50 protein-coding genes are annotated in these 51,547 nt (G+C 72.3%); 24 read left to right on the top strand and 26 right to left on the bottom strand.

Annotated features, from left to right (window positions below; translation table 11 throughout):
* Window positions 1–585 precede the first annotated feature (585 nt).
* Both ACWCXH_RS33165 and ACWCXH_RS33170 read left to right on the top strand, forming a co-directional pair.
* Window positions 586–1,305, top strand: a complete 720-nt coding sequence (locus ACWCXH_RS33165) for a hypothetical protein (RefSeq protein WP_449805211.1) — start codon at window positions 586–588, stop codon at window positions 1,303–1,305.
* A 51-nt stretch (window positions 1,306–1,356) separates the two neighbouring features.
* Window positions 1,357–1,533, top strand: coding sequence for a hypothetical protein (locus tag ACWCXH_RS33170; protein ID WP_449805212.1), 177 nt, complete (start codon window positions 1,357–1,359; stop codon window positions 1,531–1,533).
* 82 nt (window positions 1,534–1,615) lie between these two features.
* On the opposite strand, the gene ACWCXH_RS33175 is transcribed toward ACWCXH_RS33170, so the two are convergent.
* On the bottom strand, window positions 1,616–2,350 hold the full coding sequence (locus ACWCXH_RS33175) for a DUF4118 domain-containing protein (RefSeq protein ID WP_449805213.1): 735 nt from the start codon (window positions 2,348–2,350) through the stop codon (window positions 1,616–1,618).
* A gap of 415 nt (window positions 2,351–2,765) precedes the next feature.
* Here ACWCXH_RS33175 and ACWCXH_RS33180 point away from each other — a divergent pair, with 415 nt between their 5' ends.
* Entirely contained in the window at window positions 2,766–4,190 is a 1,425-nt protein-coding gene (locus tag ACWCXH_RS33180; RefSeq protein WP_449805214.1) for a DUF2254 domain-containing protein, read from the top strand.
* A gap of 46 nt (window positions 4,191–4,236) precedes the next feature.
* Here ACWCXH_RS33180 and ACWCXH_RS33185 read toward each other — a convergent pair whose 3' ends face one another.
* The 22 genes from ACWCXH_RS33185 to ACWCXH_RS33290 form a co-directional block, all read right to left on the bottom strand.
* Window positions 4,237–4,653 carry an ester cyclase gene (locus ACWCXH_RS33185; protein ID WP_449805215.1) on the bottom strand — a complete coding sequence of 139 codons (417 nt, stop codon included), beginning with the start codon at window positions 4,651–4,653 and terminating at the stop codon, window positions 4,237–4,239.
* 332 nt (window positions 4,654–4,985) lie between these two features.
* Window positions 4,986–6,455, bottom strand: a complete 1,470-nt coding sequence (locus ACWCXH_RS33190) for an ATP-binding protein (protein WP_449805216.1) — start codon at window positions 6,453–6,455, stop codon at window positions 4,986–4,988.
* Complete coding sequence (locus ACWCXH_RS33195) at window positions 6,452–7,651, bottom strand: IS701 family transposase (RefSeq protein WP_449805217.1); 1,200 nt, start codon at window positions 7,649–7,651, stop codon at window positions 6,452–6,454. The genes ACWCXH_RS33190 and ACWCXH_RS33195 overlap by 4 nt, the downstream gene beginning before the upstream one ends.
* Before the next feature lie 222 nt (window positions 7,652–7,873).
* Window positions 7,874–9,445, bottom strand: a complete 1,572-nt coding sequence (locus ACWCXH_RS33200; protein WP_449805218.1) for a Na+/H+ antiporter — start codon at window positions 9,443–9,445, stop codon at window positions 7,874–7,876.
* Complete coding sequence (gene glgB, locus ACWCXH_RS33205) at window positions 9,442–11,307, bottom strand: 1,4-alpha-glucan branching protein GlgB (protein WP_449805219.1); 1,866 nt, start codon at window positions 11,305–11,307, stop codon at window positions 9,442–9,444. The genes ACWCXH_RS33200 and glgB overlap by 4 nt, the downstream gene beginning before the upstream one ends.
* Window positions 11,304–13,046, bottom strand: coding sequence for a maltotransferase domain-containing protein (locus ACWCXH_RS33210; protein ID WP_449805260.1), 1,743 nt, complete (start codon window positions 13,044–13,046; stop codon window positions 11,304–11,306). The genes glgB and ACWCXH_RS33210 overlap by 4 nt, the downstream gene beginning before the upstream one ends.
* 26 nt (window positions 13,047–13,072) lie before the next feature.
* Window positions 13,073–14,257, bottom strand: a complete 1,185-nt coding sequence (gene glgA / locus ACWCXH_RS33215; RefSeq protein WP_449805220.1) for a glycogen synthase — start codon at window positions 14,255–14,257, stop codon at window positions 13,073–13,075.
* Window positions 14,254–15,576 carry a sugar phosphate nucleotidyltransferase gene (locus ACWCXH_RS33220; RefSeq protein WP_449805221.1) on the bottom strand — a complete coding sequence of 441 codons (1,323 nt, stop codon included), beginning with the start codon at window positions 15,574–15,576 and terminating at the stop codon, window positions 14,254–14,256. Before ACWCXH_RS33220 ends, glgA begins: the two co-directional genes overlap by 4 nt.
* A gap of 8 nt (window positions 15,577–15,584) precedes the next feature.
* Complete coding sequence (locus ACWCXH_RS33225) at window positions 15,585–16,340, bottom strand: MinD/ParA family ATP-binding protein (RefSeq protein WP_449805222.1); 756 nt, start codon at window positions 16,338–16,340, stop codon at window positions 15,585–15,587.
* Between the two features lie 8 nt (window positions 16,341–16,348).
* Window positions 16,349–17,563 (bottom strand): PP2C family protein-serine/threonine phosphatase, encoded by a 1,215-nt coding sequence (locus tag ACWCXH_RS33230; RefSeq protein WP_449805223.1) that lies wholly within the window; start codon window positions 17,561–17,563, stop codon window positions 16,349–16,351.
* 8 nt (window positions 17,564–17,571) lie between these two features.
* The gene (locus tag ACWCXH_RS33235; protein ID WP_449805224.1) at window positions 17,572–18,000 is read right to left on the bottom strand and encodes an ATP-binding protein; all 429 of its coding nucleotides are present in this window, start codon (window positions 17,998–18,000) and stop codon (window positions 17,572–17,574) included.
* 19 nt (window positions 18,001–18,019) lie between these two features.
* Window positions 18,020–18,331, bottom strand: a complete 312-nt coding sequence (locus tag ACWCXH_RS33240) for an STAS domain-containing protein (RefSeq protein WP_449805225.1) — start codon at window positions 18,329–18,331, stop codon at window positions 18,020–18,022.
* A 12-nt stretch (window positions 18,332–18,343) separates the two neighbouring features.
* Window positions 18,344–20,419 (bottom strand): glycogen debranching protein GlgX, encoded by a 2,076-nt coding sequence (gene glgX / locus ACWCXH_RS33245; RefSeq protein ID WP_449805226.1) that lies wholly within the window; start codon window positions 20,417–20,419, stop codon window positions 18,344–18,346.
* A 73-nt stretch (window positions 20,420–20,492) separates the two neighbouring features.
* On the bottom strand, window positions 20,493–20,837 hold the full coding sequence (locus tag ACWCXH_RS33250; protein WP_449805227.1) for an STAS domain-containing protein: 345 nt from the start codon (window positions 20,835–20,837) through the stop codon (window positions 20,493–20,495).
* Window positions 20,834–22,669: an AGE family epimerase/isomerase gene (locus ACWCXH_RS33255; RefSeq protein WP_449805228.1), complete on the bottom strand. Its 1,836-nt coding sequence runs from the start codon at window positions 22,667–22,669 to the stop codon at window positions 20,834–20,836. Before ACWCXH_RS33255 ends, ACWCXH_RS33250 begins: the two co-directional genes overlap by 4 nt.
* The gene (locus ACWCXH_RS33260; RefSeq protein WP_449805229.1) at window positions 22,662–23,102 is read right to left on the bottom strand and encodes a VOC family protein; all 441 of its coding nucleotides are present in this window, start codon (window positions 23,100–23,102) and stop codon (window positions 22,662–22,664) included. Before ACWCXH_RS33260 ends, ACWCXH_RS33255 begins: the two co-directional genes overlap by 8 nt.
* Window positions 23,099–23,716 (bottom strand): DJ-1/PfpI family protein, encoded by a 618-nt coding sequence (locus ACWCXH_RS33265; RefSeq protein WP_449805230.1) that lies wholly within the window; start codon window positions 23,714–23,716, stop codon window positions 23,099–23,101. Before ACWCXH_RS33265 ends, ACWCXH_RS33260 begins: the two co-directional genes overlap by 4 nt.
* Window positions 23,709–25,256 (bottom strand): GMC family oxidoreductase, encoded by a 1,548-nt coding sequence (locus tag ACWCXH_RS33270; RefSeq protein ID WP_449805231.1) that lies wholly within the window; start codon window positions 25,254–25,256, stop codon window positions 23,709–23,711. The genes ACWCXH_RS33265 and ACWCXH_RS33270 overlap by 8 nt, the downstream gene beginning before the upstream one ends.
* On the bottom strand, window positions 25,253–25,639 hold the full coding sequence (locus ACWCXH_RS33275) for a nuclear transport factor 2 family protein (RefSeq protein ID WP_449805232.1): 387 nt from the start codon (window positions 25,637–25,639) through the stop codon (window positions 25,253–25,255). Before ACWCXH_RS33275 ends, ACWCXH_RS33270 begins: the two co-directional genes overlap by 4 nt.
* Complete coding sequence (locus tag ACWCXH_RS33280; RefSeq protein ID WP_449805233.1) at window positions 25,636–26,130, bottom strand: nuclear transport factor 2 family protein; 495 nt, start codon at window positions 26,128–26,130, stop codon at window positions 25,636–25,638. Before ACWCXH_RS33280 ends, ACWCXH_RS33275 begins: the two co-directional genes overlap by 4 nt.
* Window positions 26,131–26,154: 24 nt before the next feature.
* Window positions 26,155–27,783, bottom strand: coding sequence for a thiamine pyrophosphate-binding protein (locus tag ACWCXH_RS33285; protein WP_449805234.1), 1,629 nt, complete (start codon window positions 27,781–27,783; stop codon window positions 26,155–26,157).
* A gap of 33 nt (window positions 27,784–27,816) precedes the next feature.
* Entirely contained in the window at window positions 27,817–28,638 is an 822-nt protein-coding gene (locus tag ACWCXH_RS33290) for a type 1 glutamine amidotransferase domain-containing protein (protein ID WP_449805235.1), read from the bottom strand.
* 245 nt (window positions 28,639–28,883) lie between these two features.
* Here ACWCXH_RS33290 and ACWCXH_RS33295 point away from each other — a divergent pair, with 245 nt between their 5' ends.
* From ACWCXH_RS33295 to ACWCXH_RS33330, 8 genes are read left to right on the top strand one after another with little or no spacing between them, the layout of a single operon-like run.
* Window positions 28,884–29,921 (top strand): ankyrin repeat domain-containing protein, encoded by a 1,038-nt coding sequence (locus ACWCXH_RS33295; protein ID WP_449805236.1) that lies wholly within the window; start codon window positions 28,884–28,886, stop codon window positions 29,919–29,921.
* A gap of 21 nt (window positions 29,922–29,942) precedes the next feature.
* Entirely contained in the window at window positions 29,943–30,251 is a 309-nt protein-coding gene (locus ACWCXH_RS33300) for a muconolactone Delta-isomerase family protein (RefSeq protein WP_449805237.1), read from the top strand.
* Window positions 30,252–30,279: 28 nt separating this feature from the next.
* Window positions 30,280–30,972 (top strand): EthD domain-containing protein, encoded by a 693-nt coding sequence (locus ACWCXH_RS33305; RefSeq protein ID WP_449805238.1) that lies wholly within the window; start codon window positions 30,280–30,282, stop codon window positions 30,970–30,972.
* Window positions 30,969–31,427, top strand: coding sequence for a nuclear transport factor 2 family protein (locus ACWCXH_RS33310; RefSeq protein ID WP_449805239.1), 459 nt, complete (start codon window positions 30,969–30,971; stop codon window positions 31,425–31,427). The genes ACWCXH_RS33305 and ACWCXH_RS33310 overlap by 4 nt, the downstream gene beginning before the upstream one ends.
* On the top strand, window positions 31,424–31,846 hold the full coding sequence (locus ACWCXH_RS33315; RefSeq protein WP_449805240.1) for a nuclear transport factor 2 family protein: 423 nt from the start codon (window positions 31,424–31,426) through the stop codon (window positions 31,844–31,846). Before ACWCXH_RS33310 ends, ACWCXH_RS33315 begins: the two co-directional genes overlap by 4 nt.
* The gene (locus ACWCXH_RS33320; RefSeq protein WP_449805241.1) at window positions 31,843–32,748 is read left to right on the top strand and encodes an alpha/beta hydrolase; all 906 of its coding nucleotides are present in this window, start codon (window positions 31,843–31,845) and stop codon (window positions 32,746–32,748) included. The genes ACWCXH_RS33315 and ACWCXH_RS33320 overlap by 4 nt, the downstream gene beginning before the upstream one ends.
* Before the next feature lie 55 nt (window positions 32,749–32,803).
* Window positions 32,804–33,073 (top strand): UBP-type zinc finger domain-containing protein, encoded by a 270-nt coding sequence (locus ACWCXH_RS33325; protein ID WP_449805242.1) that lies wholly within the window; start codon window positions 32,804–32,806, stop codon window positions 33,071–33,073.
* Window positions 33,070–34,743 (top strand): FAD-dependent oxidoreductase, encoded by a 1,674-nt coding sequence (locus ACWCXH_RS33330; RefSeq protein ID WP_449805243.1) that lies wholly within the window; start codon window positions 33,070–33,072, stop codon window positions 34,741–34,743. The genes ACWCXH_RS33325 and ACWCXH_RS33330 overlap by 4 nt, the downstream gene beginning before the upstream one ends.
* Before the next feature lie 615 nt (window positions 34,744–35,358).
* Here the strand turns inward: ACWCXH_RS33330 and ACWCXH_RS33335 are convergent.
* On the bottom strand, window positions 35,359–36,108 hold the full coding sequence (locus tag ACWCXH_RS33335) for a class I SAM-dependent methyltransferase (RefSeq protein WP_449805244.1): 750 nt from the start codon (window positions 36,106–36,108) through the stop codon (window positions 35,359–35,361).
* A gap of 144 nt (window positions 36,109–36,252) precedes the next feature.
* On the opposite strand from ACWCXH_RS33335, the gene ACWCXH_RS33340 reads away from it, so the two are divergent.
* On the top strand, window positions 36,253–36,777 hold the full coding sequence (locus ACWCXH_RS33340; protein WP_449805245.1) for a hypothetical protein: 525 nt from the start codon (window positions 36,253–36,255) through the stop codon (window positions 36,775–36,777).
* A 33-nt stretch (window positions 36,778–36,810) separates the two neighbouring features.
* Here ACWCXH_RS33340 and ACWCXH_RS33345 read toward each other — a convergent pair whose 3' ends face one another.
* The gene (locus ACWCXH_RS33345; protein WP_449805246.1) at window positions 36,811–37,899 is read right to left on the bottom strand and encodes a DUF6745 domain-containing protein; all 1,089 of its coding nucleotides are present in this window, start codon (window positions 37,897–37,899) and stop codon (window positions 36,811–36,813) included.
* A gap of 90 nt (window positions 37,900–37,989) precedes the next feature.
* Window positions 37,990–38,316 carry a hypothetical protein gene (locus tag ACWCXH_RS33350; RefSeq protein ID WP_449805247.1) on the bottom strand — a complete coding sequence of 109 codons (327 nt, stop codon included), beginning with the start codon at window positions 38,314–38,316 and terminating at the stop codon, window positions 37,990–37,992.
* A 189-nt stretch (window positions 38,317–38,505) separates the two neighbouring features.
* Between ACWCXH_RS33350 and ACWCXH_RS33355 the strand changes: the two genes are divergently transcribed.
* The 12 genes from ACWCXH_RS33355 (at window position 38,506) to ACWCXH_RS33410 (ending at window position 51,451) form a co-directional block, all read left to right on the top strand.
* The gene (locus ACWCXH_RS33355) at window positions 38,506–39,453 is read left to right on the top strand and encodes an STM4015 family protein (RefSeq protein WP_449805248.1); all 948 of its coding nucleotides are present in this window, start codon (window positions 38,506–38,508) and stop codon (window positions 39,451–39,453) included.
* A 48-nt stretch (window positions 39,454–39,501) separates the two neighbouring features.
* A complete protein-coding gene (locus ACWCXH_RS33360; protein WP_449805249.1) occupies window positions 39,502–40,431 on the top strand; it encodes an STM4015 family protein in 930 nt (309 codons plus the stop codon).
* A gap of 19 nt (window positions 40,432–40,450) precedes the next feature.
* Entirely contained in the window at window positions 40,451–41,548 is a 1,098-nt protein-coding gene (locus ACWCXH_RS33365; RefSeq protein WP_449805250.1) for an STM4014 family protein, read from the top strand.
* Between the two features lie 53 nt (window positions 41,549–41,601).
* On the top strand, window positions 41,602–42,432 hold the full coding sequence (locus ACWCXH_RS33370; protein WP_449805251.1) for an STM4013/SEN3800 family hydrolase: 831 nt from the start codon (window positions 41,602–41,604) through the stop codon (window positions 42,430–42,432).
* Window positions 42,429–43,760 carry an STM4012 family radical SAM protein gene (locus ACWCXH_RS33375; protein ID WP_449805252.1) on the top strand — a complete coding sequence of 444 codons (1,332 nt, stop codon included), beginning with the start codon at window positions 42,429–42,431 and terminating at the stop codon, window positions 43,758–43,760. Before ACWCXH_RS33370 ends, ACWCXH_RS33375 begins: the two co-directional genes overlap by 4 nt.
* Window positions 43,757–44,668, top strand: coding sequence for an STM4011 family radical SAM protein (locus tag ACWCXH_RS33380; RefSeq protein ID WP_449805253.1), 912 nt, complete (start codon window positions 43,757–43,759; stop codon window positions 44,666–44,668). The genes ACWCXH_RS33375 and ACWCXH_RS33380 overlap by 4 nt, the downstream gene beginning before the upstream one ends.
* Window positions 44,669–44,838: 170 nt before the next feature.
* Window positions 44,839–45,462 (top strand): rhomboid-like protein, encoded by a 624-nt coding sequence (locus ACWCXH_RS33385; protein WP_449805254.1) that lies wholly within the window; start codon window positions 44,839–44,841, stop codon window positions 45,460–45,462.
* Window positions 45,463–45,646: 184 nt separating this feature from the next.
* On the top strand, window positions 45,647–46,426 hold the full coding sequence (locus tag ACWCXH_RS33390) for a phosphotransferase (RefSeq protein ID WP_449805255.1): 780 nt from the start codon (window positions 45,647–45,649) through the stop codon (window positions 46,424–46,426).
* A gap of 262 nt (window positions 46,427–46,688) precedes the next feature.
* Complete coding sequence (locus ACWCXH_RS33395; RefSeq protein ID WP_449805256.1) at window positions 46,689–47,495, top strand: SAM-dependent methyltransferase; 807 nt, start codon at window positions 46,689–46,691, stop codon at window positions 47,493–47,495.
* A 273-nt stretch (window positions 47,496–47,768) separates the two neighbouring features.
* On the top strand, window positions 47,769–49,193 hold the full coding sequence (gene argG, locus ACWCXH_RS33400) for an argininosuccinate synthase (protein ID WP_449805257.1): 1,425 nt from the start codon (window positions 47,769–47,771) through the stop codon (window positions 49,191–49,193).
* A gap of 165 nt (window positions 49,194–49,358) precedes the next feature.
* Window positions 49,359–50,027 (top strand): GAP family protein, encoded by a 669-nt coding sequence (locus ACWCXH_RS33405; RefSeq protein WP_449805258.1) that lies wholly within the window; start codon window positions 49,359–49,361, stop codon window positions 50,025–50,027.
* A gap of 161 nt (window positions 50,028–50,188) precedes the next feature.
* The gene (locus tag ACWCXH_RS33410; RefSeq protein WP_449805259.1) at window positions 50,189–51,451 is read left to right on the top strand and encodes a trypsin-like serine peptidase; all 1,263 of its coding nucleotides are present in this window, start codon (window positions 50,189–50,191) and stop codon (window positions 51,449–51,451) included.
* Window positions 51,452–51,547: the final 96 nt, after the last annotated feature.

Below are 51,547 nucleotides of genomic sequence, written 5' to 3' on the forward strand. Positions count from 1 at the left end.
GACGGCCACGATCAGACCTGCGAGGTTCTCTACGCTCACAGCTTCTCCACCCCCCGCGCGATCAGGGCGATGACGGCGAACACGGCGACCGTGACGCCGACGTAGATGAGGTCGGACATGGGCTCCACCCGAAGGGCTAGAGGATGTGCTCGCGAGCGACCGGGACGGCCTCACGACACCGGCTGAAAACCGGCGGGTGCAGCAAACCAGCAGCTGGCACCGAGCAGCGGTTTCCTGACGCCGTCCATACGGGTGATTCGGGAACCTTGATGCGGCCCTTACATCCACGTCATGCGGCCGAGACCTCCGGTTGTCCCAAACGTGTCGCTCCGCACCCGTCCGGTCCGTATCCGCACGGGTCAGGGCCTCGTCCGGTGTCTGGAACAGGACATGCTCACGCCCACGGAGGCAGGCGCCCGCCTCCACGGCCGGACCACCCTCGGCAGTGACCCCGGCGACGATCCGGCCAATGCGGAATTGACGATTCCCTGACTCGCCCAACTGCTGTGCCTGGTGTGACCATTGGGGCACGCGCCGGTCAGTTTCCGGCGTGACATCACATGGGGGGTCAAATTGAAGAGTGTTGTGAAACGTGCGTCCCTCGGCGGAGTCGCCGTGATCGCGGCCACCGGCCTGCTGATGACGGTCTCCCCCGCGGCCTCGGCCACCCCGGTCGGCTCGCAGCAGGTGCAGACCGGCACGAAGGCGCAGAACGGGCAGGCGACGGGCAGCCGTCTTCCCAACAGCGAGCTCGCCCCGCAGTCCAGCCCGCTGCACCTGCTCAACGGATACGTCACCTTCTCCAAGGCCGGGTACGCCATCGACGCCCCGGCATCGGTGCTGGCGAAGGTGCCCACGGCGCAGCTCGCGCAGCTGCAGTCGTACGTGGCGGACGTGAACGCCAACATCAGGAGCGGGAAGCTCGCGATGTCGCCGGAGGGCGTGGCGGTTCCGACCGACGCCCTCACGGACGAGGTCGGGCCGTCGACCGGCGGAACCGGCCACCCTAGCCCGAACGCCACCTGGCGCGGCCGGCACGGCTACATCAAGACGCACTGGTACGGCGTCGAGGTCGGCCTAGACTCGTGGTTGACCAACAAGGTCGAGGGCGGATTCTGGACCGGCGCCGGCATCTCCGGGCTGGTGGCCGCGCTGGGCGGCGGGCCGTACGCCGGAGCCGTCGCCGCCGCGCTGGGCGTCATCGCCGGCGGGATCCAGGTCTGCCAGCACCAGAACGGCTGGACCTACATCTACTGGGTCGGCACCATCGGGGCCGGCGGCTTCGTCTGCAACCCCTTCGGGTAATCGGCCCCCGTCGGACTCGGCGGACCTCAACGGATCGGAAAGGCAGGCCCCGTGAAACAGGTGAGCGCCGCGGTCGTCGTCGGCCTCCTGGCCCTCGCGGCCCTGATCACCCTCATCGTGGAGTGGGATTCCTCCCGGAATGACGCCAGCATCCTCGGAGGGGCGGCGTTCACCGCCTCGGTGGTGTTCTTCGCACTCGGCTGGACGAAACGGAACAAGGCCCGCTGAACGACGGGGCGATGGCAGACCCCGGTGGCGCCCGGCCGCACAGGCCGGGCGCCACCACGTCGTTGGCCGGCCAGGCCCGTACTCAGGCCGCCGTCACGTGGCTCGCGGCGGTCTCCAGGGCCGCCCCGGCCTGGTCGGCGAGGGTGACGGCGACGAGGAGGGCCTGGCGGTCGGGGACGGCTCCGGAGACGGGGGTGAGCATGAAGCGGCCGACGTACCTGCCGTGGGCGAACACCCGAAGTTCCACGTCCTCGGAGGGCATGCCCAGGTCCTCGGTCGGCCACGGCTTGCGGCCGACGACGATCGAGCCGTCGTGCTCCAGGCGCGGCGGGTGGCCGATGAGGGAGCCGTCCTCGAACCGGCAGGCCCGCAGGCCGAGGAGGTCGATCAGCTCGGCCCGGACGTGGTCCACCACGGCGGGCGCGGGCTTCGAGCGGGCCAGGACGGCGGCGGCGTGGATCCGCGCGAGGTACCCGGCGTCGGTGACCGCGATGACCTCGAACCTCCGGGACCGGGCTGCGAGTTGGGAGACCGCCAGGCCGACCGCGAGCAACAGGACCGCCGTCGTGATGTCGGACGAGTCGCTGATGCTGAACCGCTCGTAGGGGCGGGTGAAGAAGAAGTCGAACCACGCGGCGGCGCTCAACGCCGCGACGGCACCGGCCAGCCGGTGCCCCACCGCGGCCACCGCCACCACGGCGACGACCAGCACCAGGGCGACGTTGGTGTTGGCCAGGTGCCCGCGCGCCGGCAGCAGCACCGCACTCAGCGCGAGCGGGCCCACCACGGCCACCACCAGAGAAAGCGGTCCCGCCATCAGGCGCCGAAGACCGTGAACGTACCGAGCGAACCGGGGCATCACGCACCTCCTGCCTTCCGGTGTAGCAGCCCGCCGGCCGGACGCAAGCGCCCGCGGAGGCCTTAACGCGATCTTTGCGCGCCGAGGACGAGCTGAGTGGCGTCGTGCTCCCGCTGCGCTTGACCGCACTCAACTTCGTCACCCTCGTTACGGGTGCCGCGCTGGTTCTCACCATCTCAACCTCCTTCCCGCTATGGCCCTCGGCCCGCTGGTGGAAGGGCTCATGCAGCCCGCCACCGACTCGTCTGCGCGCCGGACCGTTCCCCCGGTCCGGCGCAGGCGCTCCCGGAAGTCCACTAGGCTCCTGGACCGGTGAGCCGGGAAGTCTGGTCGGCACGGAACGCGAAACCCTCGTCCGCGCAAGGAGTCCCGCATGCGCCCTGCCCTCTTCACGCCGTCGCGTGCCCTGTTCACCCCCAGCCGCCAGCGCCCCGCGCTGTTCGGCTCCCCCTGGCACAGGGAGCGGCTGCGGACCAACCTGTGGCTGGTGCCTACGGCCTTCACCCTGGCCGGCATGCTGCTGTTCACCGCCACCATCGCCGTCGACCGCGCCGCCTACGACGGCCGGCTGTCGCTCGCCGACTGGGTGCTCAGCGGCACCGCCGACGGGGCCCGGCAGATCCTCACCACCGTGGCGGCCGCCGTCATCACCGTGGTCGGCCTGGTCTTCTCGATCACCATCGTGGCGCTGACCCTCGCCTCCACCCAGTTCGGGCCGCGCATGCTGCGGACCTTCATCCGTGACCTCGGGACCCAGGTCACCCTGGGCACCTTCGTGGCGACCTTCTTCTACACCATCCTGGTCCTGGTGGCGGTGAGCCCCGGCCCGCACGGCGACTTCGTACCGCACCTGTCGATCACCGTGTCGCTCGGCCTCACCGTCGTCGACCTCGGGGTGCTGATCTACTTCATCCACCACATCGCCACGATGATCCAGCTCCCGCAGGTGATCGCCGTGATCGCCGACGAACTCGCCCGGGCCATCGAGGCGCAGAGCGGCGCCGACCCGGGCCCGGTCGCCGGGCTCGACTGCGGACCCGACGCGGATGAGGTGCTGAAGCGGATCACCGAAGAGGGCACGGTGATACCGACGCCGTCCACCGGCTACCTCCAGTTCCTCGACCACGAGGAGCTCATCCGCATCACCGCGGCCGCGGACGCGGTGCTCCACCTCCCCTACCGGCCTGGGCACTTCCTGGTCCGCGGCGCCCCGCTGGCCGTGGTGTGGCCGCCTGAGGCCGCGCCGAGGGTGGGCCGGCAGCTCGGCGCCGTCCAGGTGACCGGGCCGTACCGCACGCTCACCCAGGACGTCTCCTTCGGCGTGGACCAGTTGGTGGAGATCGCTATCAGGGCCCTGTCCCCCGCCGTCAACGACACCTTCACTGCGATGACCTGCATCGACTGGCTGAGCGACTGCCTGTGCCGGATCACCACCACATGGCACCCCCAGCACGTGCAGCGCGATCCGGACGGACGGATCCGGGTCATCGCCTACCAGGCCGACTACGACCGCCTGGTGCAGCGCTCCTTCGAGAAGATCCGTCAGTGCTCGCCGGGCATGCCCGCCGTCATGATCCGCCAACTCGAAGCCCTGTCCAGGGTCATGGAGCAGACCTCGATCCCCGAGCGGCGGCAGGTCCTGCTCGACCAGGGCGCGATGATCCTGCGCAGCTGCGACGCCTCGGTGCCCGAGCCGGCCGACCGCGAGGACGTCCACCGCCGCTACCGGGCCCTGCTGGCCCTCCACGACGACGCGGACACGCAGCCCGGCCCGACGGTCGGCGCGAACACCGGGTAAGCCGGTCCGCCGGGCGCCGCCGCGCCCGGCGGACCGAAAGGGTGGGTCAGGCGGCCGTCAGCTGCTGGTGGATGCCCCACAGGTCCAGCTGGGCCCACTGGCCGGTCACCCGGCCGCCCTTGACGTTGACGATGCGGATGGCCTGGAACGAGACCTTCCGCCCGGTCGCGGGCCACTCCAGGAACTGTCCGACGTGGGTGGCCTCGACGCGGAACCGGATGGTCACGGCGTCCGCGCCCTCGACCACCTCCTCCTCGTGCATCCGCAGGTCGGCCCAGGGCTTGACCATGTTCTTCTCGTAGTGGCCGAGCGCCTCGGTGAAGTCGGTGAGCCAGCCGGTCAGGCCCAGGCACTTCTCCCGCCAGTTCGCAGCGTCGATCAGCCGGGTGGCGCCCTCGATGTCACCGGAGAGCAGGCAGTCGTTCCACTCCCGGTAGATCTCCAACGGGGTGCGCTCAGTCATCGAGCACCCCGCGGTCTGCCGCCAGATCATTCCGTTCCTCAGTACCATGACCCCCACCGTCTCCTTTCTTTGCCCACCGATTTCCATGGCCGCCCGATAAAGGATCGTCCCGTCGAATTCCACGAAGGAACGCAATTCCAGCAATCGGGGTTCGAGTGTGAAATAGGACGCGAATGCGTCACGTATTCGACCTGCTCCGGAAAAGACTCCGTCAAATCGGAGCAGGACCGCGTCCGGGTGGTAGTTCTCCAGCAGCCCGTCGAGATCGCGCCTGCCCAGGCAGTCGAGCTGCCGGTCGAAGACCGCGCGGGCACCGAACGGGTCCGGGTGCGTCACGATGAAGGTCCTTCCTGGCATGCTGCCGGCTGCCGGCTGCCCTCGACGGGGATGCGCACCACCATCCGGGTGCCGTCCGGCCCTGAGCGGACGGTGATCGAGCCGCGGTGGCGCTGGGTGACGATCCGGTAGGAGAGGTGCAGGCCGAGGCCGATGCCCTTCCCGACGTCCTTGGTGGTGAAGAAGGGCTCGAAGATCCTCGGGAGGGCCTCGGCGGGGATCCCGGGGCCGATGTCGCCGACCTCCACCGCGACGCAGCCGCCCTCCCGGCGGGTGCGCAGCGTCAGCGTCCCCGCGCCCGCCATGGCGTCCACGGCGTTGTCGACGAGGTTGGTCCACACCTGGTTGAGCTCGCTCGGACGCCCCCGGACGACCGGCACATCCGGCCCGTAGTCGCGGACGACCCGCACGCCCCGCAGCTTCGGCCGCAGCACCGCCAGGGTGGCCTCCAGGCCGTCCGTGACGGAGAGCTCCTGCTCCGGCGCCCGGTCCAGGTTGGCGTAGTCCCGGGTGGCCGCCACCAGCGCCGAGATGCGCGGCCCCGCGGCCTGCAACTGCTCGGTGAGGGTGCGGACTTCGAGGACCACTGCGAGGTGGTCGAGGGCCTGCGGCAGGGCGGCAGGGCGCAGCGCGGCGGTCCGTTCGGCCAGCCACCTCCGGTCGAGTCCGCGCTCGGCCAGCGCGGTGGCGAGCGCGGCGGGCCGGGCGGCACCGTGCTCGGCGGCCCAGTCGGCCAGTTCGTCCTCGGCGTCCGCGAGGGCGAGGGGGTCGGTTTCGTGGGCCGGGGAGGTCCGGTCGATCCGGTCGGTGAGGGCACGGAGTGCGTCCTGTTCCCCGGGCCCGGCGTCGCGGCCCCAGGCCCGGGCGGAGTCGATGAGCCGGTCGACGGCCGGGCCGAGGTCGTGGGCGGCGCTGGCCACGGCGGCGGCGGGGTTGTTGAGTTCGTGGGCCAGGCCCGCCGCGAGGGTGCCGAGGGCGGTGACCGTCGCCCGGTTCCTGGCCTGGACCTCGGAGGAGGTGATCCGCCAGGCCAGGACGGGCAGCAGCACGCGGGCCACACTCGGGCAGCGCACCAGCATGTCGAGGAACGCGGGCTTGGCGAGACTCAGCAGGGTGGTCGGGCCGGCGGCGGTGGCGGTGGCCAGGTAGCCGCCGCCGGTGAGCAGCGGCAGCTCGCCGGTGAAGCGGTGGGCGACCGCGGGTTTGCCGTCGTGGTCGTCGCCGGAGCGCGGGCGGGTGGTGTGCCGGGTGAGCAACTCCTCGCGACCGTCGACGAGTTTGGTGACGACGAGTTCGCCGTCGAGCAGGACGTGGAAGTGCTCGGCGGGTTCGCCATCGTGGAAGAGGACCTCGCCGTCGGACAGGTGGCGGTGCTCGGCGGTGGCCGAGAGCCAGGCCAGTTGGTCCTCGGAGAGTTCCGCGAAGAGTTCGATGTCCCGCAGGCGTCCGGCCGTGGCGACGGTCACCGGACCCCCGCCAGCGGGCGCGCTGGCGGCTGTGGCGCTCCGAGGCGCCGGTCCTTGCGGGCTAGTACGGAGATCGCGTGGGCGATGGAGACCAGCGTCGCGTGGTGGTGCCAGCCGCGGAAGGTGCGGCCTGAGAAGTCCCGGGCGCCCACGCGGTCACACACCTCGTAGAGGTCGCGGGAGACGCGGCGGGCGAGTTTGGCGATGCGGAAGAGGGCGGCGGCGGACAAGTGGCCGAGGTTGGAGAGCCAGAACTCGGTAGGCCGGGTGGCGGCCGGGTCGGTCCAGGCGCCGATCAGGTGGTGCGGGCGCGCCCCGGTCGGGCGGCCGGTGAGGTCGACGGCGGTCGGCACGCCGACCCGGCACCCGGCCACCCGGGCGGTCCGGCGGCGCAGGCCGCCGAGGTCCCGCCAGTCGACGGCACCGGCCTGCTCCCGCAACGCCTCGATCAGCCGGGCCGCCGGGAACATCCGCCCGCTGCCGGAGGCCTCCACCACGGACAGGGAGCCGTCGACGCGGAGCACGAAGGGGATCCGGCGGGTGGCGAGGACGGTGCTCACCTCGTGGACGTCGGGGGCGGCGACGGACATCACGACGGGTCTCGGGGGCAGTCGCCAGTCCTCCGCCATCGCGACGACGGAGTCGAGCGCGCACTGCACGGGCGTGCGCGAGCGGACGTGGTCGGGGATGGCCGCGCGTCTGCGCTGCTCGCCGGAGACCACCCACCTGTCGGGGAGCGCGAGTTGCCAGTCCACCGGGCAGCTGGTCTCCTCCGAGGCCAGCCAGATGCTGGAGCTCTGCTGGCAGTTGGCGATGCGACCGAGGCCGGTGACGTACTGCCGTTCGACGCCGACGGAGTGCTCGCCCGTCTTGAGCACGGTGAGCGGCTCGACGATCCAGGCACCCGGCTGGATCTCGCGGTCCATGTGGCGGGCGAGGGACTGGCGGACCGGCTGCCACTCCCACGGTGAGGTGCTGATGAACTGCTGGAGGCTCTGCATCGCCGCGCTGTCGGCGACGGCCGCGATCCCCTTGATGGTCTTGCGTCCCTCCGCGTGGAGTAGTCCGCGGACGTAGAGCTCGCCCCAGCGGCGCTGGTCGCTCCGCGGCACCGAGGCCAGCAGAAGTCCGCACAGCTCGTCGACGTGGTCCTCGGGCAGGTCCTGCGACCCGAATTCGTGAAACCCGGCGTCCACACAAATCCCTCCTCGCAGCAGGTGCGCGAATACGAAATAGCGGCGGAAATGAACCAGGCCTTCGAAGCGATCCTTTCGCGTTTCCGGCGGGGCACTGACGTGCAGCGTCCATTTAACCGGACAGCCTCCCCCCGCCACAGACCCGTCCGCCGTTTTAGCGCGTTCCTTATATGCCGGAGCGAAACCCGACCAACTCGCGCCGTCGTGCGCATTCGCACGAATTCAGTCCCGGGCCAGCGCGGCCTCCTCGTGGTCGAGGTCCCGCATCACCCGGCGCAGGATCTCGTCGTTGATCGAGCCCTGCCGACGGAGCCGGACCAGGACCGCACGCTCGGTGGCGAGCATCTCCCGGCGCAGCCGACAGTAGGTCGCGGTGGGGGTCTCCTCTTGCGCGTGCGCCGGGCCGGCTCCGAGTCGCTCCCATGCGGTGAACCGGCGGTGCTCGGCCAGCTCCCTCAGCCGCTCCAGCACGTGTTCAGCCGGATCCTCGTGCCCGCTGCCGACCAACTCCTCCAGCCGGGCCCAGGAGGCCTGGGCCAGGGCCTCCTGGGCCGCGGCTTCGGCCAGCGCGTCCTGCTGGTCCTGCCGGTGTTGCCGCAGGCCGAGGCGGCGCACCACGGCCGGGAAGGCCGCCTCCTGGAGCAGGAGCGTGCCGAGGACCACCGCGAACGCGAGGAACAGGACGAGGTCGCGCCGCGGCAGCGCCTCCGGAACGGCGAAGGCGGCGGCGAGCGAGACCACGCCGCGGGTGCCCGCCCAGGAGACGGCAGCGGGGAACCGCCAGGGCGGCGCCGGGTCCCTCGCCCGGATGCGCGGGGACAGCCGGCGCGGCAGGTACGTCGCCGGGAAGACCCACACGGTCCGCGCCGTCAGAACGGCCGCCAGAACGGCGGTGGCGTAGCCGAGCAGGGCGAGCGGGCCGGTACTGTGCAGCGCGTGGAGGACCGGGCGCAGCTGGAGTCCGATCAGGGCGAAGCCGACGGTTTCCAGCACCCTGGTGAGCAGCTTCCAGGTGGAGGCCGCCTGCAGCCGGGTCGCGTGCGAGGAGCCGGTGGAGTGGTGGCCGAGGTAGAGGCCGGCGGCGAGGACCGCCAGAACACCGGAGGCGCCGAGGGACTCGGAGATCACGAAGGCCGAGAAGGGCACGAGCAGGGACACGGCGTTCTCCGACACGGCGTCGTCGATCCGGCTCAGCAGCACGCGCGCCGGGAGGGCGACCAGCAGTCCGACGGCCGCACCCGCCGCCGAGGCGTAGAGGAACTCGGCGACGCCCCCGATCAGGGAGGTGGCGCCGCCCAGGGCGGCCGCCACGGTGATCCGGAAGACCGTCATCCCGGTGGCGTCGTTCACGATGCTCTCCGCCACCAGGATGGTGACGATCCGGCGCGGCAGTCCGAGCCTGCGGGCCGCCGAGACCGCGGCCACCGCGTCCGTCGGGGAGAGGATCGCGCCGAGCACGAATGCCACGGGCCACGGGAGCCCGGGGACGACACCGTGCGCGACGGCCCCGACGACCAGGGTGGTGAACAGCACCAGGCCGACCGAGAGCAGGCCGATCGGCCGGGCGTTGGCCCTCAGGTCGAGGTAGGAGTTCTCGATCGCGTCCGCGTAGACGAGTGGTGGAGCGAACAGGACGAGCACGAGGTCGGGGTCCAGCCGGTACTCCGGGACTCCGGGGAGGAAGGAGGCCGTGAGCCCCGCCGCGACCAGTGCGAGAGGTGCCGACAGGCCGAACCGCCGGGCCAGGACGGACACCATGATCGCGCCGGCGGCCAGCGGGAGCACCTCCGTCACGACTGCTCGTCCGGCGCCAGCCAGAGCGCGCTGTGCCCGGGCAGCAGGATCGAGGCGCTGGCCGGGTACCCCTGCCAGGGCCGCGGTTCGGCCCCTACGGCGCCGAGGTTGCCCGCGCCGGTGCCGCCGTAGCCGCGGGCGTCGGTGTTGAGCACCTCCCGCCAGCGGCCCGCGTGCGGGAGCGCGAGCCGGAAGCCCGGTCGGGCGTGTGGGGAGAAGTTGTGGACGCAGACGAGCGGGTGGCCCGTCGTGCCGTACCGGACGAAGGAGAGGAGGTTCTGATCGGCCGCGTCGGCGTCGATCCAGCGGAAGCCGCCGGGGTCGCGGTCCCGCTGCCACAGCGCCGGGGTGGCGTGGTAGAGCCGGTTGAGGTCGCGGACCAGTTCGCGCACGCCGCGGTGGTCGTCCTCGGCGAGGACGTCCCACTCCGCGCCGGCCTCGTGCGACCACTCCGACGGCTGGGCGAACTCCTGCCCCATGAAGAGGAGTTGTTTGCCCGGGTGGGCCCACATGAAGGCCAGGTAGGTCCGCAGGTCGGCGAAGCGCTGGTGCCGGTCGCCGGGGACCTTGCCGAGCAGGGAGCCCTTGAGGTGGACCACCTCGTCGTGGCTGATCGGCAGGACGTAGTGCTCGGTGTGGGCGTAGACCATGGGGAACGTCATCCCGGTGTGGTGCTCCCGGCGCCGGGCGGGCTCCTGGCGCAGGTAGCCCAGGGAGTCGTGCATCCAGCCCATGTTCCACTTGAAGTCGAATCCCAGGCCGCCGCTGCCGGCGGGCCGGGTGACACCGTCCCAGGCGGTGGACTCCTCGGCGATGGTGAGCACGCCCGGGCAGTTCCGGTGCAGGACGGTGTTGAACTCCCGCAGGAAGGCGACCGCTTCCAGGTGCTCGCGCCCGCCGTGGGCGTTGGGCAGCCACTGCCCGTACGGGCGGGAGTAGTCGAGGTAGAGCATCGCGGCGACGGCGTCGACCCGCAGGCCGTCGACGTGGAACTCCTCGCACCAGTAGAGCGCGTTGGCGATGAGGAAGTTGCGGACCTCGGGGCGGCCGTAGTCGAAGACCAGCGTCCCCCAGTCGGGCTGTTCGGCGCGGGGGGGGTCGGGGTGCTCGTACAGGGCGGTGCCGTCGAAGCGGGCGAGCGCCCAGTCGTCCTTCGGGAAGTGCGCGGGCACCCAGTCGACGATCACGCCGATGCCCGCCCGGTGCAGTTCGTCGACCAGGTGGCGGAAGTCGTCGGGCGGGCCGAGGCGGGCGGTGGGGGCGAAGTACGACGAGACCTGGTAGCCCCAGGAACCGCCGAAGGGGTGCTCGGCGACCGGCAGGAACTCGACGTGGGTGAAGCCCAGGTCCTTGACGTACGGCGGGAGTTCCTCGGCGAGCCGGCGGTAGGACAGGCCGGGCCGCCAGGACGGGAGGTGGACCTCGTAGACGCTCATCGGGGCGTCGTGCGGGGAGCGGGCGCCCCGCACGGCGAGCCAGGAGGCGTCGTGCCAGGTGTACCGGGAGCGGTGGATCCGCGAGGCCGTCCTCGGCGGGCACTCGGTGGCGAACGCGAACGGGTCTGCCTTCCGGCGCAGTTGGCCGTCGGCGCCGAGGACCTCGTACTTGTAGAGGTCTCCTTCCCCCGCTTCCGGGACGACGGCCTCCCACAGGCCGGAGGCACCCCGCCGGTGCAGCGGATGCGCGGAGCCGTCCCACCGGTTGAAGTCGCCGATGACGGAGACGGACCTGGCGTTCGGCGCCCAGACGGTGAAGGCGGTGCCACCCGGGCCGGGGTGCGCGCCCATCACCTGCCAGAGCCGCTCGTGCCGGCCTTCGGCGATGAGGTGCAGGTCGAGCTCGCCCGGCACCGCGGCGGTCACCGCGAGGTCCTGGGACGGACGGCGAGGACGTGGGCCACCTGGTGGCGGGGGTCGAGGCGGACGTAGTCGTCCCGGCCCCACCGATAGGTCGCTCCGCCGAGTTCATCGTGCACGTCGAAGGAATCGCCTTCCGTGAGGCCGAGGGCGGGCAGGTCGAGCGACACCGTCCCCTCCTGGGGGTGGCGGGGGTCGAGGTTGACCACGACCAGGACGGTGTCGCCGCCCCGCCGTTTGGAGAAGCAGAGGATCTGCTCGTTGTCACACTCGTGGAAGCGCAGGTTCCGCAGGTGGTGCAGGGCGGGGTGCCGCTCGCGGATCCGGTTGAGCGTGGTGATCAGCGGGGCGAGCGAGCGGCCCTCGCGCTCGGCCGCCGCCCAGTCGCGCGGGCGGTACTGGTACTTCTCCGAGTCGGCGTACTCCTCGCCGCCGGGGGCCGCGGGCGTCGCCTCGCAGAGCTCGAAACCCGCGTAGACGCCCCATGTGGGCGCGGCCGTGGCGGCGACGACGGCGCGCACCTGGAAGGCCGCGCGTCCGCCGCCCTGGAGGTACCCGGGCAGGATGTCCGGGGTGTTGACGAAGAGGTTGGGCCGCAGGTAGGCCGCCGGCTCCGAGCCGTCGAATCCCGCCAACTCACCGAGGTACGCGGTCAGTTCCTGCTTGGTGTTGCGCCAGGTGAAGTACGTGTAGGACTGCTGGAAGCCGACCCGGGCGAGGGTGCGCAGCATGGCCGGGCGGGTGAACGCCTCGGCGAGGAAGAGCACGTCCGGGTCGGTGGCGCGGATGTCGGCGAGCAGACGCTCCCAGAACGGGACGGGTTTGGTGTGCGGGTTGTCGACGCGGAAGATCCGCACGCCCTGGCCGATCCAGTGCCGCAGGACGGCCGCACAGGCGGCGTGGATGCCGTCGGGGTCGGTGTCGAAGTCGATGGGGAAGATGTCCTGGTACTTCTTGGGCGGGTTCTCCGCGCAGGCGATGCTGCCGTCGGGGCGGTGACGGAACCACTCGGGGTGCTCGCGCACCCAGGGGTGGTCGGGCGAGCACTGGAGCGCGAAGTCCAGGGCCACCTCCAGGCCGAGGTCGCACGCCGTGCGCACGAAGTGCCGGAAGTCGGCGGCGGTGCCGAGGTCCGGGTGGACGGCGTCGTGGCCGCCGGCGGGCGAGCCGATCGCCCAGGGGGATCCGGGGTCGTGCGGGCCCGCGGTGAGAGTGTTGCCGGGGCCCTTGCGGTGGCTGGTGCCGATCGGGTGGATCGGCGGCAGGTAGACCACCTGGAAGCCCATCGCGGCGATGGCGGGCAGCCGGCGCTCGGCCGTGCGGAAGGTGCCGGAGCGGGGTGGGCGGCGCCCTGCGGGGTCGAGCACCGCACCTTCGGAGCGCGGGAAGAACTCGTACCAGGCGCCGTACAGCGCGCGTTCGCGCTCCACCCGCAGGGGCAGCTCCGGTGTGGCGGTGTGGTGTCCGCCGAGCCACGCCTCGACGCGGTAGGACCACTCCCCCGTCGCGTCGGCGGTGATCTCGGCGGTGAACAGGTCGGTGCCGCGCACCCGTTGGAGCATCGGCAGCGGGTCCCGTTCCTTTCCGTCCGGGTCCGTCGCCACCACGTGGGCGGCGAGCTCCTCGTGACCGTCGCAGAAGATCGTCGCGCGGACCTCGACGGGCTCGCCCGGCACGGCCCGCGCGGGGCTCCGGCCGCCGTCCACCGTCGGCCGCACATCGGTGATCTGGACACGACCCGTGATCATCGGTTCTCCGTCACTCCCTCGGTTCACAGCACTGACCGGTAGACGTCGTGGACCTGCCGCGCGACGGCGGCCCAGGAGAAGCGCTCGACCGCCCGGCGACGACCGGCCCGGCCCATCGCGCGCGCCCGCGCCGGGTCCGCCAGCAGCTCGTTGATCCGACCCGCGAAGTCCTTGGCGAAGGCCTCCGGGTCGGCGGGCTCACCGCCGCCGTCCGGCGCCGGGGTGAGGGGCACCAGCAGCCCGGTCTCCCCGTCGGCCACCACCTCCGGGATGCCGCCGACGGCCGTGGCGACCACCGGGGTCTCGCAGGCCATCGCCTCCAGGTTGACGATCCCCATCGGCTCGTAGACCGAGGGGCACGCGAACACAGCGGCGTGCGAGAGCAGTTGGCGCAGCTGGTGGCGGTTCAGCGGCCGTTCGACGTGGACCAGGTCCACGCCCGCTTCAGCCGCCTCGTCGGCCTCCCGGTCGAACTCGACGGCGAGCTCCGGCGTGTCCGGAGCGCTCACGCACATCACCAGCTGGGTTCCGGGTGTCAGGTGCGGCGCGGCACGCAACAGGTGGACCAGCCCCTTCTGCCGGGTGAGCCGGGCCACGCAGACCACCGTCGGACGGTCGGTACGGATGCCGAGCGGGGCCAGTTCGGAGGTGTCGGCCGTGGGGGCGAAGTCGTCGGCGTCGATGCCGTTGTGGATCACCACGACACGGTCGGGGGCGAGGTCCGGATGACAGCGCAGCAGGTCGTCCCGCATCGCGCCGGAGACCGCGATGACCCGGTCTGCGCCGAGCAGGGCCGTCCGTTCGCAGAAGGAGGAGACGGCGTACCCGCCGCCGAGTTGCTCGGCCTTCCACGGGCGCAGCGGCTCCAGGCTGTGTGCGGTGACGACGTGCGGGACGCCGTGCAGCAGCTTGGCGAGGTGTCCGGCGAGGTTGGCGTACCAGGTGTGGCTGTGCACCACGTCTGCGCCCTCGGCGGCGCGGGCCATGGCCGGCGCGATGCCCAGTGCCTGGACCGCGGGGTTGGCGTCGGTGAGCCCGGCCGGCACCGGGTGCCCTAGGACGCCCGGCTCGGCGCGGGGGCCGCCGAAGCACTGCACCCGCAGATCGACCAGCGGCCGCAGCTGCCGCGCGAGTTCGGTGACGTGGACGCCGGCTCCGCCGTAGACGTGCGGCGGGTACTCGCGGCTCAGGAGGTCCACCCGCGTCATCGCCGCGCCCCCGCCGTCCAGCGCAGCAGGTCCGCGAGCCCGGCCAGGCTGGTGCCCGGCGGGATGTGCGAGCCGCCGCGGACGTCCAGACCGGGAAATACGCTCACGCCGCTCAGCCGTGTCCCGGCCCGCACCCGTACGCCGTCCCCGAGCGCGCAGAACTCCTCCAGCACGACGGGGTGCTGCAGCTGGGACCGGATCTCGACGTTGGCCCCGAGGAAGGCGTCCGAGATCCGTGCGCCGGGCCCGATGATGCTGTCGTCGCCGCACGCGGCGCCGCACAGGACGCTCGCCTCGCCGAGGTCGACGCCGTTGCCGATGTCCGAGGCCGTCAGGCTGACGCCGGGCCCGATCTCCACGTCCCGGCCGATCCGCACGTCCGGACCGATCCGGACGGTGCCGTCGGCGAGCTTCTCGGCCAGGGTCCGGCCGGTGGCCTGGTCCTTGAGCCGGAGGCTGCTCGGATGGATGCGGGCCCGGGCCAGCGGGCTGATGGGTGGATCGATCCGCCCGCTGAGCGCCGGGTACTCGTCGCGGAGCACCTCCCGCAACGTCGTCAGGTAGTCCCGCGGGCTGCCGAGGTCGCCGAACTTGGCGATCGGGTGCGCGGCCACCCGGTGGCCGTGGCGCACCAGGTACGGCAGCAGGTCGCCGCCCCAGTCCAGGCTTCGGCGGGCCAGTGCCGCGAGCTCCGGTTCCCGTCCGGCCAGGCGCAGCCGGTCGCAGTCGATCAGGTACATCCCGGCGTTGGTCTCGACCCGGGGACCGAGCGCCTCGACGGCCGGCAGGGCCGGCTTCTCGACGAAGCGGCGCACCAGCCCGTCCGCTCCGCGTTCCACCACCCCGTACTTGCCGGCCGCCTCGGCTGCCGCGCGCAGCACCGTCGCCACGGTCACGACCGCGTCGCCGGCCCGGTGGGTACGGACCATGCCCGGCAGGTCGACGTCGAAGACCGAGTCGGACGGGAAGACCAGCGCCAGTCCGCCGAGGTCCCAGTACTCCAGGCAGCGCAGCGTCGCCTCCCCGGAGCCGGTGTTGGTCCGGTCGAAGCGCGTGCGCGAGTAGCGGACCGAGACGCCCAGCCGCTCACCGTGCTCCAGGATCGCCTTCGTCTGGGCCCGGTTCTCGCCGCCGTTGGCCGCCACGAAGTACCGCTCGACGCCCTGGCTCTGGAGGGTATCGACGGCCCACTCGATCAGGCTGCGCCCGACCAGGTGCATCGCGGCCTTGCTGCGCAGGTGGTCCGGGGAGTTCAGGGTCAGCGGCCTGGCCCGGACCCCACGCCCTCCGACCAGAGCGATCGCGGACAGCCTTTCCATCGTTGCCGTCACCTCCGTCCGCCCTGCGCGAGCAGGGCGGGAATCATCGAGCGGATCTCCCCCACCAGCGGATGGTCCGGGTGGGCCTCGGCGAACAGCCGCGCTCCGGCGGCCTTCGCCATGTCGGGTTCGTAGGGCAGCACGGCCACGGGCGGGGACCCGAACGCCGCCTCGGCGCGCTGCCGGGCCGCCTCGCCGGGGACGCCCGGCGGGACCATGTTCACCACCAGGGTTCGGCGGGGAGCGCCGAGCTGCTGCGTGAACTCGATGGTCTCGCCGGCTCCGGCGAGGTCGAGGGGGCAGGATCTGGTGACCACGACGACAGTCCCGGCGCTGGCGACGGCCGTCATGGTCTCGTTGTTGATGCCGGCGTGGGTGTCGAGCAGCAGGACGTCGAGGCCGAGCACGTCGATCAGCCGGTCGAAGCCCTCGCGCAGCAGGCCGACGTCATAGCCCTGGGCGATGATCTCGTGGATGCCGGAGGCCTCGGCCCGGGCGGGCACCAGGAACAGCTCACCACCGTCGGACGGGAGTGCGAGGGCCGCGTCCTCGACCTCGCAGCGTCCGATCAGGTAGTCGGCGAGGCTCCGGCACAGGCCGGGATCGCCCGTCCCGAAGAGGATGTGGGCGGCCGGCGACTGGATGTCGGTGTCCACCAGCGCCACCCTGCGGCCCTCGTCGGCCATCAGCCGGGCGAGGTTCGCCGCGATGCTGGACCGTCCGGTGCCGCCGCGGTGCGAGTGCATTGCGATGATCCGTGCCATGTGACCCCTCAGGCGGCTGTGCGGTGGAGGGCCATCATGGTGATGTCGTCGTGCTGGTCGGCCGAGCCGCTGTGCGCGCGCAGCGCGGTCTCCACGCGTTCCAGCAGCGCGCGGCCGGAGCCGGCGGGCTCGGCCAGCAGGTCGAGCACCCGCTCGTCGCCGAAGAACCGCCCCTGCTCGTCCCGCGCCTCGGGGACGCCGTCGGTGTAGACGAACAGCGTGTCCCCCGGCCGGACCTGCGCGTGCCCGAGCGCGAACGTGCAGTCCGGGATCACCCCGACGGCCGGTCCGGTGGGCTCCAGCGGTCTGGGCTCGCCGCCCTCCCGCGCGACCAGCAGCGGCGGGTTGTGCCCGCCGTTGATATACACGAGGTTGCCGGTGAGCGGGTCGAGGACGCTGAAGAACATCGTCGCGAAGTAGCCCTGCCCGCTGTGGTTGCGGGTGAGGTAGCCGTTGGTGCCGACCACCGCGTTCATCAGCGGGGTGGCGCCGACCACCGGGATCAGGTCGGCGCCCGTGCCCGGGTCGAGGGCGGCCGTCATCAGGCTCTGCAGCCCGCTGTGTTCGGCGGTGTGCCGCAGCAGGCTGCGGATGAGGGCCATGAACAGCGCGGCGCCCACGCCCTTGTCGCACACGTCGGCCACCACGAGCGCGATCCGGCGGCGGTTGACGAGTTCGAAGGCGTCGTAGAAGTCGCCGGCCACCTTGCGGGCGGGGCGGAAGCGCACGTCGAGGTCCCAGCCTTCCGGGGTCGGCAGGTCCTCCGGTAGGAATCCCTCCTGGATCTCCCGACCTATCTTCAACTCTCGTTCGTAGCTGATGAGTTCGGCATGCGCTTCGACTTCCTCCATGGTCTGGCCGAGCTTGGCCCGCTCGTAGCAGCTGCGCAGCCGGGCGCGGACCAGGGGCGGGAGGAACGGCGGCACGAGGTAGTCGTGGCCGAGGCGCACGTGCTGCTCGATCGCGTCGAAGTCCCGCTCGGCGTACACCACGACGATCGGTCGCGAACCGCTCTCGGCCAGCACGCGGCTCACCTCCCGGACTTCCCGCGGCGGCATGGCGGCCGGCGCGAGGAGGACGTCCGCAGCGAGGGCCGCCGGCTCGGAGAGCGCCTGGTCGGGGGTGCGAACCTCGACCGCCACGTCCTCCGCGGCCAGCGCGCCGAGCAGTTGGGCGGGCGGTCTGCGTTCCGGGTGCAGGAGGAGAGCGGTGACACCGGACATCTGGGCCTCTATTCCGTGGGGTCGGCCTGGTGATCGCGTCGGATCACGAGGAGGCTGGTGTTGTGACCGTCAGTGTGGTCGTGGCGGTAGTCGTCGAGGGCGGTCAGCGCGAGGTGGATGCCGAGTCCGCCGATCGGGCGCAGGGCCAGCGGCAGGTCCGTGTGGGGGTCCGGCCGGTCGGCACTCGGGTCGAAGGGGGGCGCGTCGTCCTCCAGGCGGACCCACACTCGCTCCCCGTCCGTTCCGGAGGAGATCCGCAACTCGCCGTCGCGGCCCCGGTATCCGTGCAGGACGACGTTGGTGGCCAGTTCGTCGGCGGCCAGCCGAAGCCGGTAGGCCACCTCCGGGGGGAGCCCGGCCCGGGCGGCGAAGGCGAGGACGTAGCGCGCGAGTTCGTCGAGCGAGTCCAGTGCGGCAGGCAGCCGGAGGGCTGTCATCCGTTCGGCCCGCCCGGTGTCAGGCGTCGACGAGGGTGACACCGCGGTCGAAGCCCGCCTGTCGTATCGTCCGGGCCACGGGCGCGATCGCGCCGAGGACGGTGATCCGGACGTCGTCGCCCAGCTTCTGCCGGGCGAACACCAGGGAGCGCAGACCGGCGCTGGCCATGTACGTCAACCGGTGGGCGCGGATGACGAGTTCGCGCACACCGGCGGCCGCTGCCTGCTCGATGGTGTCGTGGAAGGCGGGGGCGCCGGCGGCGTCCAGCTCGCCGGTGAGGTCGATGGTCGCGGTTTGGCCGGCGGTGCTGACGCTGACGGTGAGCGGCATGCTGGGTTCCTCTCAGGTCGTGGGGCGGGCAAGCAGGATCACGGTCGAGCGCGGGCCGACCCGGTAGCGGTCCGGCACAGCGATCAGGGTCTCCGCGCCCGGCGGGTTGATGTCGTGCGGCGGCTCGGCGGAGGTGTCGGCGACCAAGTGCCAGGATGTTCCGGGCGCCGGCGCCGGGAGTTCGAGCTCGTGCGCCTCCCAGTGCGCGTTGGCCGCGAGGTGGATCCGCTCGTCGCCCTGCACGAGCGTGACGGCCAGCAGGCGGCTCCCGGCGGACCAGTCGGGTTCGCCGGCCCGGACGCCGTGCCAGCTGACGCCGCACGTGGGGTGCGCGGGGCTGCGCAGCACGGGGTGAGCGTGGCGGAAGGAGATCAGGTACTGGACGAAGCGGTGCAGCCCGGCGTTGGCGTCGAGCAGGCTCCAGTCGAGCCAGGAGAGTTCGTTGTCCTGGCAGTAGGTGTTGTTGTTGCCTCGCTGGGTGCGTGCCATCTCGTCGCCGGCCAGCAGCATGGGCACGCCCTGGCTGGTGAGCAGGAGCGCCAGGGCGTTCTTCATCTGGCGGGTGCGCAGTCGCAGGATCTCCGGGTCGTCGGTCGGGCCCTCGGCGCCGCAGTTCCAGCTGTGGTTGTCGTTCGCGCCGTCGCGCCCGGCCTCGCCGTTGGCCTCGTTGTGCTTGTCGTTGTAGGTGACCAAATCGTGCAGGGTGAAGCCGTCGTGGGCGGTCACGAAGTTGACGGAGGCGGCCGTGCCGCGCCCGGTGTAGAGGTCCGGGGAACCGACGATGCGGGTCGCGAGTTCGCCGACGGTGCCGGGGTCACCCTTGAGGAAGCGGCGGACGGCGTCGCGGTACTTGCCGTTCCACTCGGCGAACCGCCCGTAAGAGGGGAAGCTGCCCACCTCGTAGAGGCCGGCGGCGTCCCAGGCCTCGGCGATGAGCTTGCAGTGCCGCAGCACCGGGTCGTGGGCGAGCTGTTCGAGCAGCGGCGGATTGGCGAGCGGCGTGCCGTCGGGTGCCCGGTCGAGGATGGCCGCGAGGTCGAACCGGAAGCCGTCGACGTGGTACTGGGCGACCCAGTGGCGCAGGCAGTTGAGGACGAAGTCCCGCACCACCGGGTGGTTGCAGTTCACGGTGTTCCCGGTGCCGCTGAAGTTGTAGTAGTCGCCGTCCGGCGTGAGCATGTAGTAGGTCGCGTTGTCGAGGCCGCGGAAGGAGAGGGTGGGCCCCTGCTCGTTGCCCTCGGCGGTGTGGTTGAACACGACGTCGAGGACGACCTCGATGCCGGCCGCGTGCAGGTCCTTGACCAGGCTCTTGAACTCGTCGGCCTGCATGCCGAACCGTCCGGTGGCCGCGTAGCCGGCCTTGGGGGCGAAGAAGCAGACGGTGTTGTAGCCCCAGTAGTCGAGCAGCGGCTCGCCGGTCACCGGGTCGGTGCGCGGGTTGTCGTGCTCGTCGAACTCGAAGACGGGCATCAGCTCCACGCAGTTGACGCCGAGTGCCCTGAGGTAAGGGATCTTCTCGCGCAGTCCCGCGTACGTGCCGGGGGCGGACACGCCGGAGGACGGGTGGCAGGTGAAGCCGCGGACGTGCAGCTCGTAGACCACCAGGTCCTCGGTGGGGATGCGCGGTGGCGCGTCGTCGCCCCAGTCGAAGTCGTCCGGCACGAGCCGGGAGCGGTAGGGGCACGGGCGGTCCCGGTCCGGCTCGGCGCCCCACACCTCGCGGCCCGCGATCGTGCGGGCGTACGGGTCGGTGAGGACACGGCTCGGATCGAAGCGGTCGCCGTGGGCCGGGTCGAACGGGCCGTCGGCCCGGAAGCCGTACTCCAGCGTCTCGGGGTCCAGCCCGAACACGGTCATCGCGAAGACGCTGCCGATCCGGAACTCCGCCGGGAACTCCAGCTCGGCGGCCGGCTCGGCCTCCCCAGGCCGGAAGAGCACCAGCCACATCCGGGTGGCCCGGTCGGAGTAGACCGCGAAGTTGATCCCGCCGAGGACGGGGGTCGCACCGAAGGGCAGCGGGTTGCCCGCCCGGACGCCGTACCCGGCGATGGCCCGGGTCGGGTAGCCGTCGATCCGCTCCGGGCTCATGCGCCCACCTCGCTTCGCTCGCCAGGCGCTTCGCGCAATGCGCACCTCTCGATGATGAGCTCGCTTCGCTCGCTCATGCTTCGCGCACCCCGCCGAGGACGGCCGCCGTGCTCTCCCGAACGTCGAAGAAGTCGAGGAAGCCGGTGGATGACATCACGAAGCGGACCTCCTCCGACAGCCCGACCAGGACGGTCGCGGTCTTGCTGCGCGCGGCCCGGCGGTGGACGAGCAGGAGCGTGCGCAGGCCCGCGCTGGAGATGTAGGGCACCCGGCCGAGGTCGATCACCGTGGTGCCGGCGCCGTCGATCAACGGCAGGATGCGTCGCTGGAGTTCGGCGGACGTCACGCTGGTGATCTCGCCTTCCAGCTCCACGACGGTGACGCCGTCCTGCTCGCGGGAGCGGACCTCGACGCTCATGACCGCGCTTCCCTGCGCCCGGTCGGCTCCAGCCTGACCCGGACCTTGACCCGTCCGCCGCCGCGCGGCAGCCGGACGGTGAGCCGCTCCGCGTCGAAGTCCGCGTGCGGGGCGCCGTCGACCTCGGCCTCGGCGATCCGCACCGAGCCGGCCGGCAGCAGGTCCGGGGCGACGCGCAGCAGGCCGCCGTCCAGGCCCGCCGGGTCCGGCTTGAACCAGAAGTCCATCGCCCGGCCGTTGATCAGGAGGTTGTTGTAGACCGCAGCGAGGTAGCACAGCTCGGCGGAGTGGTACATGCTCATCGAGTGGCTGCCCTTGAGCCGCTCGGTGCCGAGCAGGTAGGGCAGGCCGCCGGCGAGGACGTTGAAGTAGACGGCCCCCTCGTCGTGGTCGAGGAAGAAGGCGTTGTAGAAGGACTCCGCCTGCCTGGCCTCCCGGAGGAACTCCTCCCGTCCGGTGAGGCCGTGCAGGATCAGGTACGCGAGGATCGCCTGCTCCTGCTGCCACCAGGCCTTGCGGTCGTGCCAGGCGAAGCGGTGGTGCTCCTGGCCGTCGGCGAGGATCCGCTCGACGACGTCGTACCATCCGCCGCGCTGGCGGTCGCTGCCGACCGCCGGCATCGTCTCGCCGATCCCGGTGGCGGTTTCGAGGTACTGCCGCTTGGGAGCGAGGGAGTGCATGCGCATGAGGTTCCACGCGATCTTGAGGTTGTGACCGACGACCGCGCGGTCCTGCTGCCATCCGTGCTCGGTGTCGTGCGACCAGTCGCGGTGGAAGCGCTCCTGGACGAACGGGCTGTTCTTCGCGGGGAAGCGTTCCACGATGGTGTCGAAGGTGTACTCCAGCATCCGGGCGTAGCGCTCCTCGCCGGTGGCCAGGTACAGGTTGATCAGGTACGCGGGGGCGTGGTCGCCGACGGAGTTCCAGTTCTTGCGGCTGCGGTTGGGCCCGAGCGAGGCGTGGTCGGCGCGGAACAGGATCGGGTCGACATGGGAGTAGTAGCCACCGTGCTCGCGGTCCAGGAAGAACTTGTCGAACAGGCGCAGCGTGGCGTCGGCGTCGGCGCGGATGCGTGGGTCGGCAGTGACGCGGTAGGTCTGGACGGGCCCGGCGAGGGCGTAGATCTGCTCGTACATCGGGATGGCGTCGTAGTCGTCGGAGAACTCCGAGGTGAACAGCTTCTTCTCGGTGTCGCCGTCGACGCTGAGGGCGTGGTACCAGTAGACGACGTCCTCCTCCGGGTCGACGACCCGCATGTGCTCGCGCAGGTACTCGGTGCCGCGTTCGGCGACGTCCAGGTACTCGTCCTTGCCGGTGAGCAGGAAGGCCGAGGCCATGCCGTAGACCAGGCGGGAGATGGTGTCGGTCTCCTGGACGTGGCTGGCGGTCTTGTCGCCGCCGAGGCGCAGCATGGTGCGGTAGCGGGTGTAGTCGACCGGTCCGTCCCCGAACTGGGCGCGGCGGTAGAAGCCGGCGATGCTCTCCAGCTGCCGGATCCACCAGTCCGGTTCCTCGAAGCGGTAGCTGCCGGGACGGCGGCCGGGGAAGAGCAGGCGCTTGGCCTCGATCCGGGTCGTTCCGCCCTCGGGGTAGAACAGGGCGTACACGAAGACGAAGCGACCGGGCTCCAGCATCGCCTCCAGGTGGCCGCCGGCGTCGGAGTACCGCTCCTCCAGGTTGTGCAGCAGTTCGGCGCCGGCCTGCGGGTCGATGGTGAGGTCGAACCGGCGGCCGTCGGCGGTGGCGAGGCCGAGCCGGCGGGTGCCCTCGTCGTACGCGGTGACGTAGCCGGCGATGGTGTCGGAGAAGGTGAAGTTGACCGTGTCAGGCATGAGTCGGGTCGCTTTCTGGGGTCTCGTGGGCATCCTGGTCCCGGTATCCCTGGCCGAGTTCGACGACGACGCCGTCCGGGTCGCGCAGCCAGACGGCGCGCCAGCCGGGCAGCAGGTCGTCGAAGTCCAGGGGCCCGAGCAGGACGTGGGCGGCGGCGCCCATCCGGGCGAGGGCGGCGTCGAGGTCGTAGGTCTGGAAGGCGATGTGGCGCACGGTGCCGGGTGTGCCGGGGCCGTCCGCCCGGCCCGGGGCGCCAAACTCCCCGGTCGCGGGGAAGAGTTCGAGGTGGGCGTCGCCGTTGCGGAGGAAGACGATCTCGCCGCCTTCGACCGGTACGGCGCGGGCCCGGCGGAAGCCGAACCAGCGGGTGTAGTACTCCTCGGTTCGCCGCTGGTCGCGGCAGTTGAGGCCGACGTGGGACCAGCGCGTCACCGGCCGTCCTTCCGCGGGATGGGGGTGCCCTTCCGCAGGGTGAGCTCCTCGACGAGGGTGCGGGCGAAGAGGTGGTGGTGCTCGCCGGTCCGCGCGGTGATCAGGTCGCCGTCGACGACGACGTCCTGGTCGACGTACTCGGCGCCCATGTTGCGCACGTCGCCGACGAGGTTGTTGTGGCAGGCGACCTTGCGGCCGTGGACGGTCTGGGGGATGGCCGCGGCGAGCCAGAGACCGTGGCAGATGACGCCCTTGAGGACGCCCGGCTCGGCGAAGGCCCAGCGCAACAGCCGAACGGCAGGGGCCAGCCGGTTGACGTCCTCGGTGTAGCGCAGCCGGTCGGCGACCATGCCGGACGGCACGACGATCGCGGCGTACCGGCGCGGGTCGATGTCCTCCAGGCTGCGGTCGACGGTGAAGGGCGCGCCGAACTCGTGGCCACGGAAGGTGATTTCCTCCTGCCCCCAGAGCCGGGTGAGGAACTCGACCCGCGCGCCCTCCTCGGCGAAGCGGTGCCGGTAGTAGGAGATCTCGGGCTCGTAGTAGTCGCTCTCCATGAGCACCGCGATCCGGGTGCCGGTGAGCGGGCCCTGCTTGATGACGGCTTCAGACACTGGTCGCTCCACTGATCAGATCGGCTGCCCGCTCGGCGATCATCGCGACCGCGCTGTGGCAGTTGCCGGAGGGCACGGCCGGCATGACGCTGGCGTCCACCACCCGCAGTCCGCTCAGTCCGTGGACACGCAGCCGCGGGTCCACCACGGACCGGTCGTCGGTGCCCATCCGGCAGGAGCCGGCCTGGTGGTGGTAGCTGTCGGCGGTGCGGCGGACGAAGGCGCGCAGCTGTTCGTCGGTGGTGGCGGCCGGGCCGGGCGCGAGCTCCTGCTTGTGCCAGGGCGAGAAGGCCTCGCTGCCGAGGACCTCCCGGGCCAGCTTCACGCCCCGCACCAGCCTTTCGAGGTCCGAACGGTCCCCGAGGTAGTTGGGGTGCACCAGCGGCGGGGCCAGCGGGTCCGCCGTGGCGAGCCGGACCCAGCCGCGCGAGGCGGGCCGCACCACCCCCGGCAGGACGCTCACCGTGTCCGGGTGGTCGGCCCCGACTGTGGGGTCGAACGGCACGTGGACGAAGGCCAGTTGGAGGTCCGGGGCGGGCAGCCCGGGTGCGGAGGCCAGGAACAGCGCGCTCTCCGAGAGGTTCTGCCGAGCCGGCGGCACGGGGGTGGGCGACTCGCACATCACCCCGGTGAGCACGTGGTTGTGGAAGTTCTCGCCCACGCCCGGCAGCGCCGCGGTGACCTCGATGCCCAACTCCCGCAGGCGGCCGGGCTCGCCCACCCCGGAGAGCAGCAGCAGCTTCGGTGACTCGATCGCCCCCGCCGCCACGATCACCTCCCGCACGGCGTGCGCCCGGTGTCGGCCGGGCGCGGCCTGCCCGGCGTGCGGCAGCAGCCGGCCCTCGGCCCACCTGCTCTCCGGCCGCTGGAGGTACTCGACCCCGACGCAGCGGTCGCCGCCCACGACCAGGCGCAGGGCCTGGGCGCCGCTGCGCACCGTGAGGTTGAGCCGGGGCAGGGCGGGCTCCAGGTAGGAGGCGAGCGCGCCGTGCCGGCGGCCGTCCGCGATGTGCAGCCGGTGCCAGCCGACGCCGAACCGGGTGCCGGTGTTGAAGTCCGCCACCTCCGGGTGGCCGAGCTCCCGGCAGGCCTCGACAAAGGCCCGCGAGGCGGGGTTGGGCTCGTTGCCGGCCGCGTCTGCGGACGGCTGCATACGCTCCACGCGCTCGAAGTACGGCCGTACGTCCTCGTGCGACCATCCGGCCGCGCCCTGGTAGGCCCAGTTGTCGAAGTCCGCGGGGTGGCCGCGGACGTGCATCATCAGGTACAGGTTGCTGCTGCCGCCCAGCGCGCGCCCGCGCGGCTCCCGCACGACGCGGCCGCCGAGGCCGGGCTGTGGGACGGTCCGGTACTTCCAGTCGATCCGGCCGCCCAGCAGCCGGTGCCAGGCGGACGGGTCGTCCACCTCGGGCGGGATCACGGCGGAGCCCGCCTCCAACACCAGGACGCGCACCGACGGGTCCGCGCTGAGCCGGTTGGCCAGCACGCTGCCGGCCGTCCCGGCGCCGATGACGACGTGGTCGAACTCCTCCACCGTCATTGGTCGCCGCCGTCGGCCCGGGACAGCACCTGGAACGGCTGCGTGTCGTGGAAGTTGGCCATGTAGGTGATCCGGCCGTTACGGATACGGAAGTAGTTCATGACGTCGGCCTCGATCGCCGCGCCCGAGGCGCTGCGGGCGGAGATGTGGGAGACGACCGCCGCCTCCTCCCCGTCGACCAGGAAGTGCAGCGGGAAGTTCTCGAAGGAGGCGTACAGCTCGCCCATGCCGGTCACCATCGAGCGGAGCCTCGCCTGTCCCTCGATCCGGCCGGCGAGCTGCTCGTCCACCACTGTGTCCTCGGCGAACAGGTCGCACCAGCGGGACCAGTCGCCCTCGTTGGCGTGGACGTAGTAGTCGGCCAGCACGTCACGGGCGTTCATCGGGCCTCCGGGAGTTCGGCGGAGCCCGGCATCGGCTCCAGCCGGTCGCAGGTGTAGGTCTTGATCAGCGGCCCCTCGCCGTGCGCGCCGGACACCACGACCCAGGTCTGGTCGGCGCGGAAGCCGAGCCACTCGCTGCGGGCGGCGGGCGGGTTCCACCGCCGGGCCCACCAGTCCACCCGGACGTGCACCCAGGCCCGGTCCCCGGCGATGTCCGCGCGCACCTCGCCGAGCTCGTGCCTCTCGTCGAAGAACCGGCGGCAGACCTCCTCGTACCACGCCGTGAAGCCCGCGTGGCCCCTGAACGTCCCCTCGGGGAAGCGCAGTTCGAGGCCGTCGTCGACCAGGAACCGCCGTACCTCGGCCTCGTCGTCGTGGCGGTCGAGCGCGGCGTACCACCGTTCGGCGAGCGCCCGCACGGCCTGATCGGTGAGGGGCTGTGCGCTCGGGTGCTGTGCGCTCGGGTGCTGTGCGGAGGTGACCTCCGGCATGGCAGGACTCCTTGGGGGTGTCGGTCAGACCTGGAGGTCGACCAGGAAGGGCCCGGTGGCGGCGAGCATGCGCGCGACCGCGTCGGCGGCCTGCTCCGGCTTCTCCACTCGCACGCCGTCGGCGCCGAGCGCGCGGGCCAGGTCGGCGAACCGGATGTCCGGCCGGGAGAGGTCGAAGGAGGACGGGAAGTCGTGCGCGGGGATCCCGCGCTCCTTCCAGTACTGCGCGATGTTGTCGTCGAGCAGCCGGTACTTGCGGTTGTTGCAGACCACGAGCTTGGCGGCGACGCCGTACCGGGCCGCGGTCCACAGCGCCTGGTAGGTGTACATCGCCCCGCCGTCGCCGGTGAAGCCGACCACCGTCCGGTCCGGGCGGGCCAGCTTGGCGCCGATCGCGCCGGGGATGCCCACCCCGAGGGAGCCGCCGCGCGTGAGGAAGTAGTCGCCGGGCCGGTCGGGCGGCAGGTGGGTGACGACGGCCGGCGAGGAGGTGAGGGCCTCGTCGAAGACGACGAGGTCGCCGTTGGTCCGGAGTGCGAGCTCCTGGAGGAAACGTTCCAGTGTCGTCGTGCCCGGCGGCACGGGCATCGCCTGACGCGTCATCAAGGAAGTGGCCCGCTGCCGCTGCTCGGGCGTCAGCCGCGACTCCAGCTCCTCCGCCAGCGCCGCCAGCGCAGGCTTGGGATCCGCCACCACGCCCAGGTCCACCGGATGGTTCTTCGCGATCTCGTACGCGTCGAGGTCGATGTGGACGACCCGCGCCTCCGGGTGGAACGGGCCGGCGAGCGTCGGGAACACCTCGGGGAACACGTATGTGCCCACGATCAGCACGCCGTCCGCCTCCCCCACCGCGGCGGCGCTCCGAACGCCGAACATGTGGCCCAGCTGACCGCGGGACAGCGGGTGCGAGGCGGGCAGGTTGACCTCGGAGGAGTCGACGGACCAGACCTCCGCGCCCAGGAGCTCGGCCACCCGGGCGAGTTCGGGCTGAGCTCCGGCCACCGAGACACCGTCGCCCACCAGGACCAGTGGGCGGCGCGCACCAACCAGCAGCTGGGCGGCCGTGGCCACCGTCTCGGCCGACGGGGCGGAGTCGGTGGCCAGGTCGGCAGTCGAGAGGACCGGCTCGTCGTTGGGCTCGTCCAGGACGTCCATGGGCAGGGCCACGAAGACCGGCCCGCGCGGCGGCGTCATCGCGATCTTCACCGCTCGGCGGACGGTGCGCAGCAGCGAGCGCGGATCCGTCACCCGGGTCGCGTACTTGGTCACCGGCCGCGCCATCGCGACCAGGTCGGCCGCCATCTGCGCGTCCATCGCGTCGTAGCGCACCCCTGCGTCGCCGGCGACGACGACCAGCGGGGTGTGCCCGCGCATCGACTGGTAGAGCATACCGATGCCGTTGCCAAGGCCCACCCCGGCGTGCAGTTGCAGCAGTGCCGCCCGGCCCGTCGCCCGCGCGTAGCCGTCGGCCATCGCGGCGGCCACGGTCTCCTGGAGCGCCAGGACGTACCGGAAGCCCGGTGTCCGGTCCGCCACGTCGAGGAATCCCTGTTCCACCGTCCCGGGATTTCCGAACATCACATCCAGGCCGTCGGCCATGAACTGCTCGATGAGTTTGACCTTGCCCGACGCCTTACCCGGCTTCGCCGCCACCGAATTCTCCCTGGTTGTTCTCTTGGAATTCCCTTACCAGCCGTACCGGGTGAGGCCGTGCTCCAGCACCTCGACCAGCTTCTCGCCGGTCAGGAAGGAGTCCGGCGTGGACCGCCCGGTGACGAACGGGAAGTCGACGATCACCGAGACCGGCTTTCCGAAGTTCCCGTGATACGCGCCGTCCGGCGCGGTCGCGTCGCGCAGGATGTACTCCAGCGGGTACGGCGGCGGGCCCATCACGAAGTCGGTGCCGAGGAAGCCCGTGCCGTCCTTGTAGTCGTACTCCTTGCAGTGGCCGGTCACGTGCTTGCCCCGGATGATGCTGCGCCGGTCGTCCCAGTCGCGGGCGAAGGCCAGGCAGGCGACGCCGTAGCACTCGGCGGCGACCGGCTTGCCGGCCCGCACGAAGGCCAGGATCAGGTCGTGCACCCGCTCGTTGTTGGCGAGGTCCACGATCGGCCCGCTGCCTCCGACGATCAGCAACGCGTCGTAGTCCCGCAGGTCGGCGTCGATCCGGTCGAGCGCGCGGTGGTAGTCCTCCAGCCGACGCAGGTGGTCGGGCGCGCTGGTGTACGGGCGCTCGGGCAGCCAGGCGGAGAGGTCCAGCGGGTTGTCCAGGCGGCTGCCGGCGTCGAGGGCCCGGCCGAGCGCTGCGACCTCGGCGGTGGTCACCGAGCGGCCGAGCGGCGGATCGACGTACTCCTCGTCCAGGCTCGGCGGCAGGGCGCAGGCCCGCTTGCCGGTGGGCGTCGCGAAGGTCGCGCGGTAGCCGCGCTCGTCGAACCTGCTGAGCGGGCCGACGAGTTCCTCGGCCCAGTACCCGTACTCGGAGAGCACGATCAGAATGTGTGCCACTTTCCAACCTCCGATTCTTCCGACTGGTGTCGGCAATTGACAGTGAGCCAGTACGGAACGGCAGTCAATGGATTCCGGCGAGGTTTGTGAGGTCGCCCGGAGTTGGTGAAGTCCGCAGGTATAGGCGTCAAGGACCGGCAGGTCACCAAGGGGGTCGGCGAGAGTTTGTCAGGTCGGCGCATAACCGCGGCCGATCGTGGTTAAGTCTTACGTCGCCGGTCCAATCCACCAGAAGGCGAATAGGGATGACCGATTCATCGCACCGTGAATTCCTGGCGGCCGTGCGCCGGAGTGACGCGGATTCCGTGAGACGGCTGCTGGCCCGTGGCGCGAATGCCGGCGCCCGCGAGGAGGACAGCGGGCTGACGGCCCTGATGATCGCGGCCGGCCGGGGCGACGCCCCGCTCGTCCGGCTGCTCCTGGAGGCGGGCGCCGACCTCCACACGGCGGACTCCCGCGGCGGCGCGACGGCCCTGCACAAGGCCGTCCAGGGCGGCGACCCGGCCACCGTGCGGATCCTGCTCGAATCGGGCGCGTTCGTGGACGCCGTCGCGGCCACCACCGGGCACACCCCGCTGATGGACGCGCTCTGGTACAAGTGGCCGGACGTCGCCGCCGTGCTCCTGGAGCACGACGCGGGCCTCAACCTGTCGACGCACTACGGCTTCTCGATGCGCGAGCACTTCGAGTACGAGCTGAACGTCAACACCCGCGGCAAGGACGAGCTGCTGGCGGCCGAACGCCTGCTGGCGACCCGCACCGCCGCCGACGCCGCCGCGGCCGAGGCGCAGCGGCTGATGGCCGCCGTCGTGGCCGGCGAACTCGACACCGTACGACGGCTGTTGGCCGAGGGAGCCGAGGTGGACGCCCGGTACCCGGTCCTGAACGGCTTCAACGATGCCCACACCCCGCTGCTGGTCGCCTGCCGCGACGGCCACCGGGAGATCGCCCGGGAGCTGCTCGCCGCCGGCGCGGACGTCAACGCCACCGAGCCCACCTTCGGCGCCGTCCCCCTGCACAAGGCGGTCTACAACGGCCACGCCGACATCACCGCGATGCTGGTCGCCGTCCCTGGCATCAACCTGGACTACCAGGGCGTCACCAACGGCTACACGCCGTTGCACGACGCCCTCTGGCACGGCTACGAGGAGTGCGCCCGCATCCTGCTCGACGCCGGCGCCCGACGCGACCTCGTCGGCCACGACGGCAAGCTGCCCACCGACATCGCCCGCGAGGGCCTCGGCGCCGGCCACCCGCTCACCCGCGTCCTGACCACCCGCTAGTTCCGCACGTACGGAGGCACCATGCTGTTCTACGTCCAGATGAAGTGGAAGCACGAGGGCCGGATCTCGCTCGACGACCTGTGGGAGGTCGAGCGCGAGGAGGCCGAGCACGCCGTGGAGACCATCGACTCGGGCTTCTGCGTCGGCATCTGGAAGGTCGCCGCGCAGAAGCGGGTGATCGCCGTCATCGACTCCCCCGACGCCGAGGAGCTCGACCGCACCGCCCTGGGCCGCCTCCCGATGCGCGAGTACCTGGAGTTCGAGGAGGTCTGGCCGCTGCGCGACTACCTCGGCTTCGCCGAGGACGTCAAGAATAGCTACAAGGTCTGACCGGCCCGCCACCGAACTGGAGTCGGACATGATCCACCAGATCATCCTCGCCCACCCGAAGCCCGGCATGAACGAGCAGGAGTTCCAGCGCTACTGGGTGGAGGAGCACGCTGTCCGGTACGCCGCCAGGATCCCGCAGATCAGGCGCTACTGCGTCGACACCCGCGTCCCCCGCCCGGGCGACCCCGAGGACCCGCTGTGGAGCGGGGTCGCCGAGATCTGGCTGGAGAACGAGCAGGAGCAGCTCGCCTCCCTCCAGACCCCCGAGTTCCTGGACGGCGCCCGCCTGGACGAGCCGCGCTGGGCCGCCTTCTGGCGCACCGTCGTCCTCGACACCGACGCCCACGTCCTCCTCGACGGCCCGGCCGCCGACACCCCCGCGACCAAGGTGATGATCCTGGTCAAGCGCCGCGAGGGCCTGCCGCTCGCCGGCTTCCGCGAACGCAGCCTCGCCCGGCACGCGCCGGTGGCGCAGAAGGTCCCCGGGCTGCGCCGGTACGTCCAGAACCACACCAGGGACGCCTTCTACGGCGTCGGTGAGGCGGTGCTGGACGCCGCGTACCAGCTGTGGTTCGACGACGTCGACGCCTTCGAGGCCGCGCGGCGCACGTCCGAGTACCGCAGCATGCTCGCCGACCTCGGGCTGTTCATCGAGGCGCGGTACGTGCACACCCTGCTGCTCCGGGAGAACTGGATCCTCGGTCGCGTGGAGCCCCGATGACCGGCCCGTCCCTGTCCGACCGTCTCGACATCGTGGACGTGTGCACGCGCATGTGCTGGCACACCGACAAACGCGAGTGGGACCGGCTGCGCTCCGACGTGTTCGCCGACAAGGTGCTGGTCGACTACACCAGCCTCAACGGTGGCGCGCCCGCCGCGCTTTCGGCCGACGAGCTGATCTCGGCCTGGCGCGCCCTGCTGTCCGGGCTGGACGCGACCCAGCACCTGCTCACCAACCACCTGGTGGACGTCCGGGGCGACACCGCCGTCGCCACCGCCGACTTCCAGGCCACCCACCTGCTGCCCAACGCCCTCGGCGGCCCGCTGTGGACGCTCGGCGGCCACTATCGCTTCGCCCTGCGCCGCACCCCGGCCGGCTGGCGAATCGACGGGTTGCGGATGACCACCGCCTGGGCCACCGGCAACCGTCACATCATGGAAAGGACCACGGAATGAGTCGTACCACCCGCGAGGTGGCCGCCGACTGGTTCGACGCGCTCACCGGCGGCGACTTCGAGCGGGCGCTGGGCCTGCTCTCCGACGACGTCGAGTGGATCAACTACGCGCCCGTGCCCGGCTACAACGACCGGATGCCCTGGATCGGCACCTGCCACGGCCCCGCCGAGGTGCTGGCGAGCCTCAAGGTGTTCACCGACGTGGTCGAGGTCGGCCCGGAGCGCCTGCTGCGCCTCGTCGTCGACGACGAGGAGGCGATGGGCGTCCTGCACGAGCGGTCCGTCGTCAAGCGGACCGGGCAGGCCTTCGAGGTCGAGTTCATCCAGTGGCTCACCGTGCGGGACGGGAAGATCGTGCGCTGGAAGTCCTTCACCGACCCGTCCGAGATCCTGCGCGCGATCGACGGGAGGGCGCTGTGACCACCCACCTGGTCCGCACCGAGAAGGTCGACTTCGACAGCGACGGCACCGAGCTCCTCGGCACCCTGTACCGGCCCGCGACCGGCACCGGTCGCCGGCTGCCGGCGATCGTGGTCACCGGCTCCTGGCTCACCGTCAAGGAGCAGATGGCCGCCACCTACGCGCGGCGGATGGCCGAGGCCGGATTCGCCGCCCTCGCCTTCGACTTCACCGGCTTCGGCGAGTCCGGCGGAGAGCCCCGGCAGCTGGAGTCGCCGTCCCGGAAGATCCGCGACATCCACAGCGCCGTGGGCTTCCTCGAACGCCACCCCCTGGTCGACCCGGGCCGCATCGGCGCTCTGGGCATCTGCGCGAGCAGCGGGTACACCGCGGTCAACGCCGCGCGTGACCACCGCGTGCGCAGTCTGGCGCTGATCGCCCCGTGGCTGCACGACGCCGAGCTGGTCCGGGCGATCTACGGCGGTGAGGAGGGCGTCCGGCGCAAGACGGAGGCCGGGCTGGCCGCGCAGCGCCACTACGACTACGGCGAGGCCGTCGAGTACGTGCCGGCGGTCAGCACCACCGACCAGGACGCCGCGATGTTCGGCCCCTTCGCCTACTACCTGGACGAGCACCGAGGCGCCGTAGCGGCCTGGGACAACCGGTTCGCCGTGATGTCCTGGCCGCAGTGGCTGGGCTTCGACCCGCACCCGTCCGCACGGAGGATAACGGCGCCCACGCTCCTGGTTCACAGCCGCGACGGCGCCATCCCCCAGGGGGCCGAGAAGTTCCACGCCCGCCTGGCCGGTCCCAAGGAGCTCGTCTGGACCAAGGGCGACCAGTTCGCCTTCTACGACGACGAACCGACGGTCGCCGAGGCGGCCTTGCGCGCCGCCGAACACTTCACCAAGACCCTCACCTGACCCCTCGGCCGGGGTGTGCCCTCCGCACGCCCCGGCCCCTTTTCGGGAGACCCCCATGTCCGCCTGCTCGCACCTCGACCGGATCGATCCCGCCCTCACCGTCGACGAGTCCGCCGGCTGCCAGGAATGCCTGGCGGCCGGCGCCAGGTGGGTGCACCTGCGCAGATGCCTCACCTGCGGACACGTCGGCTGCTGCGACTCCTCCCGGGGCCGCCACGCGAGCCGCCACTACCGGGACACCGGCCACCCGCTCGCCGCCTCGCACCAGCCCGGCGAGGACTGGGCCTGGTGCTTCGCCGACCGCGTGCTCCTGGAGTCCGCGTGACTGCCGAGGCCCCGCCGCACAAGCCGGTCATCCTCGCCGTGGACGACGACCCGCAGGTCCTGCGGGCCGTCCGGCACGACCTGCGCGGCGCGTACGCGGACCGCTACCGGATCCTTGGCGCCTCCTCCGCCGCCGAGGCCCTCGCCGTCCTCGACGGACTCGACGACCGGGGCCACGACCCGGCGCTCTTCCTGGTCGACCAGCGGATGCCGGACATGACCGGCGTCGAGTTCCTGCTGGAGGCGGTGGCCCGTTTCCCCGACGCCCGGCGGGTCCTGCTCACCGCGTACGCCGAGACCGACGCCGCGATCACGGCGATCAACCGGGTCCGCCTGGACTACTACCTGATGAAGCCCTGGGACCCGCCCGCCGAACGGCTCTACCCCGTCCTCGACGACCTGCTCTCGGACTGGCTCGCCGCCCACCGCCCCGCCTACCGGGGCATCCGGGTGATCGGCCCCGCGGTGTCGGCCAGCACCCACGCCGTCCGCGACTTCCTCACCCGCAACGGTCAGCCGTTCCGCTTCCTCGACGCCGAGACCGCCCCGGACGCGCGGCCGCTGCTCGCCCGCCACGGCGCGACCCGGCTCCCACTGATCGTCTTCCCCGACGGCGACGTCCTCGCCGACCCGGACACCGCCGGGCTCGCCGAGAAACTCGGCCTGGCCACCACCGCTTCCCGCCCGCACTACGACACCGTCATCATCGGCGCCGGCCCGGCCGGTCTCGCCGCCGGTGTCTACGCCGCCTCGGAGGGGCTCACCACGCTGCTCCTCGACTCCGACTCACCCGGCGGGCAGGCGGGCACGTCCAGCCTCATCGAGAACTACCTCGGGTTCCCCTCCGGCCTGTCCGGCCGCGACCTCGCCCGGCGCGCGGTCAGCCAGGCGGGCCGGTTCGGCGCGGAACTGCTCCACCCCGTCGACGCCGTCGGCCTGCGCTCCGCAGGGCGCGCCAGGATCGTCACCATGGCCGACGGGACGGAGATCGGGTCCGAGACCGTGCTCATCTCGACCGGCGTCTCCTACAACCACCTCGATGTCCCCGGAGCCGAACGCTTCGAGGGCGAGGGGCTGTACTACGGCGCCGCGACGACCGAGAGCAGCTCGTGCGTCTCGCACCACGTCTTCGTCATCGGCGGCGCCAACTCGGCCGGCCAGGCGGCGATCCACTTCGCCCGGTACGCCGCGCGCGTCACCGTGCTGGTGCGCGGAGCCTCGCTGGAGGCCGGGATGTCGCAGTACCTGGTCGACGAGATCCGCCGCACTCCCGCCATCGACGTCCGGCTCAACACTCGCGTGCTGGCCTTTCAGGGCAACCTGTGGCTGGAGCGCATCACCCTGGTCGACGACAGCACCGGCGAACAGACCGAGGAGGAGGCCCGATTCGTCTTCACCTTCATCGGCGCCCGCCCTCGCACCGGCTGGCTCCGTGACGTCATCGACTGCGACGAACACGGCTTCGTGCTGACTGGCCCCGACCTCACCCGGCCCGGCCGACCGCGCTCGTCCTGGCCCCTGGACCGCGAGCCCCACCTGCTGGAGACCAGCCTCCCGGGTGTCTTCGCCGCCGGCGACGTCCGGGCCCACTCGATCAAGCGCGTCGCCTCCGGGGTCGGCGAGGGCGCCATGGCCGTCGCCCTCATGCACCGCTACCGGGCCGCCACCTGACAGCCCTGGGGGTTCAGAACCGAGTGGGGCGTTGCAGGGCGCGCGCGAGGAGGCCGGGCTTCACCTGGTGCCCGGCAGTGGGGAAGCCGTCGTAAGGCCGGCCGACGGCGCCCTCCGGCCGCCATTTTCCTCCGCATACGCACGGGCCGTCCGGCACCCGGACGCCAGGCCCAGGAGGCGCAGACGCCTCCGTCGCCAGACTGGGACGACCGAAGCCCCACGGCCGGGCAGCCGGTGTCCAGGACCGGCTGCGTACGTCGGCCGCAATGACTGACTGATTGGCCATCAGATATGGTCAGCAAAAGGTCAGCATAGGTACGAGCAAACCCTGTCCAACAAGCACAAACATGAGACGCGATCACTCTCGGCGCCCGACTCGGGGAGGCCTCCAACTGGAGGCCCATGAGTCCCGTCGTGCTGGTTGCGGCCGGTCGCCGAGCACCTGCCGAAGACCTCTCGTCGCGCGACCGCGCGGGACATCCCTGCAGTTCAGAGTACTTTTTGAGCCGCCCCCCGCAGGAAGGGTGCTCGCGCCGGCAGGGATGACCGACCTGGCCTTCCAGGCTTCCCTCAACTCTCCCATATCTGTACGATGCGGTCATCGGATCGGTCGATCTACTTGCGTGCCTCGATCAGGAAGCGCGCCGACTGGGCCACGAACGGGCCCTCGGCCCGGATCCAGGCGTCCAGTTCGCGCAGCCGGTCCCGGTAGGCGTCGACGGTGAAGCCCGGGACCATCCAGATCACCTTGCGCAGGAAGTACACCACTGCGCCGATGTCGAAGAACTCCATCCGCAGCCGCTCCGAGCGCAGGTCCACGACCTCCAGCCCGGCGGCCCGCGCGGCCGCGCTCTCGTCCTCGGGGCGGCGGCTCCTGCGTGCCTCGGGCTGCGGCCCGAGGAAGTACTCGACCAGCTCGAAGCCGGAGGCCGGCCCGACGTGCTGCGCGAGGTAGGTACCGCCGGGCCGCAGCACCCGGGCGATCTCCGACCAGTACGCCCTCACCGGGTGCCGACTGCTGACCAGGTCGAACGCACCGTCGGCGAACGGCAGCGGCGGCTCGTCCGGGTCCGTGACGACGACGGCGCCGAGCGGGTGCAGCAGCTTCGTCGCCCGGGCCACGTTCGGCGGCCACGACTCGGTGGCCGCCATGACCGGCGGGAAGTTGCCCGCCCCGGCCAGCACCTCGCCACCGCCCGTCTGGACGTCGAGGGCGGCGTCGGCCCGCGCCAGCCGCTTGCCCAGCAGCCGCTGGTAGCCCCAGGACGGCCGCTCCTCGGTGGCCCGCCCCTCGAGCCAGGAGAAGTCCCAGCCGTCCACGGGCACCGCTCCGGCCTCGGTGATCAGATCCTCGAAGGTGCGCATGCCCGTATCCTCGCGCCGACGCCTCCGGCCGGCCAGCCGGTCGCCGGACACCCGCGCGGCCGCCGGCCACCTCGAACCCGGCCGCGCCCCTCCGGCGACTCGGACGTCCGGCACGGCCTGAAGCACCTCGCGCCGGGCGCCAAGGTGTGGATCGCCCAGCCGCGTTGGTCCGGGCCCGCCTCGGCGATCGGCCTCGCCGCCCACGGCCACCGCGTCACCGGCACCGATCTCAGCCCGGTCGCCGCCGCCCGGGCCACCCGCGAGGCCGCCCGCCGGGGCCTCCACCTGCCCACCGCCGCCGACATGCGCCACGCCCTCCGCAGCGGCGGCCTGCTCCTCCTCACCACTCGCCCCCACGACACCCTGCGCCGCGAACGCCCGGCCGCCACCCCGCCGCAGACCTCCGGACGCGACGGCCGCCGCTCCGTCATCTTCCAGCTGTCGCACTCGCACGAGGACGGCGAACGCTACGACCTGGAGCTCTTCCGCATGGCCCCGGACGACACCACCGGCGAGTGGCACGCCGAGGTCCACCACGCCACCTACTGGGCCCTCACCCAGGCCCAGCTGACCACCTTCGCCACCGAGGCGGGCTTCACCGCCCCGACCTGGGCCCTCCCCGAGGAGACCGGTTTCTTCCAGCCGATGCTCATCGCCCAGGTGCCCTGAACCTCCGCGCCGGGCGGGCGTCGGCGGGGCGGCTCAGGTCTCGCGCTGCGGGTGGTACTCGGACTCGGGTATGCCGAACGTCCAGGCGACCCCGGCCCGGGCGGTGCGGGTACCCGGCGGGACGCGCAGCCAGTAGGTGCGGAAGGTGCCGTCCGGCTCGGCGGTGGAGTTGACGACCTCGACCATGACCACGGGCTCGTCGTCGGGCAGGACGATCCGCCACAGGATGCCGGTCTCGTCGTGGTGCACCGGCTCGGCGCCGGCGTCGGTGAGGTAGCGGTCGTAGCCGTAGTGCTCCAGCAGGACGCGGCGCAGCTCGGCGTTCTCCTCGGTGCGGATCCGCTCGACGGTGACGGTGGCGAGCCCGTCCAGGAACTCGGCGGGGACGGGCATGCCGCGCCAGGCGTGCAGCGCGAAGCCGTCGGCGTAGGCGAGGGCGGGGCCGTCCGCGCGGTCGAGCCGGCCGGCCTCGTCGCGGTGCAGTTCGACGGGCCGTTCGCTGATCAGTACGACGTCCTCGTACGGCCACCACCAGCCGGCCGTGCGGGCGGCCTCGGCGAGCGGGGCGACGGTGCCGTCGAGCTCGTCGGCGGCCTCGAAGGCGGCGAACCACGGTGCGTCGTGCGGTCCGCGGACGGCGTCGAGCAGCGCGAGCCGGACGGCGGTGCGCCGGTCGCGGGCCGCCTGTCCACCGTCGGACGGCCCGTCCGGGTCCGCCTCGGGGGCGATCCGGTCGAGGACGGCGCTGCGCACCCGGTCGGCGAGCGGGGTCGTGACCGGGCCGAGCTCGCCGCCGGTGAGGGCCCAGTGCGCCGCCCATCCGCCCGCGCCGACCCGCTCGACGGTGCGTCGCCTGGCGTCCTCCCAGGGCCGGGTGCGGACGGCCTCGCGGACGCTCACCGCGCCGGCCTCCCGCAGCTCCAGCGCCGCCTCGGCGGCGGCGAGCGGCGAGCCGTGCCAGCGGACGTCAGCGGGTTCGGGCAGCCCGGCCGCCCGATAGGCGGCGCGCACCGCGCGCTCGGTCGCCGCGCGGTCGCCCGGCCCGGTGGCCGCCGCGGCCGCGCGCCAGCGGGCCGTCACCCCGGCGGCCCCGACGGCCGCGTGGGTCACGCTGTTCTCCATCACTTGCTCCGTTCCGGGCCGGGCTCCCCGCCCGGCCGCCTGCGTCCGTACCGTCGTTCCGTTCACCGGGCCGGCTGCCGTGCGCGGACGTCAGTCCGCGACCATCCGCACCGCGCCCGGCGTGTACTCGCGCTGCCGCACCACCCGGTACCAGCCCTTGGGCAGCGGTATCGCCGCGTGCTCCTCGTGCACGACCCGTCCGCCCTCGGGCAGGTGCAGCCAGCCGGCGCCGAACGGCCCGGACTCGCGGCGCAGCGCGCCCGGACCGACCACGGCGTGCGCGTGGCCGGTGACCTCGCCGAGCGCGAGCACCATCCGGCCGCGGGCGTCCCGCGGCTGCACGGCGAGCCCGGCCACCCGCGGCGGCACGGCGGCCTCCTCGACCGGCACGATCAGCACATCGCCCTGGCGGTACATCAGTTCTCCTCCCCTGCAGAACGGGACACCGGCGGACGCCGGAATCGGCGGCTCCGTCGTCACGCTCCGGAGCCACGACCAGAACGTAGGGCAAGGGTCTGACAACGCGCCCGGCCGGAGCCCCGGGCGACGGACTGTCGGAGTCGACTGGTAGACACGTGTTCGGCCCGACACCCAAGGAGCAGCGCAATGACCGTCAACGACCACATCGAGCAGTTCCACGGTCTCCCCGTCTTCGACTTCGTCCAGGCCGTGGAAGGGGACGAGGAGGAGGCCGCCGCGCTGCCGCAGCCGGCCGCGGCGGCGTGGAAGGTCGGCCTGGACTACGACTCCGAGGGCACCTTCACCGAGCGGTGGCAGCGGTTCCTCGACACCGTCGACGCCGCCCGGGTCACGGCCGTGGTGATCGGCCAGTGGTTCACCGACGGGCCCGAGCCCTTCGGCGACGAGGCGCTGGCCGCGATCGTCGGCTCGGCCGACCGGATGCCCGCGCTCCGGGCGCTGTTCGTCGGGGACATCACCTGCGAGGAGAGCGAGATCTCCTGGCTGGAGATGTGCGACGTCACCCCGTTGCTGACGGCCTTCCCGCAGCTGACGGAGCTGGTGGTGCGCGGCGGCACCGACCTCGAACTCAAGCCCGTGCGCCACGACGCGCTCACCGCGCTGCGTTTCGAGGCCGGCGGCCTGCCGGTCGGGGTCGTCCGGGCGGTCGCCGGCTGCGAACTGCCCGCGCTGGAGCGGCTGGAGCTGTGGCTCGGGGTCGACAGCTACGGCGGCGACGCGACGCTCGACGACCTGGCGCCCTTCCTCGACGGCTCCCGCTTCCCCGCGCTGCGCCACCTCGGCCTGCAGAACAGCGAGTTCCAGGACGACATCGCCGCCGCCGTCGCGCACGCGCCGGTCGTGGCCCGGCTCGAAACGCTCAGCCTGTCGATGGGCGTCCTCACCGACCAGGGCGCGGGCTCGTTGCTGGAGGGCCAGCCGCTCACCCACCTCCACGCCCTCGACCTGCACCACCACTACCTCACCGGCAGCATGCAGGATCGCCTGCGCGAGGCCCTGCCGGACGTGGCGCTCGACCTGTCCGAGGGCGGCAGCCCCGGCGACCGCTGGCGCTACGTCGCGGTGGCCGAGTAGCCGTCGGCCCCACCGTCCGTCCACCACCAGACCCCGCCGGGAGCGGCCATGACCGTCAACCACCACCCCAGGCTCTTCCACGACCTGCCGATCCACGACTTCGCCCCGGGCGCCGGGAAGCAGCCCGCCGCCGACGCCGTCGCGTGGCGGCTCGCCCTGGAGTACGACGCGCCGCAGGACTTCGCCGCCCACTGGGAGTCGTTCCTCGCCACCGTCGACCCGGCCGCCGTCCGGGCGCTGGTGATCGGCTCCTGGTGGCAGCGGGACTACGAACCGGTCAAGGACGCCGTCGGCATCCTCGCCGACGACGCCGAGCGCCTGCCCGCTCTGGAGGCGCTCTTCCTCGGCGACGTCACGTACGACGAGTGCGAGATCTCCTGGCTGGAGATGGACGACGTCACCCCGCTGTTGACGGCCTTCCCCGCCCTCACCGAATTCGCTGTCCGCGGCGGCACCGACCTGGAGCTGAAGCCGGTGCGCCACGACCGGCTCACGTCCCTCCGGTTCGAGGCCGGCGGCCTGCCCGCCGAGGTCGTCCGCGCCGTCGCCGCCTCCGAACTGCCCGCGCTGGAACGGCTGGTGCTGTGGCTCGGCGTGGACGAGTACGGCGGCGACACGACCATCGACGACCTGCGGCCCTTCCTCGACGGCACCCGCCTCCCGGCGCTGCGCCACCTCGGCCTGGCCAACAGCGAGTTCCAGGACGAGATCGCCGCCGCCCTCGCGCACGCGCCCGTCGTGGCCCGGCTCGAAACGCTCGACCTGTCCATGGGCGTGCTCTCCGACGAGGGCGCCGCCGCCCTGCTGGAGGGCCAGCCGCTCACTCACCTCCGCGCCCTCGACCTGCACCACCACTACCTCACCGAGGCCATGCAGGAGCGCGTGCGCCAGGCCCTGCCCGGAGTCGAGGTCGACCTCAGCGAGCCCGAGGACGCGGACGAGGACCCCGAGGACCGCTACGTCGCGGTCGCCGAGTGAGCGGACGGGTGACAGCACGATGACCACGCGGCTGACCGTCCTCGGCAATCCGGGCCACCGGCGGGTGATGCTGTTCGCCGCCGCGGCCCGGGCCGCGGGCCTGCCCGAGCCCGCCGTCCTGCCCTGGCTGGACGTGCTGCGCGGCGGGTACCGGCTGCCCGAGGGCACTCTGCTGCGGATCGAATCGCCCGGTGAGGACCAGGCGGTGGACGAACTGCTGCGCGGCCCGGCGCTCGGCCCGTCCTACGCGCCCACCCGCGTCGAGGGCACGGCCGTCTGGTACACGCGCGTCCTGGCCGCACTGCGCGGTCTGGCCGCGCAGCCCGGCGTGCGGCTGCTCGGCGATCCCGAGGAGATCGCCGTCATGTTCGACAAGCGCCGGGCCCACGCGACGCTGTCCGCCGCCGGGGTTCCCGTGCCCCACGCACTCGACACCACCGGGCTGACCGGCTGGGGCGAGCTGCGCGAGCTCATGCGCGAGGCCGGCCTGCGCCGGGTCTTCGTCAAGCCCGTGCACGGCTCCTCCGCCTCGGGGGTGGTGGCCCTGGAGTTCGGCCCGCGCGGCCAGGTGCAGGCCACCACGTCCGCCGAGCTCGCCGACGGCGAGCTGCACAACTCGCTGCGCGTGCGGCGCTACCGCGACGAGCCCGAGGTGGCCGCGATCGTCGACCGGCTCGCGCCGGACGGGCTGCACGTCGAGCAGTGGGTCCCGAAGGCCGCGCAGTCCGGCCGCTCGGCGGACCTCCGGGTCGTCGTGATCGCCGGGCGGGCCACCCACGCCGTGGTGCGCACCAGCGCCCAGCCGATGACCAACCTGCACCTCGGCGGCGCCCGGGGCAGCCTCGACCTCGCCCGGGAGGCCGCCGGGCCCGCCTGGCCGGCCCTGCTGGAGACGGCCGAACGCGCCGCCGCCTGCTTCCCCCGCTCGCCGATGGTCGGAGTCGACGTCCTGCCCACCGCGGGCTGGCGGCGCGCCCTGGTCGGCGAGGTCAACGCCTTCGGGGACCTCCTGCCGAACCTCACCGGCCTGCCCGGCGGCCCCGCCGAGGGCCTGGACACCTACGGCGCCCAGCTGGCCGCCCTGACCACCACCCACCCCGGAACGACAAAACGATGAACCACCAGACGAACCACCGGACGAACCACCAGTTGAACCCTCAGGCGCCCGACATGAACGCGGTCGTGGGCACCCACGACCTGCTGCTCGTCACCCTCGACACCCTCCGCTTCGACGTCGCCGAGGAGCTCGCCGCCACCGGCCGCATCCCACACCTCGCCGCGCACCTGCCGGGCGGCCGCTGGGAGCGCCGCCACGCGCCCGGCAGCTTCACCTACGCCTCCCACCAGGCGATCCTGGCCGGCTTCCTGCCCACCCCCGCCTCGCCCGACGGCCCGCACCCGCGCCTGTTCGCGGCGCGCTTCGCCGGTTCGGAGAGCACCGCCCCGCGCACCTGGGTCTTCGACGCCCCCGACCTGCCGGCCGCGCTCGCCACGGCCGGGTACCGGACGGTGTGCATCGGCGGCGTCGGCTTCTTCAACAAGCAGGGTCCGCTCGGTTCGGTGCTCCCCGGTCTGTTCCAGGAGAGCCACTGGGAGCCGGAGATGGGCGTGCCGTCCCCCAGGTCGTTCGAGGCGCAGGTCGCCCGGGCCGAGCAGGTCGTCGCCGAACAGCCCGCCGGGCAACCGCTGTTCCTGTTCCTGAACGTCTCGGCCCTGCACCAGCCGAACTGGTTCCACCTGCCCGGCGCCACCCGGGAGCACGGCGACTCGCGCGCCAGCCACGCCGCCGCGCTGGAGTACGTGGACGCCCACATCGGCCGGCTGTTCGCCGCGATGAGCGCCCGCCGCCCGTGCTTCGCGATCGTCTGCTCCGACCACGGCACCGCGTACGGCGAGGACGGCTACACCGGCCACCGGATCGGCCACGAGGTGGTCTGGACGGTCCCGTACGCGCACTTCACGATTCCCTGCTCGACCACGGCCGAGGAGCCTGCGGCATGACCACGGCACTCCCGCGCACCGACTCGCCCTACCAGTCGTATGTCTACGCCTACCCGCACAAGACGGCGTACCGCCCGCTGCCCGACCGCCCGGCGCTGCGCGAACTGTGGGCCGGCGAGGCGCAGCACGCGCTCTCGCTCTACCTGCACATACCGTTCTGCGAGGTCCGCTGCGGCTTCTGCAACCTGTTCACCCGGATCGGCAGCCCGGAGGGCCTGACCACCGCGTACCTGGACGCGCTGGAGCGCCAGGCCGCCGCCGTCCGCCCGGCGCTGGACGCCGGCTCCCGGTTCGCGGTGGCCGCGTTCGGCGGCGGCACGCCCACCTACCTGACGGCCGGCGAGCTGGAGCGGCTCTGCGACATCGCCGAGCGGCACATGGGTGCCGACCTCCTGGCGATACCCCTCTCGGTGGAGGCGTCCCCCGCCACCGCGACGGCCGACCGGCTGGAGGTCCTGGCCGCCCGGGGCACCACCCGGCTGAGCCTGGGCGTGCAGTCCTTCGTCGACGCGGAGGCCCGTTCGGCAGTGCGCCCGCAGAAGCGCGCCGAGGTCGAGGCCGCCCTGGCCCGGATCCGCGCGGCCGGCTTCCCGGTGCTCAACATCGATCTCATCTACGGCATCGACGGCCAGACCGAGGCCAGTTGGCTGCACTCGCTGGACGCCGCACTCGCCTGGCAGCCCGAGGAGCTGTACCTCTACCCGCTGTACGTCCGCCCGCTCACCGGCCTGGCCCGGCGCGGCGAGCAGGAGAGCCTCTCCGCCTGGGACGCCCGCCGGCTCGCGCTCTACCGCACCGGCCGGGACCACCTCCTCGCGCACGGCTACGAGCAGGTGTCGATGCGGATGTTCCGCCGCGCCGCCTCCCCGCAGGCGGGCGCGAGCGAGTACGCGTGCCAGACGGACGGCATGGTCGGCCTCGGCTGCGGGGCGCGCTCGTACACCTCGCGACTGCACTACTCCTTCGACTACGCGGTGAACGCCACCGAGGTGCGCGGCATCATCGACGACTACGTGGCCACCGAGGACTTCCACCGGGCCGAGGTCGGACACGCGATGACCGGCGACGAGCCGCGCCGCCGGCACCTCGTCCAGTCGCTGCTCCAGGCCGGGGGCATGCCGCTGGCCGACTACCGCGCCCGGTTCGGCAGCACGCCCGCCGAGGACTTCCCCGCCGAGCTGGCCGAGTTCGCCGCGCGCGGCTGGCTGGCCGAGGACGGCGCGCGCCTGGTGCTCACGCCGGAGGGGCTGGCGCACTCGGACGCCGCCGGGCCGATGCTGTTCTCGCCCGAGGTCCGGGCGCTGATGGCCGGTTACGAGGCGAAATGACGTTCCTCGGCATGCCGTCCGCCCCTCCTGCCGACGACACCGCGCGGGACCTCACCCTCCTCTACCGCGGCCCGCTCGCCTCCTGCGACTACGACTGCCCCTACTGCCCGTTCGCCAAGCGGCGCGACACTCCCGACCAACTGCGCGCCGACCGTGCCGCGCTGGAGCGCTTCACCGCCTGGGCCGCCGGGCGGGCGGGCACCGGCGACACGCTGTCGCTGCTGTTCACCCCGTGGGGCGAGGGCCTCGTGCGGTCGTGGTACCGCCGCGCGCTGGTCGAGCTGAGCCGGCTCCCGCACGTCCGCCGCGTCGCGATCCAGACCAACCTCAGCTGCCGCACCGACTGGCTCGCCGAGGCCGACCTCGACACCCTCGCGCTCTGGGTCACCTACCACCCCGGCCAGGTCGCACACGACCGCTTCCTCGCCAAGTGCCGCGAGCTGGAAGCATTGGGCGTGCGCTACAGCGTCGGTGTGGTCGGGCAGCCCGAGCACCTCGCCGAGGCCGAGCGGCTGCGCGCCGCGCTCCCCCCGCATGTCTACCTCTGGGTCAACGCCGCCGAGGGCCGCACGTACACCGACGCCGAGGCCGCCCGATGGGCCGCCCTCGACCCGCACTTCGGCTACAGCCGGCACGCGCACCCGAGCGCAGGGCTCCCCTGCCGCACCGGCGAGTCCGTGCTCTCGGTGGACGGCGACGGCACGGTACGCCGCTGCCACTTCGTCCGGGACGTCCTCGGCAACCTCTACGACGGCAGCTACCGCGCCCGACTTCGGCCGCGCGCCTGCCCGTTGCCGGCGTGCGACTGCCACATCGGCTACGTCCACCTGGAAACGCTGCCGCTGTACGAGCTGTACGGCGCGGGCGTCCTGGAGCGCGTACCGCACGGCTGGCCGCAGGTGGGGTAGGAGCGAGCCCACGGAGAGGCTCCGGGGCGAGCTGATCCTGCCGGGCCCGGCGCTCGCCCGGCTCCCGCGGGACGAAGCACCCGCCGCACGCCGATAGGCTGCAAACGCACTGCCGGACACCGGCAGGGGCCCGAACGGGCTTCGGCAGGACGGCGAAGGCGGCAGGAACAATGGACGATCGCGGCAGTACGGTGCTGCGCGTGATGGCGCGACTGCGGCTGATCACCGTCTACGTGCTGCTGCTGACCGCGACCGCCACGTGGCTCGCGGGCCAGAGCCACGCGGGGCGGGCCCGCTTCGTCCGGCACAACAGCAGCAACGTCCACCACATGGAGGTGGGCAAGTGGTGGACGCTGTTCACCAGCGGCCTGGTGGTGGACGGCGTCCCGGCCTGGGCCGGGATCACCGCGGTCGCCGCCGTGCTCGGGCTCGCCGAGTGGCGGTGGGGTGCGCTCCGGGCCGGCGCCGTGTTCGCCTTCGGGCACCTCGGCGCCACGCTCCTCACCGAGGGCGCGATGTGGGTCATGATCAACACCGGCATCCCGGGCGCACTCTCCCGCGCCCGCGACGTCGGGATCAGCTACGGCCTGGTCGCCACCGGTTCGTGCCTGCTCGCCCTCGGCCCCAGGCCGCTGCGCCGGTACGGCCTTCCGGCGCTCGCCGCCGCCCTCGCCGCGGCCTGGGCGGTGGACCAGGAACTCGCCGACGCCGGCCACCTCATCGCCCTGGGCCTCGGCGTGCTGGCCTCCCGCTCGCGCCGGCTGCGCGAGCGCGCCGCCCCGGCGCCCGCCTGAAGCCCGCCCAAGGCCCGGGAACGGCACAGGGCTTCGGCGAAGTCGCCAGATGTCCGTTTCGGCCAGGTGGCGGGAACGATCGACAGGTGGGGTGGGGTCAGTCAGCCGCAGGCTGCATCGCCACAGGTCAGTCTGGTCAGGGAATTCATCTGCCCCCTACGGTCGAGATCGCTACCCTGGTCCCGTGGAAGATCGGGAAGTGTTTGTCGGAGGAGTCAACCAGGTCGTCCGAGAGGGCAACCTTGTGCGCCGTCCGGCGGGGCCGTGGAGCGGGACCGTACAACGTCTGCTCGCACACATGGCCGGGGTCGGGTTCATGGGGGCTCCGAAACCGTACGGACTGAGCGAGGACGGCACGGAGGAACTCGTCGAGTACCTGCCCGGGGAGGTCGGCCACGACTTCGCTGCACCTCAGACGCGCAGTGACGCGTCACTTGTCGCGGCGGCCCAGCTACTGCGCCGATTTCACGACGCCACGGCCAACTTTGCGCACACGCCCGAAGATGTGTGGCAGTTCCCGCCGCGCGAGCCAGCGGAGGTGATCTGCCACGGTGACGCGGCCACCTACAACACGGTCTTTCGCGACCAACTCCCGGTCGCCTTCATCGACTTCGATACCGCCCATCCCGCTCCGCGGATCTGGGACGCGGCATACACCGCGTACCGATTCGTACCGCTCTACGCCCCTGACGAGGCAGACCTCACGCTGCCCCTGCCGGAGGCCCGGCGTCGCCTGCACCTCTTCGCGGACGCCTACGGGCTCTCGGACGTGGAACGGGCCGAGCTTCCTCACGTCGCGGCGGAGCGTCTGAGAGCGCTGGTGGCATGGATGTACGCGCAGGCCGCCGCTGGGCACGCAGCCTTCGGACAGCACATCTCCGAGGGCCACGACCGTCGCTACCTGACCGACGCCGAATGGATCGAGCGGAACTTCCAACGAAGGGTGCCGGCGCCCGGTCTGTGACGATCCGTTGGCTGATTGGCCAGACAGGCACGGACTTCCAAGTTCATGGAGTTCTCTACGCCCCGTGACCTGCCCGGAAGACCGCGCCTGCCGACGCATCCTCCCCGATCCCGCCCGGCGCGCACCCGCCCGCTGCGCCGAGTGCCGGGCAGGCACCCGCAGTTCATCCGCCACCGCAGCTCGACCGCTATCATGCGCGGACGTTCGATTGGCTGCGCCGGTCCACCGGATGACAGCCGCTCAGCACAGCGGAGGGGACCGGATGTTCAACACCGACGGCGCCAGCGGGACGGATCTGCCGACCGATCTCCAGACGGATCGCCCGCACCCGGCCCGGATCTACGACTACTGGCTCGGCGGCAAGGACAACTTCCCGCCGGACCGGGCGGCGGCCGAGCACGCCATCGCCGCCGCGCCCGACATCCCGCAGGCGGCCCGGGAGAACCGCGCCTTCCTGCGCCGCGCGGTGCGGCTGTGCGTCGAGGCCGGGGTCCGCCAGTTCATCGACATCGGCTCGGGCCTGCCCGCCCGGGGCAACGTCCACGAGGTCGCCCAGGAGCTCGCCCCGGACGCGCGAGTCGTCTACATCGACAACGACCCCATCGTCCTCGCCCACGGCCGGGCCCTGCTCGCGGACAACCGCAGCACCACCGTCCTGACCGGCGACCTGCGTGACGTCGAGGAACTGCTGGACCGCGCCGAACTGCGCTCGCTGATCGACCTGTCGCAGCCCGTCGCCGTCCTGCTGCTCGCCGTCCTGCACTTCGTCGACGACGCGCAGGCCGCCGCCGCGGTCCGGGCGGTGCGCGACCGGGTCGCACCGGGCAGCCACCTACTCGTCTCGCACAGCACCGCCGAGGGCAACCCTCAGCGGGCCGAGGAGGTCGGGAAGACCTGGGAGAACGCCACGTCCCGGATCAAGGGGCGGGGCCGCGCCGAGGTCGAGGCCTTCTTCGAGGGCTGGGAGCTGCTGGAGCCCGGCGTCGACTTCGTCCCGCTCTGGCGCCCGGAGGGCTCCACCGCGAACACCACCCGCTGGATGTACGCGGGCGTCGGCCGCACGTCCTGACGGCGCCCCCGCCGCCGCACCCATGCCGCCGACGCACCCGCACTGGCGCGCCCCACCGACACGCCCCCGCCGCCGATGCACCCACACCGACGGGCCCCGCCGCGATCGCGCCCGACGGCACCGGTCCGTCGGGCGGGCCCGGCCGCCACGTTCGTATTCTCTTGCGGTACTCTGCAAACCTATGCCAGGGTGACGGTGTCGGACACCAGTGCCGACACCGCCCACACGTCGCTAGTTCGAAGGCCCGCACGCCGCGGGTCCAGGGGTGCACGCATGTCGAAGGTCTTGAGCAAGCTGCCGGTCGGTGAACGGATCGGCATCGCATTCTCCGGTGGGTTGGACACCTCCGTCGCGGTCGCGTGGATGCGCGAGCGCGGCGCCGTCCCCTACGCGTACACGGCGGACATCGGCCAGTACGACGAGCCGAACCTCACCGACGTGCCCGCGCGCGGCCGGTCCTACGGGGCCGAGCAGGCCCGCCTCGTCGACTGCCGGGCCGCGCTGGTCGAGGAGGGCCTGGCCGCGCTCGCGTGCGGCGCCTTCCACATCCGCTCCGCCGGGCAGACGTACTTCAACACCACCCCGCTCGGCCGCGCCGTCACGGGCACCCTGCTGGTCCGCGCCATGCAGGAGGACGCCGTCTCCATCTGGGGCGACGGCTCCACCTACAAGGGCAACGACATCGAGCGGTTCTACCGCTACGGCCTGCTCGCCAACCCCAGCCTGCGGATCTACAAGCCGTGGCTGGACCAGGCGTTCGTCTCCGAGCTCGGCGGCCGCAAGGAGATGTCCGAGTGGCTGGCCGAGCGCGACCTGCCCTACCGCGACTCCGCCGAGAAGGCCTACTCGACCGACGCCAACATCTGGGGCGCCACCCACGAGGCCAAGCGCCTGGAGTACCTGGACGCCTCGATCGAGATCGTCGCCCCGATCATGGGCGTCGCGTTCTGGGACCAGTCCGTCGACATCCAGGCCGAGGACGTCACCGTCGAGTTCGAGTTCGGCCGCCCGGTCCGGATCAACGGCCGGGTGTTCGCCGACGACGTCGAGCTGGTGCACGAGGCCAACCGCATCGGCGGCCGGCACGGCCTCGGCATGTCGGACCAGATCGAGAACCGCATCATCGAGGCCAAGAGCCGCGGCATCTACGAGGCGCCGGGCATGGCGCTGCTGCACATCGCCTACGAGCGGCTGCTCAACGCGATCCACAACGAGGACACCCTCGCCACCTACCACGCCCAGGGCCGCCGCCTCGGCCGGCTGCTGTACGAGGGCCGCTGGTTCGACCCGCAGGCGCTCATGCTGCGCGACAGCCTGCAGAAGTGGGTCGGCCAGGCCGTCACCGGCAGCGTGACCCTCCGGCTGCGCCGCGGCCAGGACTACTCGGTGCTCGACACCCAGGGCCCGAACTTCAGCTACCACCCCGAGAAGCTGTCCATGGAGCGCAGCGTGGACGCCGCGTTCGTCCCGGACGACCGCATCGGCCAGCTGACCATGCGCAACCTCGACATCGCCGACTCGCGCAGCAAGCTGGAGCAGTACGCCACGCACGGTCAGCTCGCCCCCTGGAGCGGCCTGATCGGCGAGCTCGCCCCGGGCGGCGCGGCGCCGATCGCGGCGGCCAGCCACAACGCCGAGGCCGTCGCGGCCGAGTCCACCGCGCTCGACCAGGCGGCCATCGAGTCGGGCAACGACTGATCCCCTCACGCCGGTCCGCGGGCCGTGGCACCGCAGGTGCCGCGGCCCGCGGCCGTGTCCGGAGCAGCCCCGAGCACGCGCGCCGACCGGCCGGGGTGTGCCCGACGGTGGCCGGGGGCGGACGATGGATGTAGGAGGAGCCCGTCGTCCAGAGCGGGAGCGGGGATGGGTGAGGCAGTCGGTGCGATGCTGGCGTCGGCCGTGGGCATCGCGATCAGCCCGCAGCCGCTGATCGCGGTGATCCTCATGCTGGCCACCCCGCGCGGCCGGGTCAACGCGCTCGCCCTCACGGCCGGCTGGGCGGCCGCGCTGGGGGCGATCGTGGCGGTCGTCGTGACGGGCGGCAGCCGACTGGGCTCCGGCGGCGGTGAGCCCACCTGGTCGTACTGGCTCAAGCTCGCGCTGGGCGTGCTGTTCGTGCTGCTGGCGCTCAAGCAGTGGCGGGACCGGCCGCGCGCGGGCCACGTCATCGCGCCACCGGGCTGGATGCGGTCGGTGGACCGGTTCATGGCGCCCCGGTCCGCCGGTCTCGGGGCGGTACTCGCCGCCGCGAACCCGAAGAACCTCGTCCTGGCCGTCGGCGGCGCCGCGTCCATCGCCGCGAGCACGACGAGCGGCGCGGGCAAGGCCGTCGCCGCCGCGCTGATGGTGCTCGTCGGCTCGCTGTGCGCGCTGCTGCCGCTCGGGGTGGACCTGCTGGGCGGGGACCGCTCCTCCCGCACCCTCGGGGAGTGGAAGGCCTGGACGGCCGCCCACCACGCCGCGATCACGACCACGGTGATGGCCGTCCTCGGCACCACCTACGTCGGCGCCGCCGTCACCGGCCTCGCCTGAACCCATCGTCCCCAAGCACCACCCCCGTCGCAACGCGGCCTCGCGCCCGCGACTTCGACCAGGTGAGCGAGGGTCTGACGGTTAATGACATACTCCTCTGCGCAGCACCCGGCGCCGCCGCTACGACGCCGGGCCGACATCCACGGGGGACAAGAACGTCCATGTCATCGATACGTCGTACCCAGCGCACCGTGCGGGCCGCCCTCGGGGCGTCCGCACTGACGCTGACGCTCCTCGCCACCTCCGCCTGCGGGCCGGACAACAGCTCCAGTGACGCGGCCACCACGGCGGCGACCGGAAGCACCGGCGCCACCGCCGCCGCGACCGGCGGAGCCGCCGGGCTCGGGCTGCCGGCCAACCTGGAGGATCTCAAGAAGTGGAAGGCCGCGGACTGGGAGAAGTGGGCCAAGGACTACGCGGCCCCGGCCGTGGCCAAGGGCTACTGGACCATCGAGAAGCTCCTCAGCGCCAAGCCCGTCGACCCGCTGAAGCCGCCGACGACCACGCCCACCGGCAAGCCCACCGCGCAGCCCACCGGCCAGGCCCCGCAGCCCACCGCGCAGCCCACCGGGGCGACCACCCAGCCGCCCGCCGACGGCGGTAACGACGCGCCGCCGCAGACCGTCGACGCACAGGCGGACCCGCACCCGTACGCCAAGAACCTGGCCGTGTTCGGGAAGATCTTCTTCGACAAGCCCGGCACCGAGACCCTCGACCCGGGCAAGCTCGGCCAGCACTACGTGTGTTCGGGCACCGTGGTGGCCGACCCGGCGCACCCCGGCAAGAGCAACCTGGTGTGGACCGCCGGGCACTGCGCCCACCAGGGCAAGGGCTCCACGTTCAACAACAACATCGTCTTCATCCCCGACTTCAACGCGAGCGGCGCCGTGAGCGGCGGCAAGCGCCCGACCGACGTCTCGCAGTACGCGCCGTACGGCGAGTGGGCCGCCGTCAACCACGTGACCTCCCCGGTCTGGGAGGCCGAGGGCGGCGAGGTCGGTCCGGCCGCGCAGTACGACTTCGCGATCCTGCGGGTCAAGCCGGAGAACGACACGGGCAAGTCGCTGGAGGAGACGGTCGGCGGCGCGCTGCCGGTGTGGTTCAACGCCCCGCGCGACCAGCTGAACATCACCAACTACGGCTACCCGGCCGCGCCCCCGTTCGACGGGCTGGAGCTGAACCACTGCCAGGGCGGCAAGCCGTCCCGGATGTCCTTCGACCCCTCGCGTCCGCCGATGCTGGCGATCGGGTGCTCGATGACCGGCGGGTCGAGCGGCGGCGGCTGGCTGGCGGCCAAGGACGGCAAGCCCGCCCTGGTCAGCAACGTGTCGGTCGGCAACGACGGCCCGCAGAAGTACCAGGCCGGCCCGTACCTGGACGACGTGGCGGCCGGCCTGTACGACTTCATCTCCAAGAAGGGCTAGTTGTACTGACCACGGAGGTTGGTGACAGGGCTCACGGCCGGGTGATCTTGAAATGAGTGAGGGCCTTCTGGCTCGGTGTGGATTGCGACATCTGCA

The sequence above is a fragment of the Kitasatospora sp. NPDC001660 genome (assembly GCF_053596725.1).

Excerpts from the sequence above, each read along its gene's own strand:
- ACWCXH_RS33175 (WP_449805213.1), bottom strand. The coding sequence starts at position 2,350 with ATGGCGGGACCGCTTTCTCTGGTGGTGGCCGTGGTGGGCCCGCTCGCG.
- ACWCXH_RS33180 (WP_449805214.1), top strand. The coding sequence starts at position 2,766 with ATGCGCCCTGCCCTCTTCACGCCGTCGCGTGCCCTGTTCACCCCCAGC.
- ACWCXH_RS33185 (WP_449805215.1), bottom strand. The coding sequence starts at position 4,653 with ATGACTGAGCGCACCCCGTTGGAGATCTACCGGGAGTGGAACGACTGC.
- glgA (WP_449805220.1), bottom strand. The coding sequence starts at position 14,257 with ATGACGCGGGTGGACCTCCTGAGCCGCGAGTACCCGCCGCACGTCTAC.
- ACWCXH_RS33220 (WP_449805221.1), bottom strand. The coding sequence starts at position 15,576 with ATGGAAAGGCTGTCCGCGATCGCTCTGGTCGGAGGGCGTGGGGTCCGG.
- ACWCXH_RS33225 (WP_449805222.1), bottom strand. The coding sequence starts at position 16,340 with ATGGCACGGATCATCGCAATGCACTCGCACCGCGGCGGCACCGGACGG.
- ACWCXH_RS33230 (WP_449805223.1), bottom strand. The coding sequence starts at position 17,563 with ATGTCCGGTGTCACCGCTCTCCTCCTGCACCCGGAACGCAGACCGCCC.
- ACWCXH_RS33235 (WP_449805224.1), bottom strand. The coding sequence starts at position 18,000 with ATGACAGCCCTCCGGCTGCCTGCCGCACTGGACTCGCTCGACGAACTC.
- ACWCXH_RS33240 (WP_449805225.1), bottom strand. The coding sequence starts at position 18,331 with ATGCCGCTCACCGTCAGCGTCAGCACCGCCGGCCAAACCGCGACCATC.
- glgX (WP_449805226.1), bottom strand. The coding sequence starts at position 20,419 with ATGAGCCCGGAGCGGATCGACGGCTACCCGACCCGGGCCATCGCCGGG.
- ACWCXH_RS33250 (WP_449805227.1), bottom strand. The coding sequence starts at position 20,837 with ATGAGCGTCGAGGTCCGCTCCCGCGAGCAGGACGGCGTCACCGTCGTG.
- ACWCXH_RS33255 (WP_449805228.1), bottom strand. The coding sequence starts at position 22,669 with ATGCCTGACACGGTCAACTTCACCTTCTCCGACACCATCGCCGGCTAC.
- ACWCXH_RS33270 (WP_449805231.1), bottom strand. The coding sequence starts at position 25,256 with ATGACGGTGGAGGAGTTCGACCACGTCGTCATCGGCGCCGGGACGGCC.
- ACWCXH_RS33275 (WP_449805232.1), bottom strand. The coding sequence starts at position 25,639 with ATGAACGCCCGTGACGTGCTGGCCGACTACTACGTCCACGCCAACGAG.
- ACWCXH_RS33280 (WP_449805233.1), bottom strand. The coding sequence starts at position 26,130 with ATGCCGGAGGTCACCTCCGCACAGCACCCGAGCGCACAGCACCCGAGC.
- ACWCXH_RS33295 (WP_449805236.1), top strand. The coding sequence starts at position 28,884 with ATGACCGATTCATCGCACCGTGAATTCCTGGCGGCCGTGCGCCGGAGT.
- ACWCXH_RS33300 (WP_449805237.1), top strand. The coding sequence starts at position 29,943 with ATGCTGTTCTACGTCCAGATGAAGTGGAAGCACGAGGGCCGGATCTCG.
- ACWCXH_RS33305 (WP_449805238.1), top strand. The coding sequence starts at position 30,280 with ATGATCCACCAGATCATCCTCGCCCACCCGAAGCCCGGCATGAACGAG.
- ACWCXH_RS33310 (WP_449805239.1), top strand. The coding sequence starts at position 30,969 with ATGACCGGCCCGTCCCTGTCCGACCGTCTCGACATCGTGGACGTGTGC.
- ACWCXH_RS33315 (WP_449805240.1), top strand. The coding sequence starts at position 31,424 with ATGAGTCGTACCACCCGCGAGGTGGCCGCCGACTGGTTCGACGCGCTC.
- ACWCXH_RS33325 (WP_449805242.1), top strand. The coding sequence starts at position 32,804 with ATGTCCGCCTGCTCGCACCTCGACCGGATCGATCCCGCCCTCACCGTC.
- ACWCXH_RS33335 (WP_449805244.1), bottom strand. The coding sequence starts at position 36,108 with ATGCGCACCTTCGAGGATCTGATCACCGAGGCCGGAGCGGTGCCCGTG.
- ACWCXH_RS33345 (WP_449805246.1), bottom strand. The coding sequence starts at position 37,899 with ATGGAGAACAGCGTGACCCACGCGGCCGTCGGGGCCGCCGGGGTGACG.
- ACWCXH_RS33350 (WP_449805247.1), bottom strand. The coding sequence starts at position 38,316 with ATGTACCGCCAGGGCGATGTGCTGATCGTGCCGGTCGAGGAGGCCGCC.
- ACWCXH_RS33355 (WP_449805248.1), top strand. The coding sequence starts at position 38,506 with ATGACCGTCAACGACCACATCGAGCAGTTCCACGGTCTCCCCGTCTTC.
- ACWCXH_RS33360 (WP_449805249.1), top strand. The coding sequence starts at position 39,502 with ATGACCGTCAACCACCACCCCAGGCTCTTCCACGACCTGCCGATCCAC.
- ACWCXH_RS33365 (WP_449805250.1), top strand. The coding sequence starts at position 40,451 with ATGACCACGCGGCTGACCGTCCTCGGCAATCCGGGCCACCGGCGGGTG.
- ACWCXH_RS33370 (WP_449805251.1), top strand. The coding sequence starts at position 41,602 with ATGAACGCGGTCGTGGGCACCCACGACCTGCTGCTCGTCACCCTCGAC.
- ACWCXH_RS33375 (WP_449805252.1), top strand. The coding sequence starts at position 42,429 with ATGACCACGGCACTCCCGCGCACCGACTCGCCCTACCAGTCGTATGTC.
- ACWCXH_RS33380 (WP_449805253.1), top strand. The coding sequence starts at position 43,757 with ATGACGTTCCTCGGCATGCCGTCCGCCCCTCCTGCCGACGACACCGCG.
- ACWCXH_RS33385 (WP_449805254.1), top strand. The coding sequence starts at position 44,839 with ATGGACGATCGCGGCAGTACGGTGCTGCGCGTGATGGCGCGACTGCGG.
- ACWCXH_RS33395 (WP_449805256.1), top strand. The coding sequence starts at position 46,689 with ATGTTCAACACCGACGGCGCCAGCGGGACGGATCTGCCGACCGATCTC.
- argG (WP_449805257.1), top strand. The coding sequence starts at position 47,769 with ATGTCGAAGGTCTTGAGCAAGCTGCCGGTCGGTGAACGGATCGGCATC.
- ACWCXH_RS33405 (WP_449805258.1), top strand. The coding sequence starts at position 49,359 with ATGGGTGAGGCAGTCGGTGCGATGCTGGCGTCGGCCGTGGGCATCGCG.
- ACWCXH_RS33410 (WP_449805259.1), top strand. The coding sequence starts at position 50,189 with ATGTCATCGATACGTCGTACCCAGCGCACCGTGCGGGCCGCCCTCGGG.